Source organism: Butyrivibrio hungatei NK4A153 (assembly GCF_000424465.1).
In the GTDB taxonomy this organism is placed as follows: domain Bacteria; phylum Bacillota; class Clostridia; order Lachnospirales; family Lachnospiraceae; genus Butyrivibrio; species Butyrivibrio hungatei_A.
In genome coordinates this window covers 40,971-98,641 of sequence record NZ_KE384199.1, presented here as the reverse complement: position 1 = coordinate 98,641, position 57,671 = coordinate 40,971, and the positions used below count along the sequence as shown (strand labels likewise).

Genomic DNA, 57,671 nt, shown 5'->3' with positions numbered 1-57,671 from the left:
TGTATATCATCTGTAGATAATTCTTCCAATAAATTTCCGTTTTCATCATCCACAGCTTCATTCATATCAAGATAAAAAATATCCACATTATTTGCCAAATGAGACAGCGCCTCATTTCTCTCATTTATTCTCTCGTTGGTAAATATCTTATCATTGCTGCTTTTATTCTCGGTAACATGCATGATACTCTGTATATAAATAATCGCATCCGGCTGAAGTTCCCTTATCCTTGCAAGAACTTCGGCATACTTGGCAACAAATGTCTCCGTTGTGCCCGTTCCAAGCTCGTTAAGTCCAAGCATGATATAAATCTTGCCGTAAGGCTCATCCTTTTCAAGAGCCTGCTCAACAGTCATCTTCTTGCCATCCTCATCTTTAAGGAAATCGTTCTCAAGAACACTGTGAATACTAAGCGACACCTTTGCATAGAACATCGCCTGCTCATCAAGTCCCTCACAGTACTCCGAAAGTCCTACGGTTCTTGAATCTCCTATAAAAAGAGCATCTGCAAAATAATCGTCCGTAACTTCCTTAAACGTAATTTCTTCAGGTGAAGAATCATTTCCCGAAACATCGTTTCCTGAGATATCATTGCCTGAAACATCGGCAAGCAGTGCAGCCGCATCGCCTATATCATCTTCCTTTGCAGCCATAACGCTTTCTTTATCAAAAATCTGCCAGGGCATAACGCCGTTCGAAATACCTTTTATCATGACAACAAAAAGAGGCTGTTCCGCAGGATCGAAATCCGCAGAATAATCAGCATAGATTGAGCCCTTCGCAACAAATGTAACAGCGGATATTATTATTGAAAATACCACCACGCCCGTCACCAGCGGACAAGTCTTAAAACAATTCATTACATACACTTTCTATCAGAATGCAAAATACATAAACGGATTACCTGCCGAATTAGTCAGACTGTAAACCGAAAACCAAAACAACACAAATAAACATATCATGATCAGAGGATTCTTCCTGTGATTTTCAAAAAACTTAAACACATGCGGAATCAGAAGAACCAATCCCACAGCCAAAAGACCTCCGTATATACCAAGATTTTTTATATAATCATTGTTATTTACAGCGATACCCGCTCCAAAGAACGGGAAAAGTCTCTTAAAGTAGTTCAAGAGCATCTCTGCATTGGATATTGCAAATATAACCCATGTAAGCGGTATGAGAACAAGTACGTTAAATCTTCCCACGATTGCCTTTAATACTCCGGGAAGTTTGAATACCACGAAACGCTCACACATTATTATTACAAAAAGAATAAGTCCCCACAAAATAAAATTGAGGGTCACTCCGTGCCAGAAGCCTGTAACAAGCCATACAACAAGGAGATTCAACACAATCCTTACAGCACTCACTCTGCTTCCGCCCATAGGAATATAGATATAATCCCTAAACCATGATCCGAGCGTTGCATGCCATCTTCTGTAAAACTCGGAAACGCTTGCCGAACTGTACGGATGATCAAAGTTAACGACAAAAGGAAATCCGAGCATAACCGCAATTCCCGATGACATAAGAGAATATCCCCAGAAATCATAGAACAGCTGAAGCGAATATGTCACCGCACCAATCCAGGCAAACGGAGTCGAGATACTCTCATATCCTATTGTTCCGATTTCCTTCCAAAGCATTGCGTAATGATCAGCAAGAAGAACTTTCATCGCAAGACCTACAATAAAATACTTAAGTCCGTCTTCGATATTTGCAAATATCTCTTCTTTAGAGCTCTTTGATGCTCCGGGAATAAGTTCGAGATTATCGCTATAATCCGAATAGCGCATGATAGGTCCCGAAACCACCTGAGGAAACATGCAAAAATAAGCCGCAACGTCCTTGAAGAGCGGCTTAGAATCAATCTTACCGTTATATGAATCCGCCTGAAAAGAAATCATCTTGAAGGTATAGAAACTGATTCCGATAGGTATAAGGCTTCCGTCAACAAACTGTCCCAAAAGTTTAAATGTAACGAGCGTAGCCGCATCAAAGATCACAATCAAAGCAAGAAGGGCCTTCTTTTTCTTGCCCTCCACGCTTCTGACCGCTCTCGCGAACAGATAGTTGACAACAACCGCTCCCAAAAGAGCCGGAAACATATTCAGGTTTCCGACAGAATCGATGCTTCCGACAACATAAAAGATCAAGCTGCCCAAAAGCAGGGTCCACGTCCTGAATTTGACGGGAGTCACATAAAACAATATTAAAAACGCAGGTAAAAACCTAAAAATAAAAGTTATATTCGAAAAACTTATCATTTAACACATTTCCCAAAAATATTAATTGCCGGTGTTATCAGAGTTATCCGTAGTACCGGACCTGCCGGCACCCGCATTGTTTATCTCAGCAAGTTTTGTCTTTGAAGACGTAGCACTCTGCGATTTAGGGAAATTACTGATGATCAGATCGTACTTCTCCTTCGCCTTATCAATGTCTCCATTATCATAATAAGAGTTTGCAAGGTAATAAATTATATTTACATCATCCTTATTATATTGATAAGCCTTTGCAAATTTCTCTATAGCAACCGTGTAATCTTTTTTCTTATAAGCTTCTTTTCCGTCTTCATAGTAAATATTGGCAAGATGGGATCCTACTTTCTGCATGAGCGCACTGTAAAGTTCCTTAAACTCTGTAGAAACTTCCTTTTCGTTCTCATCAATATTTACTTTCTCAAGTGCAAGAGCAATACCGTCAATGTTGGTCGGATCTTCCATGTAGATCTTAACCGCCTTCATAAGGCATGTGCTCGCAGCATCCTGATTCTTACCTACTTTCTCATTAAGATCGTCAAGCTGCTTCTTGAGCTTAGCGATCTGCTGCTCGTACTCTCCTATCTGAGCCGACTTTGAATCAGATACTTCACTTATACCGGTGATGGTTCTGTTATTGTTGGATGTAATATTTTTTATCCTCTGAGGAAGTATCAAAAAGCAAGATACCGCAATTCCAAGTACGATACCAAGAACTATTCCCCAGATTGATCCCGACTTTGTAAGCGCAGACTGCTTACGAGGCTGGATTATCATCTCGTTTCCGCTGTTATATCTGATTGTCTCATTACTTCCTGATGATGCGGCGTCGGATACAAGTTTGCCACCCTCTCCGGGAAGAAGCATGTTATCGGCTTCCTTCAGGTATCTTCTTGCCATAAGATTTCCGGTATCAAGCTTAAGAACCTTCTGGGCTTCAACCTTAGCTCTGTCAAAATTGCCCGCTTTAAGATATAAGAGCGCCAAAAGAAGGTGTGCCTTAATAAATCCGGGATTTAAGGAAAGCACCTTCTTAAGCTGTATCACCGCAAGATCCAAGCTGTCCTGACGGCAGTAATTATATGCAATATTAAACTTCTTTATAGTCTGATTGATGTCCTCAAGTTTAGCCGGACTGTTTCTGACCATATCCATATAGTCATCAGCAATATTGTCTTCGGGTCTGAAGTTCTTACTGATAACCCATTCCGAAAGTGCAGCAACAACTTCGCCCATCTCATAATAAACAAGTCCCAACAGATTTCTCGCATCGATATTGTTCTTGTTCATCCTAAGGCTCTGCTGCAAAGACTCTATAGCCCCCGTTAAATCTCTGACTCCCGCTTTTTCAAGACCATCGTTATAAAAAAAGTTTGATAAGCTCTCAAGTTTTTTATATGTAGCGATAGCCATTACTTACTCCTTTTTGTACTCTCTGATTCTTGCTTAGCGTCCTTAAGAAGCTTTATGAGTACATCCGACATATCATCAAGATCCTGATTGTAGATAATGTCCTCAGCGTCTTCAATTTCCAGACTGGGCTTGAACTTCTTAAGTTCCTCTTCAAAATTTATCATTATTCTTCCTCGTTTATAACATCTGTTTAAGTTGTCCGGCAAGGTACAAAGATCCTGCTGCAAAAACAACATCTTTTGACTTGCGAACAGTTATGACATCGGTTACCGCATCCCTTACATTGCTGTAGTACTTGATGGGAACTCCGATTATATTGTGTTGTTCCTTACTGTCTTCAAAGGCACTCTTAAGGTCCGATACAGAAACAGATCTCTCCGTTCCAAGGACAGTTACGAATATCGCGTCAAATGTTCCGCTTGTAAGCACTCTGTCAATAACGTCTTTGTACTGCTTATCCGCGACCATGCCAAACAACAGCATCTTTCTTCCTTCCGAATCAATTGCTGTTGCACATTTAATAAACGCTTCTATTCCGTCTATATTGTGAGCACCGTCAACATAGACACCGGGCCTTACTTCTTCCATTCTGGCATCCCATTTGGTACTCATAAGGCCTTCTCTGATGTCAAGTTCCGATATCTCAGCGCCTTTATCGCGCAAAATTTCTGCCGAAGCAATTGCCAAAGCGGCGTTTTCCGCTTGATAAAGAGCTTCGGTAGTAACCTTTAACTCAACATAATTATCATATAAGGAATTATATGAAAAAGCAACGTATTTGTTCCCTGCTTCATCCTTCACAGTCTCCACATCCGTAATACTTTTTTCGTCTACGGACACAACTCTGGAATCCATCTCAAGGGCTTTGCTTTTGATAACTTCGCTGCATTCTTTTCTCTTGTCAAAAAATACCACAGGCACACCTTTTTTGATTATGCCTGCCTTCTCTCCCGCTATCTCGGGAAGTGTATCTCCAAGGTACTGCATATGATCGTAGCCTATCTCGGTAATAACACAAAGAAGTGGTGATTCCACGGAATTAGTTGCATCAAGCCTTCCGCCAAGTCCCGTCTCCATTACAAGATAGTCCACAGAGTAAACATCATATAAAAGCATCGATTCAAAGAATAAGAACTCGAAGTACGTCGGGAAATACTCACCGTTTTTGTACTCCATGATCCTTTTTAACAATTCGATAAAGACTTCCGAAAAGACACCGTCGGTCACCATTTTGCCGTCGATGCAAAACCTTTCGTTGATCTTCATAAGATGCGGAGATGTAAACATTCCGACTTTATATCCCGCTTTCATCAGGATATTTGACAGATAGCTGCACACGGAACCTTTTCCGTTTGTGCCTGCCACATGAATTATTTTCATGTTCTTGTCCGGATTTCCCAAAAAAGCCAGAAAATCCTTTGTATCTTCGATTGTATGTTTATCGGTAAAACCGGGAACAGTATTCAGAAACTCCTCACACTCTCTGATATCCAACTTTTCATCGTTGTCCGAGCGCCTGATAAACTCCTCCACTTTTTTCATTAATTCGTTATGCATAATCACACCACTAAGCTTATACTCGATTATCTAAGAGTACTACCCGCATCCCCCAATGCGGGTAGCATCTGTATATTTAATTACTTTGCCAGCTGTTTAAGTCTTTCTGTAATCTGGTCGTATGTCTGCTGGTACTTCTGCTGTTTCTCTTTTTCCTCTGCGATCTTATCCGCAGGAGCCTTTGCAAGGAACTTCTCATTGCTGAGCATGTTCTGTGAACGCTTAAGCTCTCCCTCAAGTTTCTTCTGTTCCTTGGTAAGACGCTCTATCTCTGCTGAGATGTCAACAAGGTCTGAGAAAGGAATATATACCGTTGCTTCCGCAAGCACTACGGAAACAGCATCATCTGCGATTCCATCCTTATCCTTTTGGCATACAGATTCTGAAGCATAAGCAAGTGATTCAAAGAACAGCTTACCTGTCGAAAAGATATTAAGTACTTCGTCGTTATCGCTTACAACAAATACTTTAGCCTTTCTTGAAGGAGCAACGTTCATCTGTGTACGAACGTTACGGATTCCTCTTACGGCTTCCTTGATTGTCTCGATAGCCTTCTCATCGGATGCAAAATTCCACTCATCCCTGTATACCGGCCAATCTGAGATCATAATCGACTCTTCTTCATCCTGAAGTGTGCAGAAAATTTCTTCTGTAATAAAAGGCATGTAAGGGTGAAGGAGCTTGAGCGCATTTATAAGCACTGTCTGAAGTGTCCAGAGCGCTGCCTTGTGCGACTCCTTGTCATCCGAATTGTAGAGACGGGGCTTAACCATCTCGATGTACCAGTCACAGAACTCATCCCAGATGAAGTCATAAACCTTCTGAACCGCAATACCAAGCTCGAAGTGATCCATGTTATCCGTTACTTCCTTAATGGTATTGTTGAGCTTAGAAATGATCCATTTATCAACAGGCTCAAGTCCCGCAGGTGCAGGCTGATGGATAGCACTCTTTTCGCCATCCTCCATGTTCATCATGATAAATCTTGAAGCATTCCAAACCTTATTTGCAAAGTTACGGCTGTTCTCAACTCTCTCATTATAGAAACGCATGTCGTTACCGGGTGCGTTACCTGTGATAAGTGTGAGTCTGAGAGCATCGGCACCGTAGTTCTCGATAATATCAAGAGGATCGATACCGTTTCCGAGCGACTTACTCATCTTTCTTCCCTGAGAATCTCTTACAAGACCGTGGAAAAGAACTGTCTTGAACGGGAATGTTCCCATGTTCTCATAACTTGAGAAGATCATTCTGATAACCCAGAAGAAGATAATGTCATAACCGGTTACAAGTACGTCTGTAGGGAAGAAGTACTTAAGGTCTTCAGTTTCATTTGGCCATCCGAGTGTCTCAAAAGGCCAGAGAGCTGATGAGAACCATGTATCAAGAGTATCGGGATCCTGTGTGAAGTGAGTCTTGCCGCACTTAGGACATACTGTAGGAGCCTCTTTTGATACAACAACTTCTCCGCACTCGTCACAGTAGTATGCAGGGATTCTGTGTCCCCACCAGAGCTGTCTTGAGATACACCAGTCACGGATGTTATCTGTCCAGTTGAAATATGTCTTCTCCATTCTCGGAGGAATAAGCTTGATATCGCCGTCTTTTACAGCCTTAACAGCAGGCTTAATGAGCTCGTCCATCTTAACGAACCACTGTGCCTTAACCATAGGCTCAACTGTTGTATGGCAACGATCGTGTGTTCCAACGTTGTGAGAATACTCCTCGATCTTAACAAGAAGTCCCATCTCATCAAGTTCTTTTACAATAGCTTCTCTTGCCTCATATCTGTCCATACCCTCGAACTTGCCACCGTTTGCGTTGATGGTAGCATCGTCGTTTAATATATTGATAACTTCAAGGTTATGACGCTTTCCAACTTCGAAGTCGTTAGGGTCATGTGCGGGTGTGATCTTAACTACACCTGTACCGAATTCCATATCAACATAAGAGTCTTCTACGATAGGAAGCTCTCTGTTTACTATAGGAAGAAGTACCTTCTTGCCCTTGAAGCTCTTGTATCTTTCATCATCAGGGTTAACGGCAACAGCTGTATCTCCGAGCATTGTCTCGGGACGTGTTGTTGCAAACTCGATGAACTCTGTCTTTGAAACAGTTCCGTCAACATCGATAACAGGATATTTGATGTGCCAAAGATGTCCTGCCTGCTCCTCGTATTCTACCTCTGCATCAGAAATAGATGTCTTACAGATAGGGCACCAGTTTACGATACGGCTTCCTTTATATATGTAACCCTTGTTATACATTTTAACGAAGACTTCATTGACAGCGTCATTACAGCCATCATCCATTGTGAAACGCTCTCTGTCCCAGTCACATGAAGAACCGAGCTTTTTGAGCTGGGAAATGATGGTTCCGCCGTACTCTTTTTTCCACTGCCATGCTCTCTCAAGGAACTTCTCTCTGCCAAGATCTCTCTTGTCGATTCCCTCTGCCTTGAGCGCATCGATAATCTTGACCTCTGTCGCAATACTCGCATGGTCGGTTCCGGGCTGCCAAAGAGCATTATATCCCTGCATTCTCTTATAACGAATAAGGATATCCTGCATTGTATTATCAAGGGCATGTCCCATGTGGAGCTTACCTGTGATATTCGGGGGTGGAATTACGATAGTAAAAGGTGTTTTGCTTTTATCCACCTCAGCATGGAAATATTTCTTTTCCTCCCATTTGGAGTAGAGTCGGCCTTCGATACCCTTGGGATCATAGGTCTTGGCAAGTTCTTTGTTCATAGTCTTCTCCTTCTTTATAATCATTTGATCAAGTGCTCTGCTAATTGGGATATGTACTAAACTCGAAAATACCTCGTCAAGTACATCCCCATGGCTCGCACTAGCTTCGATAAAACCTCAGCAAGTGCTCTGCTCAAAATATAAAAGTCCCTAACAGCGTTAAGCTGTTAAGGACGTTAATAACGTGGTACCACCTTAATTCACAGAAGATCATAAAGACTCTTCTGCCTCATTTCGCATCATTCAATGCCATATCTTTTAACGCAGATAACGCGGGGACACTTATTGAAAACTCTTATCAATTTCCTTTCTGGGTGCCCGGTTCAGAAGCTACCTTCCACACACCGCAAGTCTGTATCCTCTCAGCGCGAATTCATCGCAGATACATTCTCTTTAGACCGCAAGCTGTATGTACTCCTCTTCCTCACAACCTTTAGAATATTGTTTGAATTTTAGCTTATCAAATAGGACATAGCTTTGTCAACATCACTTGCACTTCGAATGATTCGTGTTGTATCATTCGATATGAATTTATTTGCAAAAAAAGTATTGTTTAAGGAAACTTTGTTTCCAAAAGGAGAGTTTAGTTCTATGTTCAAAAAAAGATTACTGCCTTTACTTTTCAGCTTGGTATTCATCTCAGGTTGTACTCCGCTTCTTAATCCCGACATTGCTTCTCAGAGCATGCCGCAGGAACAGGTAAAAGAAGACATTGATAAAGTATTGGCTGATGAAGAACCTATTACAGAAGCATCCACAGAGGCTACGACAGAAGAAGCTACTGAAGGCACAAGCGAAGGATCAAGCGCTGCTGCAAGTTCCTCTGCTTCAGAAGCTCAAGACGCCGCTTCGGCTACTGCATCTTCAGCAAATGCTGTACCTCATTTTGTACAGGCACAGAATGCCGCTTCGGAGACATCTGCTTCTGCAACAAATTCTGTACCTCGCTTTGTACAGGGGCAAAATGCCGCTTCGGAAAAATCTGCTCAGAATAATGCCACATCCACACCTGCTTCTACACAGAATACTCAGGAGGCTCCCGCGCAGACAACTTCTGCAGAATCAGCTCAGCCTGCTCCCGCTCCCGTTCAGAGAAATCTCGGAACCGTCGGTAAGGCCTATGAAAAAGCTGCAAAAGATTTCAACGCTAACTACAACAATTATAAATATGACCTTATTTACTGCGACGATGACAACACACCGGAGCTTGTAATAGATACCGGAAAGAAAGTCACAATTTATACCATTACAAACAACAAGGCCCGTCTCATCGTAAGAAATCAGAATACCGCAAAATGGAAATATGGCACATCTTCTTTCTGCTATGTTCCAAGAAAATCCTTATACTTTGATAATAATAATAACTGCTTCGGATGTATTTGCGAAGACGGACATGTCGGAGACGGCTCCATGCTTGTATCTTACACCGTCAGTAACATGAACATTTATCCTAAAGTAAGCGAAGTCACTCCATCAGCAGGCGCAGACTATCCCGATCCTTCTCAGCCTGCAAGCTACAGAAACCAGAAAGACAATTCAGTATCTGCAGAACAGGCGCAAAACGAAATCCTGGCAATCTTTAACTATGATTGGCAGAAAATTCAGGGAACTATGGATTTCAATGCTCTGCTCGCAAAGCTTGAAGAGATGGGAGTATGATATAAAAAAGAATAATTTGCAGAATAAAAGCGTGAAGGAGCCATCCTAGGTTCTTTCACGCTTTATTGAAGAAATCTATAATTGATAAATAGCTTTACCAATCAACACCAGTTATTATCTCATTCTTTTTTGTTTTATAAATAGTTTTATCTTTTTCATCGTCTATTGAATATGTATGTATAACCGTCTGAGATATCTGACCGAACCAATCCTTTTTATATTTTAAATACACAAATGATTTATCATCTGGTGAAATTTTTATTGTTGGTGAAAAGTCCTTTACTGAAAGCAATTCTTTCTCCGAATTATTCCTTAAATCATATATAGAAACCATATGATCATGTCGTTCACAGATAACATAATCCCCTTCAGAAGAAATATCAAAATAATTAATATTATCTTTTATCTTTGTATCCTCTTTAGTTTCAACATTGTATGATTTCAAGCACAACGATTCAATATAATATATACACTTCTCATCCTTAGTGATTGAAAAATTAAAATTCTCGTGATATCCCTCTGTTACCAATATTACCGTTTCATTATTTGTCATTAAATCAAACTTATAAATAGCAGTTTTTTCTTCTTCACCTTCTAAAAAAACATCTGCATAATACACAGCCGTCTTATCCGCATTCACTTGAACCGTCTGTTCACCAATATATATTTTCAGCTCATTCAACTTATTAATACTATTCTTTAAAGCATCATATATAGCCAGATAATATGCACCGTTTTCGTCCTTCAAAATCCCAATATACTGTTTATTTCCAATAGATGAGTGATTTGAAAAACGTCCATGATACGCTATGTCATTTTCCCTATCGCAGAAAAAATGCTGCTCTTTTTTATCTTTCAACGTATATCCGCACCACGACATGCCATCTGTTTTCCCCTCGTCAATTCTCATACAAGAAATCACTCCGCACATTACAAATACTGATAACGCAAGTACAATTATTTTTTTCATTACTTATGTCTAATCTCCCTATTAAAAAATGCAATAACATAGTAAAAGAATTATCCACATTCGTTCGCGTACGCATCTTCTAAATCCGTCATAAAGCCATAGTACCATCCTGGGTGTTCGCCTCTTTTTATCGAATCAACTATCCTGTTATAAGTTACATTTGGCGCTGTTCCAAACCAATCAAATTTATTTGGTGCAAAATCTAAATTTGCAGCCGCCAATATTGTTTGGACACATTGATTACAATTATTGGTCAAAACATGATACGCAACCTTATCATTCTGATATTTTGCTCTTTGCTTCATTGCTTCTGCATACATTAGTTCTCCTTGCTCATTATTTATTGGAATATATACAAAATTAGTATATGGATCGTTTACATTTCCGCTTCGGTTATTATATGTATCGTGAATTATATAATTATCATTTACAAGAGTCTCATATGACATCGACTTTTGGTTGCCATTGTCATCTATTGTAGTTCCTAACCATCCACTAATCAATCCGTTAGGAGTCGGATCAACTCCACCTCCTATAGAAAACACATCACATTGTCCATCTTCTTTTACTAAAGCAATCGCAGCATGTCCCTGCCAAACTGCTCCATCGCCGCTTAACAAATATACCGCCCCAACATAATCAGATTCAGCTTTTGGAGTTCCTGCCATATTTGTAGTTCCCGCCAAACATCCCGATGAAATATTGGTATTGTTACTAGCATAAGAATTAAATCCAATCTCCTCCCATCTATTATAATTCTTTTTCTTATCATCTACCCAATTATTAAACTTCTGCGTAGTTTTTGCCGCCCAATTAGGCAAATTACCATTGCTATCAACTACACCAACCGGATTGCCCCAGCAATAGCCATAATGATTGATTGTAAACGGACTATCCTTGAATCCCTTTACTTTATCTTCAGACTGAAATCTTCCATTATCAGCACTATAGTATCTTGCCTGCGCAAACTTAAGTCCTGATACTTCATCTTCCTGATAGCCGGTGAATGCGAATGGCTGGATTATGTTGCCCTGCTTAGTGTATCCGTGTTTCTTCTGTTTTCCTGTAAACGGATCTATGTTTCTTCCAAAATCATCAAAGGCATATGAACTTACAGCCACCCCGTCTGTACCTGTCATGTACATAGGCGAGCCCAGTTCATCCTGAAGGTAATAGTAGTTGTTTCCGCTCTTTGACATTGAGATTACGTTATTATCGTAAACAAAACTCTCTGTCTCTCCATTTACTGTTCTTTCAAGAAGGTTATAGTAATCCTTTGAAAGATCGCACAAATACTCTATCTTTTCTTCAGGTCTTACAGATGCCACCCTGAATCCAAGTCCGTTATAATGGTTTTCAAGTTCTCCCTTGTCCTTATCAACTACCTTTGAGAGCATATTCGTAGCATCAAAAGTAAAGGTCTTCTGTAAGAGACCGTCTATGAACTCTTTTGTCTGGTTGCCACGCTTATCGTAATCGTAGGTCTTGAGGATTGCCTGAGAGTTATTAAGTTCCTTAGCTTCTACAAGTCTATCAAGGACATCGTATGTGTAAGATGTCTTTGTATCAGTTTCAGACATGCTTGTTCTGTTACCGAATGCGTCATATTCGTAAGCAGCTTTTGTTATTCCATCGTGTGTTGTCTTTGTAAGACGTCCGATAGCATCATAGCTGTATTCATATCTTCCGGATACCTTATCAAGGCCGCGTCTGTTTCTATCGATACCACTGATAAGTCCGGCATTATTGTATGAATAGAAGTATTTATCAAGTACGCCCTGCTTATCGGTACTTGTCATACTCTCAAGGTTTCCACCCGGCATATATGTATAAGCCTGGCTTACACCGTTAGCAAAGTTCTTGTTTACAAGTCTGCCAATCTCATCATAAGCATATGTTGTCTCTTCTCCGTTTCCGATTACGCTGCTAAGCTGAAGCTTATCGTCGTAATTATAAGAAACTACTTTCCCGTCAGGATATGTGAGCTTTGTTCTCTCACCTGTAGCCCCATACTCATAAGCTACCGTCCTATTCTTAAAGTCTGTAACCTTTGTAAGTCTGCCAAGGATATCATTTTCAAGGATTGTCTTTCCATACCAGTCATTTATCTGACTCAACTGATTAAGTTCATTATAAGAGAATGCAACACTTCTTCCGTCAGCATATCCTACCTTTGTTACTCCGCCTGCATTGTTATACTCATATGTTGTTGCATAGTTATCCCTGTCAGTCTTTGTCTTAAGACGGCCGTACTGATCGTACTCATAAGTTTCCTTCTGACCAAGAGCATCCGTTACTTCCGTAAGCTGACCCGAAAGATTATAAGAATAGATCGTTACACGTCCGTCTTTACCAACTGTAGGGAATACGTCTCCTGATTTCTCTTCATTGCTTACAAGACCTTCTGCCCTGTGCACGCTCTTTAAGTTATCAAGAGCATCATAAGTATAGGCTGTCTCATTTCCTAGAGCATCTACAACGCTCTTAAGACGGCCTGTAGCTGTGTATGTATAAAGAGTTGTATTACATCCGTCAATTACCTTTGTAGCTCTTCCAAGTGCATCATACTCATATTCAACACATCTTCCGTCTGAGCCTGTTACTTTATTTACTCTGCTTAAAGCATCGTAACCATAGTTGATCTCATAACCGTCAGCAAATTTTCTTGTCTTTACTCTTCCTGCTTCATCATATGTAAGTTCCTGCTCTGTCACACCGCAGAAGCTTACTGATGTAAGTCTTTTCCCGTCTGTATAAGTAAATTTGCGCACCCTTCCAGCTGCATCAGTGATCGAATCTATAAGATCCATTTTGGTGTATTTGTAAGATACTTCATTTCCAAGTACGTCCGTTTCCTTTGTCACTCTGTTTAAAAGGTCATACTCACGCTTTGAAACATTTCCGAGAGTATCTGTAACTTCCGTAACATTTCCAGCTTCGTCATATGTATAGCCTGTCTTATGGCCGAGAGCATCTGTCTCTTCCGTCACTCTGTTAAGGGCATCATAAACATAGCTCTTTACCCTGACATCTCCAAGATACTCAGCCGTTACATTTCCATTCTTATCATAATCATAGCCTGTTGTTCTTCCCTCGGGATCTGTGACTTTAATAAGCCTCATAAGAGGGTCATACTCATACTTTATCCGACCACCGTTTGGAAGTGTTACAAGTTCCTGTTTTCCCATTTCATTATAGGTTATTTCGGTACTTCTTCCCTCTTCGTCGGTTACCTTTGAAACCCTTCCCATGATGTTCATATCAAAGTTTTTTAGTGTTCCGTCAACTTCCTTAACAGAAGTCACTTTTCCCAACTTATCATATCTGTATTCCCTTGTATTTCCGAGGGCATCTGCCACCTTTACGATCCTATCGGCGTTGTCATACTCGTATGATGTTGTGGCTCCGTCTGCTGTCGTGGAAGAAATAACTCTGTTAAGCTCGTCATACTTATAGCTCGTCTTTACTCCGTCAGGATCTGTTACTGTAGCAACATTTCCTCTATCATCGTAAGTAAAACTTGGCCCTATTCCTCTATCGTCAAAGATTGCTTTTATATTCCCTTCACTGTATGCAAATATACGGGCATTTCCTCCGGGAGCTGCAATCTCTTTTATTGTGCCGTTCTTGTTATAAAAATATTTGTATGTGTCGTCTCTTGGTCCTTTTACGGTATGAAGCTTTCCGTCTGCATTGTAGGTATAGTTCGTCTTATTTCCAAGCGCATCAATAACCTGCGTTACATGCCCTCTGTTATCGTAAGCTACCTTAGTCGTATTACCGTTCTTGTCAGTATAGCTTGTTTTCTGGTTTCTACCGTTATATGTAAAACTCTCCTTACCGTCATAGTAGGCTGTCTCGATATGCCTTCCGAAGTCATCATGCGTATAAGTAACCTTATTGCCGTTCTGCTCTATGGCAACCGTTGTATTCTTCTCGTCGTCATACTCATAAGTCATCACGGTATTGTCAGGGAAACTCTGCTTTACTGTTCTTCCCTGCTCATCATACTCATTTGTGATAGATGTAATTCCTTTTGGATTGATTACATCCTTGATTCTTCCATCTTCCGTGTATGTAAACTTCCTTACTGCTCCGTCAGCTTCTTTTATCTCTGTAAGCCTGTCATCGTCATAAGCATAAGAAACACACCTGCCAGCCTGATCGGTAACAGATGTCATAAGGGTAACTCTTGTTTTCCCAAGTTCATTTAAAATACTCTTTACAAGATACTCAAATGTAAGAGTGTTTCCGTTCTTGGTACTTATATTTGTAACGCAATATTTGCCGCCAAAGACATCGTATGTAAAAGATACATTGTCTCCGTCAACATCTCCAAGCGCTACAAGATATCCCCTGTCATCAAATCTCTCATATCTGCCGTCATCCTGAGTGATAACATAGCCGCCTGTGAGTTTTTCAAGGAGTCCTTGTTCGCCCTGCGTTTCGAAGTAAAGGTCTTTGTCATATACATCGTCAATCTTTTTATACTCGACTTTACTTCCGTCAGACTTTTCTATCTTTATTATTCCGTCATCTTCCACAATGCGCTTTTCAAAGGTATGCTTCCAGCCTTTTCCGAGGCGTCCGCCCTTTTTGTCCATTGCATTATAGAATCTTCCAAACGAAAGAGGATATTTTCCTCCAAGTTCAATATCAACGTGTTCATTTATATAGTTTCCGCTACACATATTTACAGGGTCATACTTAAGAATTGTGCTGAGCACGTTCTTACCGAGTTTATCTACAAAACTTCCTGAACCCTGCGCCCTGTTTACGCTGTCCTCAAGGAAATCACCAAGCCTTTCGATAACGCCCATCTCAATGTTGCCGTCACCATTTACAAGTTGCCCCTTGCAACTTCTAAGCTCTTCGATCTCCTGTTTTAATTTACCTATTCTATAAGGAAAACTAATCGCTGAAATCTTTGCAGACTGCTGATTATCGAAGTTGGTGAACCTGTTAATAAGGTCAAGGATCATTCCGTCTTTTGATGCGTTTCCACAAAGATTACCGTAAGCATTTGATGCCATAAAGAAGTCATATTCATCACAGTTTCCGTACTTACTTCCAAACCTGCTGTGAATATTGTCCTTTAAATTCTCCATGGCGGTTGCCCATGTTTTATAAGTAGAAGCACAGCCGTGAAGTTCTATGTTAAGTCCTTCCAGAACGATCGTGCTTATCTTGGCATCATCGGCTTCATCAACCGCAGCTTTAAAGCCATTTACATAATCCGTAAGAATAGCTCTGAAGTCTCTTTCAATCCTTAGTATTTCATCAAGCTTTGCCTGCTCTACTGTTCCTACAAGGAGTTTTGCCTTATCAGCACTCTTTCCTTCCCAGTTTGCTTCACCTGTAAAGCTGTCCTGTGCTCTCTTATGCGCTGCAGCTTTTTCTTCATATTCATCAATAGCAGAAAAAAGGTCACTTATGTAAGCATTGAATTCTGCCATGTTTATCCATTTATTTTCCATAAGTATTAACCCTCTTCCCTATCTATTTTTGCGGCAATATCAATATCTGTTTCAACTATCTTGCCGGTACTTTTATCTAAAAGTGTTGCAGTATCGATACTTACAACATCCTTATATGTTGCCGTCAGATCTTTCTGCCTTTCAGCTATATATTTGATCATGTGGAGTGAGGCATCTTCGCCGATAAGTCCGGCTTTTGCCAATGCAGAATCTTTAATCTCAAGAACGTTTGCAGAATTCTTAATCTCTGAAATAAGCGCATCTACCGCCTTTTTCCCCAACTGTATCTTTTCGTCTTTACCACTCATTGTCTACCATCCCCGTTATCCTTAATTTTGAGACTGTTCACGCTCTCGCTCACGCTCACGTGCACGTCTTTCCTCTTCTTCAATTCTTTCTATCTCAGCTTCAAGCTCTGAAATCTGAGACTCGGCTTCTCTTATCATCTTATCTATGGCACTTCTAAGCCGCGTACACTCGCCCTTTGCTCCGTCCATTCTAAAAACGCAGACGTTCTTAGCCTTAACTGCATTCTGCTCGTTAACGCCAATCCACTCGCCTGCTCTGCTTAGATCTATTTCATCAAGTGTATCTTTCTGGGTCTCAATCTGTCTGATATAGCCGTCGATAACTGTCTGTTTCTCCCTCATTGCTCTGATGTCTTCTCTGATTTCTGCAATCTTTCTTCTGCAATCCCCGATTCTACTCACTATAACCTCCAATACGTTATTATCAAAATTCAAAACTAACCCATTTTTCTGTAATACCCCTCTTATGTTAAATATCACAAAGTAATACTTAACACAAAAATTATACGATTATTAGAACTTAAATGCAACAACATAAAAAACACCCCCACTAGCATTTTGGGTCAGGGCGCTAGCAGGTTTATTTCAATAGCGATATTTAACTCGATTGTTATGGGAAACACAAGTTATAATACTGAATAGCATCAGTGATATATTGACGCTTCATTAATGAAAGTCAATATTTTTTTAACTATTTGTCACTTAAACAATCGATATGAAATAGAAAAAGCCGTAGTAAAATAATAATGGCAATACACTTTCATTAACGTAATATATATTTTGGTATTATTGGCAGAAGGAGGTAATTCACATGATAACTGCAAAAGTTCATAAAACCGGAGAAAACCAGACTGTAATATTGCCTGAAAATTGCCGTTTTTCTTCTGATAAGGTAATAGTTAATAAAATAGGCGATACAGTTTTACTCATTCCACCAAATGATAAGTGGGACTCTTTTATACAAGCGATAGACATGTTCTCAGATGACTTCATGTCAGAATAACAATCAGAACCTTACTATGACCAAAACGAGACAAAGAACACTTACTCTTTGTCCCATTTTGATCCGACATTAAGATTATTTTCTGTTAGCCACTCATCTTCAACCGTGAGATATCTCACTTCTCCCGCTTCGTTCTCAAGCGTTACTGAGACCTTAGGCTTCTGTCCCGGCTGAAGTTCCTCGCAACCGTAGTCACCGTCAAATATCTGTTTTATAGTCCACATAGTTAGTCCAATCGCTTTCTAAAAATCTATTTCTCATGCTATGTCTAATCTCAGTATAGCCTTACCTCAGTCTTCCCCGACAAGATGCACTACCACGGGTTCATGTCCGACTTTGGGAAGGAACTTATTGAATATATCATCCGTCTTTATCTTCAAGCTCGATGTGCAAACACAGGGATGACATCCGATATACTCGCCCTTCTTTACATCTTCGTCGACTAGCAGCTGCACGGCATGTTCTTTATCATTCATAAGCCCCATTATGCTTACTGCACCCGGCTCTATATCAAGGAATTTAAGCATATCATCCGCGTCTGCAAAAGAGAGTCTTGCAGAGTTGATCTGCGATGAGAGTTCTTTTGTCTTAAACTTCTTATCTCCCGGCATCATGAGCAGATAATACTGAGTCTTCTGCCTATTGCAAAGAAAGAGATTTTTGCATATCAGAACTTCAAGCACTTTATCAATCTCATTGCACGCTTCCATCGTATTTGCAGGCTCATGATCTGTCCTCTTATACTCTATTCCGAGCTCATCCAAGAAGTCATATGTACGAACTTCTCTCTGAAGTCTTCCTTCTGTATTTTCAGGTCTTCCGCTAAACAATTCCATGTTGTCTCTTCCTTTCCGTTTTTTACTCATATCCACATAATATCATAATTCTTTTAACCAGTCCTTGCACCGTACATCTTCATTCCACTCTCCATGTGCGGTACAAAAGACAAATCTCGCACCGTACGTCTCCATTCTACTATCCCTGTGCGGTGCAAAAGACAAATCTCGCACCGTACGTCTTCATTCTACTATCCATATGCGGTGCAAATAGCAAACCTCACACCGTACGTCTTCATTCCACCCTCCATGTGCGGTGCAAAAGACAGATCTTGCACCGTACACCTTCATTCTACTCCTCCTGTGCGGTACAAAAGACAACTCTCGCACCGTACGTCTTCATTCTACTATCCATATGCGATGCAAATAGCAAACCTCACACCGTACCGTTTGCTCGTATCTTTCCTGTACGGTGCTCCCCAATTTTTCTCCTCTGAACGCCCCTCTTGTAGGAAATGTATCCCTTATTAATTTCCTATATTCTGCCTCAACCGGTACGTATAGGCCGTCCTGCGCTTTTCATCTGCACATCCTTGTGGAGCGTATTGGGAGACAAATAGCCCCCTCATATTTACGGAACAAAGAGCTACATCCTTGCGGAACGTATTGGGAGGCAATAGCCCCCTCACATTCACACAAAAAACAACCGAGGCCCCCCGCGGGCCCCGGCTGTTATATTAAATTCTATTTGGAATATAAAGTATTCCAAATAAGGTTATTTAACTAATTTACTTAACGATCATACCTGTCTCTCTGTCGGCAAATACTGCTACCATTACGAGGAAGACAATTCCCATGATGAGCTGCTGTGTCTTGGGCTCGATACCGAGCATTACAAGTCCTGCGATAAGGATCTTGTAGGTCATTGCGCCAAGGATGATGTTGTAGAACTTAACCTTAGCACCGCCGTTAACGGGCATTCCACCAAGAACAAGTGCGATCATGATCTGTGTCTCGAGCTGATTACCTGCTGTTGAAGTAACAGATCCAACCTTGATACTGTTGATGAATGCTGCAAGTCCTGTGATCATACCTGCTGCCGCGTATACGAGCATCTTGGTCTTTTCAACTCTTACACCTGCAAATCTTGCTGCAGTCTCACCTGCACCGATAGCTTTAAGTCTGTTTCCAAGTCCTGTGTACTGGAATACAGCAAAAGCAATAAGGAGGATTGCTATCGTAAATGTAAGATTTACCGCAAGTGTGTTATAAGAAGTAATGTTTGATGCTCCGTATACGGGAGTCTTTGTTGTTGCATAAGCAACGATACCTCTTATAAGGTACATGTTACAGATAGTAACAATGAATGATGTGATCTTACGCTTTACATTGAAGAATCCGTTTATAAATCCAATGATTCCGCCTGTAAGCACACCACACAAAATTGCAAGCACTATATTGTAATTTGACAAGTAGCACACAACAACCGAGCAGATTCCCAACATAGAACCCTGTGAGAAATCAAGTCCGCCCATTGTCATAACCATAAACACGCCAACGCATGAAATAAGAAGTACATATGACTGTGACAAAAGAAGCTTAAGACTTCCCATTGAATAGAGCTGACCTTTAGTAAGTACAGCAAACAGCAACACAATGAATATAAATCCGGCAAAAGGCATTATGTTTCTTATGATTGGCCGCTCCATGAAAGGTGTTTTGATTTTTTTCTCGTTTTCCATAATCGGCCTCCCTTATACCATATTCGCAATAAGATCTGTATCTTTCAGATCTTCTGAACGTTTAAACTCACCATTCTGACGACCGTCTTTCATGATAATGATACGGTCTGCCATACCAAGCAGCTCTGAGATTTCTTCAGAGATCATGATGATAGACTTACCATTTTTTCTCATTGTATCCATCATCTGATAAATATCTGCCTTAACCTTTACGTCGATACCACGTGTAGGTGAATCAAGGATGATTATGTCTGAATCTTTACCAATCCATCTTGCCAAAACAACCTTCTGTTTGTTACCGCCGGAAAGAGCTGACATGAACTGATGCACGCCCTCCATCTTGGTACTCATCTGTTTAGCAAACTTCTCTGCAAATACTTTCTCATCCTTTGCGTGAAGAATGTGATTCTTCTTGATATTTTCAAGTGAAGGAAGACAAATATTGTCCTGAATAGTGTCATTTATTACAAGAGACTCGTTATCTCTGTCCTTCGACGCATATGCGATACTGTGATCGATAGCGGTCTTTATGTCATTTATCTTAGTTCCGTCTGCAAGAGTTACACTACCTTCTCTGTCATAAGATGCTCCAAAAAGAGCTTTTCCGACTTCATGCATACCACATTCGGAAAGACCACCGATACCGATAATCTCGCCCTTATGAAGTTCGATACTAAAGTCATCGATCTCTCCGGGTACTGTGAGGTGTTCCCCTTTTAATACAACCTCATCGGAAACTCTCTCGTTATAGTCCGTACGATAGTAGTTATTACTCATCTCACGTCCTACCATGAGCTTCTTAAGATCGTCCGTATCAACTTCCGAACTCTTAACCGTTCCGATAAACACACCGTCTCTAAGAACACTGATGTTATCTGACTGTTCTATTACTTCATCAAGATCATGTGAGATAAAGATAACGCATCTTCCGTCATCACGTGTCTGCTTCATAACCTTGAAAAGCTCGATTCTTCCTTTTTCACCTAAAGCCGTTGTAGTCTCATCGACAACAAGGATCTGTGGCTTAAAGTGTGTAGCCTTAACGATCTCGATAAGCTTTCTGTCCTCAAAATTGTAATTATCTATGAGGTCTGTAGCCTTGATGTAATTAAATCCATAGGAATCAAGAAGTTCCTGTGCTTTTTTATTCATGGCGTTTGTATTCTTTACGCCAAATTTTGTAAATTCGTCTTCTTTTCCGAGAAAGATATTCTCAGCAACGGAAAGACCTGACAATGTTCCGATTTCCTGTACGATAACCGCAACTCCCTGATAGTTTCCGTCTACCTGGTTCTTGGCATTGACTTCTTTTCCGTTTAATGTAAATGTACCGCTGTCCTTATGGTAAATTCCTGTAAGACAGGATGTAAATGTTGATTTGCCTGAACCATTCTCGCCGATCAGTGCATGGATTTCTCCCTTGAAGAAATCAAGAGTGACATGATCAACGGCATGTGTGACACCAAAGTTTTTGTCGATTTTCTCGGCATGCAATAATACTTCGCTCATGTCTGCCCCCTTTATTTAACAACTGCACCCTTAACGGGTTTAATGGTCATAGTTACGATTGCAAGAAGTACGATACCTGTTACGATATTCTGTACTGTTGTAGGAGCTCCGAGAGCAACGAATCCCTCGAACAACAATTCAATGATGAACTCTCCTATTACGATAGCTACTATCGGATGTCCGTATTTCTTGAATGCAAGTCCGAAGAACGTTCCCATAAGAGGCGGGAAGTTACGGCTCATTGATGCAAGGTTTGAAGCACTTGTCATTGATGTTCCGTATGAAATTGTAAGGATTGATTCAATTCCAACAAATAAACCGCAAAGAGTAAATGCCACAACCTTATATTTATCTACGTTAACACCCATGTTCTTGGCAACAACTTCATTTGAACCGATAGCATAGGTGTATGTTCCTATCTTTGTATACTTAAGGATGAATCCACAAAGGAAGAACGCTGCAAGTGCAAGAACAAGGTTCCAGGGATAATCTCCGAATGCTCTGTAGTCAGTTGCAAGGATTGCTTCTTTTCCGTTTGTCGCATAGATGGAAAGAGCCTCATAAACAAGAGATAATCCTGCAGTTACGATAAGAGATGAAATTCTAAGTTTGATATATACAATTCCGTTGAGAAGTCCTACAAGAACTCCGCTTACTATAGGTGCGATCAAAAGACCTGCATAACCGAACTGTTTACTCATATTTACCGCAAGCACCGATGAAAGTACGATGTTTGCGCCCACACTCATATCAAAAGGTCCCATTACGCAGATAAAATAAAGTCCACAACCACCAACTGCATAATAAAGGGCTGTTTTTAAATAGGTTTGTAATTTATTAAAATCGCCGAATGTCTGAGGTGCCAACATCTTGAAGAACGCCCAGAATACAAACGCGATAAAGATCAAAAGCAAAAGCCCGAATGCCTGGCTCTGTTTAAATTTTTGAAACTTACTCATATAATCCTCCCGCAAGAGTTTTTGGTCCAGAAACTGTTTTTTATATATGCCGTATTCTCCGGTTGCGGAAAATACGGCATATCCATGTTTTTTCCTTAAAAATATATATCTTTTATAAGCGTTTAGTTGTTTATTAAATTAGTTGCTGTGACGAGAAATAACATCGTCGATTGAAAGATTTGAAGCAGCCTTGCTGAGATCTTCGAAGCTGTATCCGGCCATCTCTACCATCTCTTCATCTGTGTAAGGATCATCATTTACAAAGTACTTCTCATAGTTTGCATAATCATCGGGTGATGATACATAAAGGTAAGGGAAGAGAATCTCATAACCAAATGTTCCTTCATCCTTTACATAGTTGCCCTTAACTGCGTTAAGTACAAGGAAGAATGCGAACAGAGGATCGCAGAAGTGTCCGCCTGACTCTGCAAACATGCCGCCTGACTTAAGCTGATCTGCAAGGTCATCAAGGAAGTCTGTCGATACAACGTCGATCTTACCTGTGAGACCTTCGTTAGCATATGCACCGATAGAACCTACAAGAGGATCTCCGCCGCCACCTGCTACGATAAGAGCGTCCATTCCGGGATTTGAATTGTAAAGTGACATAGCTGCCTTAGCACCTTCTTCTGAAGATGTGTTTGCATATACGGGCTCAGTAAGTGTAGCCTTATCATCGGGATGAGCTGTATTCCACTCTTCAACAGCCTTCTGATATCCCTTCCATCTAAGCTGGAATGTAGCATCACCAACTGTCCAAGCCTCAAGACCGATCATTCTGTCGCCCTTTTCAAGAAGGAGATTAACAAGTGTATATCCGTTTGTTACCTCATCTTCATGAACTGCACCAACATAATATTTAGAATTGCAAGCTGTCTTGTATACTTCAGGGCTGTTCTCCTCTGAAATGATACGGAAGAACTGTGCGATATATACGCCGTTTTCTGTACATGTATTGATTGCGGATGTCATCTCTGAATCAGCTGAGTTACAAATAATGATTCCCTTACATCCTGCTGCACAAAGCTGCTCAACAGAAGCTGTAACCTGCTCTGAAACGTGTCCCTGATCAACATACTGAACTTCAACGCCGTTTGCCTTTGCAGCCTTATCAACGATCTTCTTACACTGGCTTCCGAGAACGTCAGTTGAACTCCAGATTGATACACCAATCTTGATGTCGCCTGCTGCAGCGGGTGCTGCTGCGCCGTCTGCTGTTCCCCCTGAACTATCTGCAGGTGCTGCGCCACCGGCTGCCGAACCACAACCAACCAACATAGATGCAGCCATAGTTCCCGCAAGGAGCATTGCACCTAATCTTTTAATTTTCTTTTTCATAGATTTACCTCCTTTGAAAATTAAAAATATGAAATGAATATAATAATCGGTTCGTCTCAACGAATCCGACCTGGAACCTTATTTACTTTTTGAGACCTTTTACTTCAAAGCTTTTACTGGTCTCATCTCCGAAAACAACACCCGCCGAATCAGCTGCCGTTTCGTCATATGTAACGGAAACAACCACTTCATCTCCGTTAGAGAGTTCTTTATTCTTATCTATGCTTACCGAAATGGATGAAACAGCATTTATATACTTTGTGAGTTCGGTAAGATCTCCGAGTTCATCGAGCTCCTCAATCTTCTCTTTTCCTCCGACCATCTCTGTTTCCATTCCGTCGTAGTCGACATTTACAAACGCGGTGCCTTCACCGTTTTTGCCGTTAAAGTCAACAGTCACATAATCAAGAATATTTGTGATTCCGTCGGTTGTATTTATCTGTGTTTTTTTCTCCGCACCGCAACCTGCAAGTGCAAGAAGTATGCTCATCCCTGCTGTCGCAAGTACTACAGTTTTTCTAAATTTAAACACCGATTATCCCCTCCCGAAAGAAGTTATTCTTTTTTCGCTCTGTAAAAAACGAAAAGCTTTGCAAACAGAAATGAAATAATATTTCTTGTTTACAAAGCTATTCTATCAATTTAATTATTTTTTAATTAGCACAATTTAGAAAATCTAACTATCACTTTTTTGAAAAAGTGATAAATCCCGCTCCACTGCGCGTTTTAGCACTGTATAAACAATAAATACATAGACAAATCCGATGCAAGCCGTCAAAAATTGAAACACAGAAAACGTCTTCTGAAACACAGGCAATTTATTTCTCAAAGGGCTCTGCTCCGGAATAAATGCCGGAAGCAGCCACATAGAGATCGTGGCGCCCATAAACACGCCTTTTGCCAGTGAACACAGGATTGCCCTTGCCATGTTTGATATCCGAAACACATTGTTTCCGGAACCCATAAATGACTTTTTGAAAAGAAATTCCACCGCCACGGCAAGCACGATATTTCCCAGCATTATGAAAATGATTATTGCGGGAACTGCCATCATAACGGGACTCATCGCGATCATATACGCAGTAATCGGAGTGATGATGCTCAAAATAATCCCACAAGGCAGGTTGACCATAAGCACCGCAAGAACTATACACGTGTTAACGATCGGGCCTGTAATAAAAATGCTAAGATTTTTAAAAACCTGACTTACGATACAGATTGCCAGAAGAACCGCCGTTGTCGCAATCTGCCTCGTTCCAAACTTACTTTCTTTTGTTTTTCCCATTTTCCCACCTCTGCTTTTTTCGTCTATTGCATATTCTTCTTCCTGTATTCGCTGGGACTTATACCCTCAAGTCTTCTAAACACGCGGCTGAAGTAGTTATAGTCATCATATCCGACTTCGAAAGAGATCGCTTCAAGCTTGTTCTTTTCATCTTCCATAAGCTTTTTTGCCCTGTCCATACGACATCTTGTGATATAGGTCGTGATTGTCTCGTTGTATTTCTGTGAGAACTTACGTGAAAGATAGCTGGGCTCGACAAAGAACTGCTCCGCAAGCCCCGACAGAGACAGATGTTCCATATAATGTGTCTCTATGTAATCCCTGATATTCTCAACCTGACTGCTTATGGAGTTATTCTCATTTGCAGACTCTCCCTGCGCTATGGAAAGAGCAAGCTCCATATTGTCAGTTATTATCTCTTTATTAAGTGAACGAAGTCCGTAGTTTATCGCATCCTGAACTTCCTCATAGGTCCGCTCATCGCTGTTCTTGTCAGAATCCGCTATTGTATTGAGCGCTCCGGTCGTAAACTGCGTAACTTCAAAAAGACTCCACTTCTGTTCGTCGCACTTATCAAGCCCCGCCGTTTCCATAAGAACGGTCTTTGCGCGTCCGATATCTCCTTTTCCTAGACTGTCGACAAGAAGCGATTCGATACAGCTTGTATATCTGTCGTTAAAAGCCGATGCTTTCCTGCTGCCCGTGCACACTACCGTGCTATGCTCACGTCCAAAAGGCCTTGTGACAAGATTTGCGATCATCTCTCTGTAAACAGCGGCGATATCATCGAGCGAAGTCGCCTTGTCATGTAGCACTATGGTAATAGGTCCCTGTTCTTCAACAGGAAATGCCTCAAGAATGCGGTCAGCGATAAAATGTAGCCTCGTCGGCGTCGCATTGAGCTCTATCACGAACTCATTTACCTTATCGGTGTAGTTGAAAACGATGGTTCTTTCATTTCCGACAATCTTGCGAAGTTTTTCTTTCAGGCTGTATGACATGCGAAGCACATCTTTTTCATAGCTCTGCTTCAAGATCTCAACATCGTGAAACTTCACAAGGATAGTAGACATTTCGGAAAAGACCTTTGTGCTCGGAACATGGAAATCTTTTCCCGGTCTGAATAGTTTGCCGTTTAAAAGAGATGAGAATTCATCATCCTCAAGAAATGATGAAACATATGTCTCCCTAAGGCGACTGTCCTCTTTTACCGCTTTCTCCGCTTCTCTTTCCTCAAGTGTCTTGAGCGCTTTGCTGAGAGAATCAACAAGCTGTTCCCTGCTCACAGGTTTTAGAAGATAGTCGATACCTCCGGACATAAAGACGCCTTTTACCTTCTGGAAATCATCATATCCGCTTACAGCCAGTGTAATGATATCCGGATATTCCTCTTTTACCCTGTCAAGAAGCTCAAGGCCGCTCAAAAACGGCATATTGATATCCGTGATCAGAATATCCGGCTTCTCTTTCGGAATTCTCTCAAGCACTTCTTCCCCATCACATGCAGGCTCGAGGAATTCTATGGAATAGTCCTCCCACGGTAACATACATCTTATATTTTCACGGCTCCAAAGTTCATCATCTGCCGCCAATACCCTATACTTTGCCTTCACCCTAATTGCCTCCTCAATATATCTGCCGCGCCGCAGTCTCCTTGCGACGTCAATCAATATCTGTAACCATCTTTACCGTCGGCAATATGATAATTGCCCTGGTTCCCGTTTTCTGATCACTTTCGTAGTGAATACCGTAATTGTTCCCATATACATTTTTGATGCGGGCATTAACATTCATAATACCAATGGAGCGCCCCATCTCAATTCGCCCTATATCAGCCTTTTCAAGCTGTTCATTCATCGCATCCGCGTCCATTCCGGCGCCGTTATCTTCTATTGTAACAAACAATCTTCCGTCATTGTGCTTTGCCGTGATTATAAGCTCTTTGTCTTTTCTCCTTGTCATACGAAGCCCGTGCTGAAGCGCATTTTCCACTATAGGCTGAAGCGTGTCCGTATCAATGTGATAAGTGTATTTTACGGAGTTGCCGTTACGCACATCCATAACATACAGATAATTTCGAACATGCGCCATCTCCTGCTGCAATGTCGCCTGAGTGTCGGAAATATCAAGACTGTACCTGAAAATAGCTGAAAGAGACTGACACAGACCGCTCACAAGCATACAATCCTGCGAAGCGGCTATTCCGCTCATCGTATCAAGCGTATTATAGAGAAAGTGAGGATTTATCTGCGCCTGCAGAACTTTGTACTGCGTTCGTTCCATCAGTACTTTAGCCTCATATTCCTCCTCGACCATCTTCTGAATCCTGTCGAGCATTTCGTTGAACTCTTCCCCCATTACCTTGAGTTCATCGCTCCATCCGTCCGTCTTAACTCTAAGCTCTTTTTCTCCGTTCTTGATCCTTATCATCGTACTGCTGAGCGCTTCCACGGGTCTGTAGATAAATCCCGAAATAAGCGTTCCAAGAAAAAGCATCAGCAAAATGATTATTCCCGCTATAACCAAAAGAGTTCGAACCAACGCACTCTGAGTTTCAAGAAGCAGTGACTGCGGCGTCAGCATAACTATATGAAGGTTATACTTTCTCAAAGCGATGCTGTTCAGATAAAAAGATCCATATTCATTTTCAAATTCCGGAAATTCATTTGAAGCGGTTGCAATTGTCTGTGTCAAATCGGAAAAGATCCTGCTCTCTTCCTTTGTGATATTCCCAACCTGAGCAATAGAAATATCTCCTCTTGGCTGGAGCCACACGTACACATCTCTTGATGAAATATATTTGCTCATAAGGTCAGATATATTCTGTGCATTAAAATCACAAACTATATATCCGTATTGAGTTCTTTTATCATCATATGTATGGAGTTTAAGACAAAACCGCAAAATATCGCTATCTGCGACTTCGTTATGATATCCCGAGATCATGACCGCATAATCATCCGACTCAAGATATCTTTTTAGATGAGATTCATTGACATATTGCTCGCCCGCGTAAAGATCGTTTGGATACGCAATAGGCTGTTTTCTCCATGAACTGATCAGCTTATCCTCATTGTTGTAAATATACATGGCAAAAAGCTGATCTGCAGAATCGAAGCGCGCTTCAGAAAGGCGCCAAGCGCTCCAATAATAATTCAATATCTCGCCCTGCGCCGAACTGTCCCTTCTCATAGCGGCAATTAGTTCAGTTTCCGTATAGATGGTCTGCATCTTTACAATAAGTCCGTGAATATACGAATTAAGCTCGTTCTCAATACGCTGAAGCGTCTCATCGTTATTCAAAAGACTTTCTCTTCTGATCTGCTGTCTGGATGTCACTTCAAACGCGACCGTCTGCGCGATCACTGCAAAAAGTGTGCATCCTATGACCATGCTGAGAATTGCACGACGCATTGTCCATTTGATTTTTCTCATAACCCGCCCTTATTCCCCAATAAGGATAAAATCAACTGTATTTTGCTTCGTCCAGCGATTCCTGAGAAATAAGTGCCTTGTGAAGCATAACAATTTCGCCCTTCCTATGCTCTTTTACCTCATAAAGAGCATTATCTGCGGCATACATGTAATCCCATAGTTTGTTTGTTGACACGGGAATAGAGTTGCATATTCCCTGTGATATCGTAACCAGCTTACCGTACTCATGTGAAGGAGCCACCAGATTATGTTCTTTTATACCCATTCTGATATTTGAAGCATACCACATAACTTCTTCATCAGTCATATCTTCATAAACAATAACGAACTCATCTCCGCCGTATCTAAATGCGTGTATCCTGTCGTTACTGCTGCATTTTTCAGTTATTATCTCTGCTATTGTCTTAAGGCAGGTATCTCCGGCCTGATGTCCGAAAGTATCATTGTACTGTTTGAAATTATCAACATCGAGAATCTCAACAGCGAGAGACTTCTGATTTGCATATGCCGCATCAAAAGCTTTATCCGCATATTCATTGAGACCGTATCTGTTTCCGAGTCCCGTAAGCGAATCCGTCTCAGCTTTTTTCATAAGAGCTAAATTCTCACGCTCCATCTCACTGAGCTTAGCCCTGATCTCGGTAAAGAACTTGTAGTTTACGATACCTTCTTTTTCCTGAGCCATTGAATGAATATAGAATTCTTCATGTGCCTCATGCATCTTCTCTACATTATTCATCTGAGTATACAATTCGCATTTGATCTTGGCGTATTGCTTTTTCAGATATGCAATATTTATGTCATCTACCGATTCCTTGATGTTATCCACAATATCGGAAACTTTTTCAAGCTGGCCTATCTTCATATAGAAGCGGCACACTGCATAAATATCATCAATATTATCAATGGAAAATCTTTCCGAACAAAGCGTCTTATAAAGATTATCTGAATATTTCTCAAATTCTTCCATATTTCCAAGTGCATAATTCCCCCGCATTCTCACACCCTGAACAAGAATGTCCTGGAAATACTCACTTCGAACTCTCGGATCAGATTCAAGTCTGTTTATGGCAAGCAAACACTTCTTAATAGATTCAGGTTTATTCATGGCCAAATAAGCGTCGGCTTCGTAGCAATAGCAAAAAAGAATATTCAAATAATACAAGCTGTCTTCTTTATTTCTTCTGACATGTTTATACCCGGACTGAGTGTAAGAAAGCGCGGTCTTATATTCGCCTATTGATTGATAAATTACTCCAATATTACACTCAATAAAACCGACTGCAGAACTCTTCTCAAGTTCACTGCAATCTCTTATTCCCGTCATAAAGAAATCAAGCGCCAGCTCAATATTGCCGTGGTTAATGGCGTCAATACCAAGAAGATTGTAGCATCTTACGATATACTCCTTATCTCCGCATATCTGTAAATACTCGATCGCCTTCAAAAGATTCGCATTAAAATTAAGATACTCTGCGCTCACGCGATAATACGCATCAGCGAGATAATAATAGGAATATCCCAAAAGATTAACATCATCGATCTCTTTGGCTTTTTGAAGGAGTTTGTCACTTGCGTCAACATAACTATCTGCCATACTTGCTCTGGCAGTCATCACTTCACGATTTAAAGTTTGAACTTCGTTATCATAGTTTTGAATATTCATGTACCTGTAACCCATTTAAAAAAAGCAAAAATACGCTATTCTGATTATTTCTAATTTTATATCATACTTTTCAGTCTTGCAAGATGAATGAACGCACCTGACACAAGTGACAGGTAAAAAATGTGGTTTACATATATTGCTTGACCTACTCGGTCATAAGATTACTTTTGCACTGTATTCCGCTTAATTTTACCACAGCACATAACCCCTGTTATTTCGGGGCTTCCCGTATATCAGTTTGTGAGTAATCCCCCATTTCCACAAAGTTATCCACATGACATTAACGTCATTCATATATGACTTTTGTATGATTTTTCGGTCATTATACCAAATTGTGTAGTATATAGAAACAATTCAGTATAATGTCAGGTTTACATAAATTTGTATTTTTGATTTATATGTAAACCTACTACTTCATTTTCCACCAATATAACGTCAATATCAGCTCTTTTTAATCATCAAACCCGCTCCAAAACTGTGATATCGCCTCTTTGACCGTAGTAGTCAAAACAGCCTTCATTTTTATCCACTCTCTCGGGAAAAGCGCTCTGTATCCGGCTTGCGTGAATCTGTCATCAAGAAGAGCCACTACTCCCTTGTCTTCTTCCGTTCTTATAACTCTTCCGGCAGCCTGAAGAACTTTGTTCATTCCGGGATATCTGTAGGCATAATCAAATCCGTCAACGCCCTTTTCCTCAAAGTAATTACGCAGTATCTCGCGCTCATTGCAAACAAGCGGTATTCCCGTTCCGACAACTATTACTCCTATAAGGCTGTCATTCTTAAGGTCGATTCCTTCGCTGAATATTCCGCCCATAACACAAAATCCAAGAATATTCCTGTCTTCCTCAACCTCTATGTCCATGTGTATGTATTCATTAAGATCGACATTGTTTCCCTCTGAGAATCTGTCAAGGAATGACTCTCTGGCTTCCTCCGTCATATAGCTTTTTTGAACCAGAAGCTCAGTTGCTTCGCTATTGCAGAACTCTCTTTCATAAATGTCGTAAACCTCATCCAAAAAACTGTGTGAAGGGAAAAATATAAGGTAATTCCCGCCCCTTGCATCAACAATATTGTGGATATATGAAGCGATATTGTAGTACTGCTCGCTGCTTCGCTTTGAATACCTGCTGGTCACATCCCTTCCCACAAAAACTCCAAGTCTGTTTGGATCAAATACGGATTTTGCGTAGATCTCGAAATCCTCGTCCGTTCCTCCGAGCAGCTTCTTGTAATACTGTATGGGAAGAAGTGTCGCGGAAAAGAGAATCGACGAACGTCCACGCCCCATACATTCAGCAAGGTTCAAGGAAGGATCGACACATGAAAGCCTCAGTATAAAGCTTCCGTCCTCCGCAAATTCGCTGTAAATCACATAATGATCGTCTACCTTGTCATATATTGTAAGAAATCTTGAAATATCAAAATAAAACAGCAAGAGCTCGTCTCTGCAAGGGCCTGTCGTGTGTTCCTCAAGATACTCCGACAATATTCCCAACAAGCGGTTTAAGGCATTTACAAACTTTTCTATGCTGTCTATAACAGTACAACCGTCGCAATTTCTTTTTAGCTCCAAAAGTTCCTTGTTGCACTTATCAAGATGTCCCGCGATTCTGGGATGAAACTCCTTTATCGTGCTCTTTAATTCCAAGAAGCTCTCTTTGCGAAGAGCCGCACTGTACATGTCCCTTCCCCTGTCCAGAAGATTGTGCGTCTCATCGACCAAGAATACGTAATCAGATTTAACTCCGTCAGCAAAAAATCTGCGAAGATACACGAAAGGGTCGAAAACATAGTTATAGTCGCAGATAACGCCATCAGCCCAAAGGCTCATGTCCAGCGACATCTCAAACGGGCATACTTTGTGTTTCTCCGCATACTTTACTATCTTTTCCCTGTCAAAAGAGTCCTCGTTCGTCAAAAGGTCGTATATCGCATCGTTTATCCTGTCATAATGGCCGTTTGCATACGGACAGGCCTCGGGATTGCATTCTCTTTTATCTTCTTCCAAGAAGCAGATCTTATCTCTCGCCGTTATAGTCACGGTCTTAAACTTAAGATTCTGTGACTCTCTCAGTGTATTGTAAGCGTCTTCCGCAACGGTCCTTGTTATCGTCTTGGCTGTCAGATAGAAGATCTTGGACGTTTTCCCCTCTCCCATTGCCTTAACAGTGGGAAAAACAGTCGTGATCGTCTTGCCCGTTCCCGTAGGTGCCTCAAGAAAAAGCTTTTTTCCATGGACAATAGTCCTGTAAACGCCGGCGGCAAGCTCTTTTTGACCATCTCTGTACGAAAAAGGAAACTGCACAGCCTTTATAGACTTTGTTCTTATCTCGTTCCACTCAAACTCAAAGTCTGACCACTTCAAATATTTTTTTATAAGATTTTCAAACCATGCTGTTATTTCTTCAGATGAGTACTTGAAGTCAAAATACTTCATTTCTTCAGTATCCATGTTACAATAACTCATTCTGACTTTGATTCCGGGACAGTTCTTTTGCCCCAAATAGATCGCGGCGTAACACTTCGCCTGCGCAAGATGGACTTCAACCGGCTCTTTCATCTTATTAAGGTCTCTGTACGTTCCCTTAATCTCATCAACGAGAGGGAGCTCTTTTCCGGCCTCAAAAAGAGATTCCTGAGCATCGTATGAAGTTTCATTAAAGAATTTATCCAAAATACCGTCGGCACGGCCTTCTATAACAAGGTCGTATCTGCCCGTGTTATACGTATACTTGAGCGGCACTTCGGCATGATAATCAGGTCCCATGCTCTTTTGTATCATGCGATGTATTCTGCTGCCTTCCTGCATCGCGTCGGCGGAAACCTGATGTATTCTGTTGTCTATGCTTCCGCTTCGCAGTACAAACTCAACAAGCCTGCGGACTGAAATTTCTATCGAATAGTTTTCCATAATAGTAAAACTCCCCATGGCATATTTTATACCATGGAGAGCTTTACTACCACAATGAACAATTATTTTCTTATTTGAAAGGTATTACTCAACCTCTCATGATAAGTATACTGAATCGTTCAAAATTAATCAAATGATGAACGTTTCATTCAATTAGCTGGCAATTGCCAATTTCTGTAAAAAATTCTCAAAATCGCTGTTGTATCCGCGATACTCTACTGTAAGAGTCTGTGAAAGATCAAGTCCAAATACTCCGAGGATCGACTTAGCATCCACAACATATCTGTTATAATATATATCTACATCGAAGTCACACTTAGTTGCGGCATTGACGAAGTCCTGTACCTGATTAGGGCTCAACATAATGTTTCTCTTAATACATCCTAACATCAAATGTTACTTCCTTTCTGTACCACTTGCACTACTTAAATTTAACCTATAAAAATATACATGCTCTGAAAGGAAATGTAAATGGAAATTTGTTAAAATACTGTGAAAAAATTGCGGAGAATTTATGTCTTTATTATTACCCGGATTTCTTTTCCCAATGTAAAATATTGAACAAATGCCCGAAAACATTGACAAATCGCAATACTGATAGTTTAATTGATATAAAATCATAACTTGAATATAAGACTACATTTTTTCAATGTGGCTTGCCATTAAGGAGGAAAAAAGCAATGAATCTTTTTCTTGAAGAAATCTCATCTGATGAGGGCGTGGTATACAATTTAACTCCCATGGGATATGTAGGTCTGGTATTTATGATACTTGCTGCACTTGCAATAATGAGCTTCTTCGTAAATAAGGACGGCAAGGGAAAACTCAGCATCAAGCAGATCACGGTATCCGGACTTTGCCTTGCTCTTGCATTCGTTCTTTCTCACTTCAAATTTGCAAAGCTCCCGATGGGCGGCTCAATAACACTTTTCAGCATGTTTTTCGTCACATATATCGGATATATTTACGGTCCCAGAGTCAGCATAGCTTCAGGTATTGCTTACGGGCTTTTGCAGCTCATTGAAGACCCTTATATAGTAAGTATTCCACAGCTTTTTTGTGACTATATCCTCGCCTTCGGCGCACTTGGCCTTGGCGGATTATTCTATGAAAAGAAATACGGCATGATAAAAGGTTATATCACCGGAGTTCTCGGTCGTTACTTCTTTGCAGTATTATCAGGCGTAATATTCTTTGCTTACTACGCACCCGAAGGAACATCACCGATTGTTTACAGCATCACTTACAACGCAACATACATCGTACCTGAATGTATCATTACTGTAATTATCCTGTGTATTCCCGTTGTTAAGAGCACTCTCAAGCGTATCAAGATGGAAGCAAACGAAAAAGATATCAGAAAGGCCGTCCAGCTTGGTTAATCGAAGCTACATCAAGAAATAAAAGAACATTTTCCAACAGATAAAAGAAGATCATCGAACCATTTCCGTCTGATGATCTTCTTTATTATGCTCTATGTAATAATATTCCGATTCATTTAATCAACTCACTATAAACTCACTATACTGTGAAATATCAGCCCTTTGAAGCATCGCTTTAATGCGAATTCCGGAGGTTTCATATTTCGTCTCTTTCACAACACCTCTGTTTTCAAGGATATTCACTATGCTTCCCTCTGTATACGGAAGAAGAAGCTCGCATTCCTTCTCACCTTCGCTTAACTTTCTCTCTATTGCTGCGATAAGTTCATCAAGAGAAACGTCATCTTTTGCACAGATATAGATTCTGTCGCCCGAAGCCTTCGGAATCTCCATAATAAGGCGTCCGTTCTCCTCCTGTTCTCTCTGAACAAGATCGGACTTATTAAATACATATATTATAGGAATATCTCCTGCGCCAATCTCAGCAAGAGTTTTCTCTGTTATTTCCATATGGAATCTGTATTCGGGATCCGAAAAATCAATCACTTCCAACAAAACGTCTGCGTACTTTGCTTCTTCGAGCGTTGACCGAAATGCTTTGACAAGTGCGTGCGGAAGTTCGCTTATAAAACCTACCGTATCGGAAAGCAAAAATGGTCTTCTTCCTGTAGGAGTTATCTTTCTGACAGTTGTGTCAAGTGTCGCAAACAGCATATCTTTTTCAAGGACAGTTTTGTCATCTGCGCTCTCCGCGCCATACAAGCGAAGCAAGTTATTCATAACCGTTGATTTACCTGCATTTGTATAACCGACAAGCGCGACACGTGCAATATTTGATCTAAGTCTTCTGTTCCTCTGAGTCGTTCTTTCTTTTTCAAGATTTTTGAGTTCGTTTGAGAGTTCACTTATTCTGTGTTCTATACGTCTTCTGTCAAGCTCAAGTTGCTTCTCGCCGGATCCCTTATTTGAAAGTCTTCCGCTTCCGCCGCCCTGTCTTGAAAGAGTCTTCCCCATTCCGACAAGCCTTGGGAGCATGTACTGAAGCTGCGCCGACTCAACCTGGAGCCTTGCTTCCCTTGTTCCCGCTCTCTTTGCAAAGATCTGCAAGATAAGTCCCGTCCTGTCGATAACTTCCGTATCAAGTATCTTCTCAAGATTCCTTACCTGCATGGGTGAAAGCGAATCGTTGAAGATAATAATGCTTGCATCCAGCACATCAAGCGCTGCCGCAATCTCCTGCACCTTGCCGCTTCCTATATATGTACCTTTATCCGGAGCATTGAGCGCCTGAGTCACCGTCGATGCAACCTCAATGTCTATAGCCTTCGTCAGCTCTTTCAGCTCATCCATCGAGCGCTCAAACTCATCATCGCTCCTGCCCGTGTTGAGCCCCACCAGGATGGCTCTTACGGTATCTATTTTTTGGGTGTTTTCATATAATTCGTTTTTCATGTTTTATTGTTCCTTGCTGTTGCGCCTTTTTGTTGTTTATGACTTTTTGCACCGTATGATTTTATTGTAGCTATCCTGTACGGTACGATTTTTGGCTTTTGCACCGTAGGGTTTCATTCCAGCTATTATGTACGGTGCGATTTTTGCTTTTCACACCGTACATCTTCTTTTCAGCTATTCCGTGCGGTGGCATTCTTGTTTTTCACACCGTACATCTTCTTTTCAGCTATTCCGTGCGGTGGCATTCTTGTTTTTCACACCGTACAGCTATCTTCCGGTAATTCTGTACTGTGCTCCTGCATAACACTCTCTGCAAATTCATAATTTCGCTTCTACAAACTCACCATTTGAAAAACCTAAAGTTTTTCCGGCAACCACAGAGCCCTTATTCTTCATTACTTTCAAAAGAGTAATCATAAAAAAACCGTGTGTAACCACTGCGCAGTCTTCATTTTTTGCAATAAGGCCATCTACAAACTTCTCTGCTCTGATTATAGTATCTTTTTGGCTTTCTTTCTGCCTTTTACTGTTAAACAGCCATTGCAAACGGCATGAAATACTCCAAAATGCAAAAGGCATCTTTAATTTCGTGCTTATACTCGCGGATATAGGAACTTCGTCTATAAGATCTGTAGCGATATACTCCCGCTCTCCAAACACAGCTTTTGCCGTTTCCAGTGTTCTTGGTAAAGAACTGACATAATATGTCTTATAATCCCTTTGCGGAACATCATATTTTGCAGAAATTATAGGAGCATGATTGTACGCCTCAAAATCATGATTAACTTCTTCCGAATTGCTCCATTTTCTTATATTATAATCAACTGTCCCATGCCTGATTATCAAAATATTCAAAGCCTTTTTCCTCGTAACTTATCTGCAACAATGACTAGTTCTGTTGCCATATGATACCGCATGCTTCGCTATATGCCTTATATTCTTCATTATAGTCACATCAACAATCTACACAAAGCTCTCAAACTTCCCTGACGAGCAAAATCTCAATCTCTTCAGTTCCTTCAACAAACTGCTTCTTACCGCTTTCAATAAAGCCGTAAGCTTTGTAGAAATCTATGGCATCCATATTCTTCTCAAGTACCCAAAGCCTGTCTACGCTAAATTCTTTAATCGCAAATTTTAACAAAGCAGAACCAACGCCCTGTCCCCAGAAGAAATAATCCACATAGAGTTCGACAACCTCACTGCCCTCAACGTGGATGAGGCCTTTAACTATTCCGTCGTCGTAAACCCAAATATTATCTAATATTCTTGCCGGTTGGCTGTCAGAATCATTGCTTTCACAGCACTCCATGTACTGCTTAGCCACATCCAGTACTTGCAGTTCACCAAAAGAAAACTCATCATTGTGAAAGATTGTTCTATACTTCATTCTTTTCACAAATACGAGTATCTCCGCTATTCTTGATATATCTTGTTCCTTTGCTCTTCTTATCATAAAAATCGCTCAAATCCCCTTGCAGAACTCAACTATCTCCTGCTTCCTCGGCTCGACGTCTTCCTTATATTCTATAGAACACAAACCTATACTTCCGCAGGATTCAATCTCGAGATGTCCGTAGAAGTGCTCGATGCTTTGGATAATTTTCTCGCACTCGTGCATTCCGGGGCCTGTTCTGAGCGCGATGCTGTAGCCCTTTTTACCTGATGAGATCTTGGCATGTGGCTCGTGGGTATTGCACCAAGGCGTGCATCTGTCGATGAAAGCCTTGTACTCTCCCGGAATGTCAGCCCAATAGGACGGCGAAACGGAAACAATAACATCTGCGCTGTCAAACTCTTGCATTATCTTATTCACATCATCGTCCATAACGCACTTTGCCGTAGTATGACAGGTTCTGCATCCTTTGCAAAAAGAAAAAGAGTAATCATCTATACATATCTCTTTTACTTCATATCTATCGGCCAGCTCCGCAGATACTATCCCTGCAATCGTGGCCGTAGCCCCTGTTTTCACAGGACTGCAATTTATTATAAGCGCCTTCATTCAAGCCTCCCATCACTACGTCTTTAAAATTGAATATCATATTCTTTAAAATTGAATATCATATTCTTTATTCTAAATAAAAGTATCTTGCCCCTTATAAAACCTTATAAAATACTTCTATAGACTTTTCACGTATATATAAGCTTCCTCAGCGCCGGGCCGGAATTCTCGCACGGAAGAGCAGTGAAGCCCATCTTTTCATAGAAGCCCTCTTTTCCCTTGGCGGCAATCAACTGAATACTGAGCCTTGCGCCCTTGGGAGCGGACTTTTCAATAAGTGAAACAAGCTTATTTATTATACCGGCCCCAATATTCCGACCTTGATATTCAGGTCTTACAGTCACATCAACTATGGTCATGTACATGCCATCTCCTACGACGCTTCCCATACCGACTGCCTTTTCGCCATCTTTGGCAAGGACAAAATAGTCTCTTTTTGCCAAAGCTTTTTCTGACTGCTCCTTACAGAAGTTCTCCCAGCCGACCGAGGCCCTGAGCTCATAGTATGTTTCAATGTCCGGTTTTTCTTCGTAGAATCTGATTTCCATAGCCGCCCTCTTTTCTTAGTACAGTGTCTTGCAGACTTTTGATCAATTAATTGTCAACGCAACGCTTTCAATCAACATTTCTAACTATTATAAGTAATGAATACCATACACTCAATAAACTTTTTTCAATTTACCTGCATGCAGTGTTAATATTATACTTATGATATTGATTAAAAACGGAGGCAATTCTTATGGGTGTTTTTTCTAAGATACATAGATTCAGAGAAGCGGGACAACAGGCAAACGTCAACAACCTTGAGCGCTTTGGCACTCCCGCAGTTTCTTTATTTACTACTTCAAAGATTTTCACGCTGCACAAGCTTATTGATATCACAGACGGCTATGAAAACGTCATTTATCACGCTTCGACCAAATTTCCTTCACTTCATGACAAAACGGATATAACCGATGCTTACGGCAATCCGGTCGCACATGTGGAAAGAAAGCTCTTTTCACTTCACGAGAGACACTATGTCTATATGGCAAACGGCGCATCTTTCGAGATTTCAAATGAGCTCATGCACATAATCAAGGACGTTACCAACATTGTCGGACTCGGTTGGCAGCTTAAGGGCAACATTCTGGGCTTAAACTTCGAATTATATGATGAAAACGGTGAGATAATCGCTGTCATTTCCCAGAAGATGTTCTCAATTCACGACAAATACTGCATAGATATATACAAGACAGAACATGAAAAGATAGTCATCGCGATCCTTGTAACTCTTCAGCACATGATAAAAGACAGAGAAGCTGCGTCTTCAGGTTCATCTTCATCAGACTGATGTAAAGGTGCATAAATAATCATTTTTTTCTTGCAATATGAGGGAAAAAGCGATTTAATTAACTGTGAGACATTTTTTCATGGGAATGCTTTTCCTGTGAAAAAGGAAACTATATAAGAAAGTGGAAAAGATTATGGAAAACCTTAAAATTCCCAAGAACTACAAATCTGCTCTTGATCTCCACGATACACAGGTAGGTATCAAGACTGTCAAAGATTTCTTTCAGGGCATGCTCTCAAACAGACTCAATCTTCAGAGAGTAACGGCACCTCTTTTTGTAACACCCGAATCAGGACTTAATGATAACCTCAATGGTGTTGAGCGTCCTGTTTCTTTTGATATTCTCAACGAAAATGAACGTCCTGCCGAGATCGTGCACTCTCTTGCTAAATGGAAGAGATATGCGCTTAAGAAGTATGGCTTCAATGTCGGCGAGGGACTTTATACCGATATGAACGCTGTTCGCCGTGACGAAGTTCCGGATAATATCCATTCTATCTTCGTTGACCAGTGGGACTGGGAAAAGGTTATAAATAAAGAAGACCGTAATATTGATTTCCTTAAAGAGACTGTAAAAGACGTATATAAAGTACTCAGAAAGACTGAGAAATTCATGTCTATCCAGTACGATTATATTGAAGAAATCCTTCCTGAGGATATTTTCTTTATCACAACTCAGGAGCTTGAGGACATGTTCCCCGAGTACTCTCCCAAGGAGCGTGAGTACTACATTGCAAAGGCTAAGGGCGCTGTATGCATCATGCAGATCGGTGACCTCCTTGCATCAGGTGAGAAACACGACGGCAGAGCTCCCGACTACGACGACTGGGCACTCAATGCCGATATTATCGTGTACTTCCCTGTTCTTGACATTGCTCTTGAATTATCAAGTATGGGTATCCGTGTAGACGAGAACTCACTTAAGGCTCAGCTTGAGAAAGCAGGTTGCACAGAAAGAGCCGAGCTTCCTTTCCAGAAAGCAATCCTTAATAAGGAACTTCCTTACACTATCGGCGGAGGAATCGGTCAGTCAAGAATCTGCATGTTCTTCTTAAGAAAGGCCCATATCGGAGAGGTTCAGTGTTCAATCTGGCCCGATGAGATGGCTGAAGAAGCAAAAAATAACGGAATACAGCTTTTATAATAACAATAAAACATTAAAGGTTGCGAATCTATTTTCGCAGCCTTTTTCATGTTATTAAGACAGGGAGAAATATTGACTTGTTTTCATCAACTAAAGATAAAATATCAAAACCAAAAAAATTATCGCCGGCACATACAATTCCGGTGAGTTTTCTTATAACAATCCTTGTAGGAGCGCTGCTTCTTATGCTACCGTTTTCATCGGCAAGCGGAAAGCCCACGGATTTTCTGACCGCGCTGTTTACCGCAACAACGTCGGTCTGCGTTACGGGACTTGTGGTCGTTGACACTTACGCACACTGGAGTTTTTTTGGCCAGCTGATCATCTTGATACTTGTTCAGATTGGCGGCCTTGGAATGATAGCTATCGCCGCTACTTTGATGCTTATAACGCACAAAAAGTTTTCGCTCGGTGACAGAATGCTTCTTCAGGACTCTTTTAATCTAAGTTCGGGAACAAAATTGCTCAGATTCCTTACCAGGGTAATAAAAGGAACTTTCATAACGGAAGGCCTCGGCGTGATTTTCTATTCATTTGTATTCATCCCGCAATTTGGCTTTATTAAAGGCCTGTGGATCTCGATTTTCAACTCTGTATCGGCATTTTGTAACGCAGGAATGGACGTTATCGGGCAGGGCAGCCTTGCCAATTACAGAGAAAATCCGATTGTTATGGCAACTACCATGATTCTTATAATCATGGGCGGTCTTGGCTTTGTCGTTTGGTTTGACGTTCTTCATTCGATAAAAGAAGGTGTGAAAAAGAGATTCTCTCCCATCATTATGGTAAAAAGATTCTCCGAGCACTGTAAGCTCGTTCTCAGTTTTACGATTATACTTATAACGAGCGGCACGCTTATTTTTCTTTTGACCGAGTATAACAATCCCGGAACCATAGGAAACATGGGCTTTGGGCAGAAACTGGTAAACAGCCTGTTCCAGTCGATTACACTTAGAACTGCCGGATTCACCACTATTCCACAGGAAAACCTGACGGTTGCGTCCTGCCTTGTCTCATATTTATTCATGTTCATAGGCGGTTCGCCGATCGGAACTGCGGGCGGTGTCAAGACGGTCACAATTTTCCTGCTCTTTATGAATGTGCGCTCTTATGTAAAAAACGCGAATCAGAACGTCATCTTCAACAAACGCGTTTCGGTGGATTCGATGAGAAAGGCGGCCGCAGTTGTTTATGTCAGTGTTTTTGCAACTCTCACACTCGCGGTACTTCTTTCGGTATTTAATCCCGTTCCGATGGAGGATGCATTGTTTGAAGTTATAAGTGCATGCGGAACCGTCGGTTTATCGAGAAATCTTACGGCAGCGCTTAATCCTATAGGACGGATCATAATAATAGTTGCAATGTTCCTCGGAAGAACAGGTCCCATCTCGATGGTGGCGTTCTTTTCCGGAAATGAATCAAATAAAAACAACATCAACTACTCCGAGGGAGTATTTTACGTCGGATAAACGGAGGTATAGAAGTGAAAAAATCAGTAGCAGTCTTAGGACTTGGAAAATATGGACGCAGCGTGGCAAAGAACCTGTATGCAATCGGTGAAGACGTGCTCGTTGCAGACAAAGACGAAAGACGTATAAGAGACATCTCATCCAAGGTAACTTCCGCAGTATGCGCGGACCTTGAAAATGAGGACGAAGTTATGGCGCTCGGACTCCAGAACATGGACATCGTTATAACCGCAATGGGCGGCAATATAGCAGCAAGCATCATGGCGGTATCTATTGCAAAAGAAAAGGGCGTTCCGCTTGTAATCGCAAAGTCCTCTTCTTCCCGCATGGCCACTATTCTTCAGAGAGTCGGTGCAGACAAGATTGTCGATCCCGAGAAAGAAGGTGGTGTGCGCTCAGCCAGGATTCTTGCTTCACAGTCAATCCACGATTACTTCGAGCTTGACGATAACCTCTGCATGGTTGAATTGCAGCCAAGAAACGCATGGCTCGGAAAGAGTCTTATCGAGCTCGATCTTCGTAAAAAACACAACATGAACGTCGCAGCTATCAAAGAAAAAGGCGGCAACTGGAGATATATCAATCCTTCTCACAAGCTCACCGAGAATAATCTTCTCATGGTCATCCTCGAAAAGAAGGATATCGAAAAGTGGAAGTAAAAAGCGGGCTGCAGTCTTTTTGCTGTATCATCTCAAAACATTATATTGGCCGTGGGATTGGATAAACATATGCTGCGCTTCATAAACTCACATATGCACCAAGAATTTTCCATCTGTCCATGCAGATGATTTTTATAGCCTCGTCTGTTTTTCAAAAGGTCAAAAATCACTTTCCTGCATGCGGAGAAAGATGTCTGAAGCAGGACGCTTCTATACAGTTAAAAGATCATGGTCATTGTCCGCAACGCGGACTATTATAACAAATATAAAGCACAAAATTCCGAACTCATAGAGCTCGGAATTTGTGCTTTTATTTGTTTTAGGCGCTACGCGCCGTATGACCATGACCTATATAGGTTTTATTTGCGTCCTGCAAGTTCTTTTCGAAGCATGCAATAAGGAAAGTGATTTGACCTTCAGAAAAACAAGAGGATATAACGAATCTGCATGAACAGATGGTAATTCTTAGGTGCATCTGCTCAGACAACTTCGCGCAGCATATATCCCCCCCGGCCAATATAATTTCGATGAAATGCAGCAAAAAGACTGCAGCCCTGCCGCTCACTTCTCACTTTTCGATGTGATACTCTCAGTTCTCCTGTGCGGCTTTTTCTTTTCTCATCTTTATGATGGTTACTATGTTGGCGATGATGGTCGCAGCATCGGAAGCTGCGCCGGTATAGGAACCAAGTATGAAATGATAGATGAGCCATGGGATGAAGGTAAGCATTACCAGCATCTTGAATTTGAGAGGATCTTTCACGTCCATAAACAGAATATATACTATGCATACCGCTGCAGGGATTATTCCAAGTAAGCCCTGATTGTTAAGCAGGATTGTCATAACAACAGATGCCGCTATGAAGAATATCTTCCACAGAAGGTTGAGTTTTTCTTTATAGCAGATGAAGTTTCTTACGCATGAAAGTACGTTGTTTACGGCACCGGTTATGCCTCCCAAAAGCAGCATAGCCACTCCCTGCATCAGAAGCTGGACTATCTGTAATATCAGTATTTTGGACTTCTTTTTTACCGCGCCTGTCCCAATCTGTATCATTGCGGCAAAAAAATCTATTATGTTCGCAATAAGTTGCATATCAAAAAACTCTCTCCTGTTTCAGTAAAAAAATAGATACAATTTAATATTTAACTACACAAACATAATTAATGCAATCCTCATAATTTGCACGAATAGCATGAGAGCCAATACTACTATTTATTCCCCAAAATAGCTCTACTTCATGTACTTAAACACCTTAATTGATTCAAGCGGATGTCCGCCAAAGTCAAAGAATGCCTGATTATCCCAGGAGCTTCCGCCGTAATATTTCGCAGCATCTTTGTCATAGTCTGAAGCAAAACTGCTCGCCCAGCCGCTTCCGTACTTCTCCCAGATTGATGAGTTATCAGCGTTTGCAGGCCCTACAGGAAGCCAAGCTCCTTCCCAATAGAACACGCCGATTCCGCCGGCACTGTTTACGTTCTGATAAAGGTCATGTATATAAGAGGCCTGTCCTTCGATTGATGCAGGATATCCGTCCACAAGATCAGCCTTGCCTACCCTGTTTCCAAAGCCATCTCCGTCCTGCAGAGTATAGCAATAGGAAGTCTCCGCAATAAAGGTCTTCTTGCCAAAGTGCTCTTCAATATACCCCATCACACTTTTCATATTATCCATATCGCCGTGCCAGAACGGATAATAGCTAAGTCCCATCATATCAAAATCAAGTCCGTTATTTACAAGTTTCTCTATAAGAGACAAGACACCCTCTTTCGGGGATATATCCGTATAATGAACTACAACCCCTATATCTTTGCCGATCTCTTTCGATATCTCCCGAACCGCTTTGCTTCCTGACTTTAACAGCTCAATGACATTCTCTATCTTTGTTTCGCCTGACATACCGTTGTTGATCTCGTTTCCTATCTGAACCATCCCAACATCGACGCCTGCATCCAAGAGCTGTTTAAGGCTGTCTTTGGTGTAATCATATACAGCCTTTGACTTTTCTTCCAAGCTCATGCCTTTCCATGCCTTTGGAGCATACTGCTTCTGAGGATCCGCCCAGAAATCGGAGTAGTGAAAATCGATTAAAACCTTCATTCCGTAATCTGTAGCTCTTTTGCCCAGTTCTATTGCGGTTGGAAGATCGTTGTTACCACCGCCATAGCCGTTTCCGTTCTCATCATAGGGATCGTTCCAAACGCGAATACGGATGTAATTTATACCTGAATCGGCAAAGGTTTTAAGCGCATCCTGCTCATTTCCGTCAAAGTCATAGAATTTTACTCCGCTTTTCTCCTCTGTAAGCAGTGAAGACACATCCATTCCAAAGATAAAATCATCTGAAAGACCATCAATTGCAGTTTTCCATGTCTCCATATCGGCCTCCTCACCTTCCGGCTCCACCATATCCTCAGTTGCAGCCACAGTTGCACTCATAACACCACTAGGTGCATCACTCGTCACACCACCGGACACATCCGCATCTATGGCCGTTTCTGCATCTGCGCCCACCGTGGAACTATCGGCACCGGCACATCCACATACGGCACAGATTGTCAAAAAAGCTGTTGTAACAAAAGTTTGCATGCTCCTTAGCTTCATCTTTCGGCGTCCCTCCTACTTATCAAAATCAGTATTTCCCCAGATTCACCTCTTTTGCCAATGCGAAGGAATAAATATATGTGTCTTTAACTTTCTTTCCCGTCGATGCTTCCAGCGCTCTTTTATAAAGTTCAAGCTGAATCTTGTATCGCTTTACAAGCTCCTCTTCATCCTTTGTGCGGTCTGTCTTGTAATCGACAAGCACGATCTCATCATCCTCTATGAACCACGCGTCGATGATACCCTGAATAAGAACAAGCTCATCTGAAGGGAATTTCTTATCAAGTTCGCTCGCGGAAACTCCCATCATAAACGGTTTCTCTCGCATAAGAAGCCCTGCGTTAAAAGCTGCTCCCATTCGCTTTCCGAGATCAGTCCCCAGGAATTTTCCGATATCCTCCGTCTTGATACAATCGGCAGAAGCCCTAGTTATCCTGTCTTTCTGAACAAGCTCGTCAAGGAACCTTCCAAGCTCGGCAGCACCGCTTCCCACGCTGTAATCAAGAAGCTCCATGATCCTGTGGTACGCCGTTCCTCTATCAGCTCCCGTAAGCCCGGACGCCTCAGACACTTTTCTTTCCGGCTTCAAAAAAGACTCACCATTTTCCAGCGCATAATTGCTACTTTCCGCGGCTTCATCATACTCCGCTCCGTACTCTTCCTCTTTGGTAAAATGCTCGCCGTTCTCTTCAAGAATATGCTTTTTAAGCTCTGTAACCGTAGTCTTGGTATAAAGCCCCTTAAGATGCTCAAATCCGTACCTCGCATCCATCTTGTCTTCAAGCTTCTTCGCAAGTTCCTTATCGTAATAAGCTCCGATACCGTCCATACGGATAAGCCCCTTAACGCTCTCTTTCTCATTACCGGCATTTATTTCATCTACACTTACAGATGAAACCGCGAATTTCGGCACGCTTTCTTCGTTGTCCATAAACTTATCCGTTATAAGCTCCGACAATCCGTACTTTTCGGCAATATCATATATCGCAGGATGCCTGACAAGCGAAGGAAGAACAAGATCAAGATAACACGCCGCCGATAACCTTATCGAAAAAGGCATCAGTTCTTTTCCCTGTGAAACTCCATGTGCAAGCTCAGGCTGACGTTTAAGCTCCTTAGCAAGTACATCCGGAAGTTTTTTGACCGAAGCGGTCATGATTAGTTTTTCTTTTGCTCTCGTAAGTGCAACGTAAAGTACACGCAGTTCTTCGCCCAGACTGTCCGTATTCATCTTATCTGCGATTATCACCCGCTTTAAGGTCTCTGAGCGTAGACGCAGCTTAGAATCGATGCATTTAACACCTATTCCGAGGTCCATATCCGCAATGAGATTGCCCTTGGTATCCATTTTGTTGAACTGCTTGGACATTCCCGCAACGAACACTACAGGAAACTCCAGTCCCTTACTCTTGTGAATACTCATGATGCGCACAACATCGGCGTTCTCATCGATAATCCCTGCCTCGCCGTAGTCTACCTGTACGACCTTGATGTGCTCAATGTATCTGACAAAGTGGAACAATCCCTTAAAGCTTGTCTTTTCGAAGCTTTCAGCCTTGGACAAAAGAAGCTCTATATTGGCCCTTCTCTGATTGCCCGCGGGCATCGCACTCACAATAAGCTCAAAGCCCGTAACATCAATGATATACTGCAAAAGCTCATGCACGGGTGTGTAAGTGGAAATATCCCTCAGATCTTCGATCAGCGAAACAAATTTCTCAAGCTTATCAGATAACGCCTGATTTTGAATAAGTGCCTTATCTGCGCTGTCTCCATGCACAAGTTTTAATATTCCCTCATACAACGAAGATGTGCTGAAAGCCTCTTCACTTTTATTAAGTGTAATTTTAACAAGTGCAAGTTCCTCGTCAGTAAAGCCACCTATTGGCGAATGCATTACCGCAACAAGCGGTATGTCAACCGTAGGATTGTCTATTACTGAAAGGATATTCAGCATAACAGACACTTCCCACGCATCGAAATATCCGCTCTTTGACTCTATATATGATGGAATCCCCTGTTCCTCCAGCGCTTTTTTAAACACATCGTCCCATCCGGAGTTCGTCCTTAGCAAAATTACAATATCTTTAAACTTTAGCTCCGGATCCTCGCGCATGAGCTCAAGTATCTTATTTCCTATCGCGTGGGCCTCATTTTCTTTTTTCCCCTCGGGATCGTCTATAAGTATGAGCTCGGGAGTCATGTCAAAAGAGGGCTCGTCATATCCCGCACCCGTCACAAGCTCCGCGTCCTTGTCATACTCAACGCTTCCAAGATCCTTCCCCATTATCTTCCTGAAGATGTAGTTGGTTCCCTCAAGAACCTCTTCCCTGCTTCGGAAATTCTTATGAAGGTCGATTCTCCTGTCACTTGCAGACTCATCCTTACTGTAAGTAGCAAGCTTCTTCATAAAAATCTCGGGACGCGCAAGCCTAAACTTATAAATACTCTGCTTCACGTCACCAACCATGAACCTCTCGGAGGATCCCGCTTTTATTCCTGATATTGCCTGCAAAATAAGCTCCTGCACAGCATTACTGTCCTGATACTCATCAATTAAAACTTCTTTAAAGAATTCCCTATATTCAAGCGCCACATGCGTCGGCTCCCCCGTCTCATAATCAATGAGAATATTAAGCGCAAAATGCTCCATATCGGAAAAGTCGATCAGGCGCTCTTCTCTTTTCTTTTCATCAAAAAGCTGTATGTAACGAAGAGTCAGCCTGCAGAGCTCCTTCACCGCCCTGTCGCAAAGCTTCATCTGTTCGGCGACCATATCGGACGTAAGCACCAGGTAGTTCTCGGTGATTTTCTTTATGTCCTTTTTTACGCTGTCACGAAGTTCCTTTGCGCGCTCTTTTTTCTCAGGCGATACGCTCTCGTCCTTCTTTGCAGGCAATCTGTCAAAAGAAATCCCTCTTACCGCGTCATACAGCTCATCATACGACTCGTAAGCCGCAGCACGCCCCATCATCTCCGCTTCTTTCTCAAGCAGCTCTCCGTACATATACGGTCCGTCGGGCAAAAGAGTCAGCTCATGAGCCGCGCTCAACTTATCCTGCGCCTCAAGAAGCATTCTTTTTACCGAAGTAACACATTCTTTTACCCATTCAAGCTCATCAAAATTCTTTCCCTCGATGTCGTAATCAAGCGCCCTCTCCTTGATATAAGTCTCAGGCCACGGCATACTCATGGAAAAGCGATAGAGCCTTTCGATATACTCTTCAACGGCCTTGTCGTTGCTTCCCGTGCCGAAATATTCCATGCAATAGATGAAATCTTCGTTGCTGCCTTCTTTTGCCTTAGTATACTCTTCCTCAAGCATGTTCTTCATAACATCTTCCTGAAGAAGCCTGAGCTCACCTTCATCTCCGACACTGTAAGACGGATCAAGCCCGACAAAATTAAAGTTATTTTTAATAATATACTGGCAAAAAGAATCTATCGTAGTTATCTGGGCATTATGAATAAGCGTCTCCTGCTTCTGCAGATGTGTATTCTCCGGATCCTCCAAAAGCTTGTCCTGAATGGCAAGAGTAATCTTCTCCTTCATCTGCGAAGCTGCCGCTTTGGTAAAAGTAACGACAAGAAGGTGGTCGATATCCACACCTTCATTTATCATCTGTATGATGCGCTCGACAAGAACCGCCGTCTTTCCGGATCCGGCGGCGGCTGAAACCAGCACATTACATTTCCTGGCGTTTATTACCGCCTTCTGTTCATCAGTAAACTCAACTTTCATTCCTTATAAGCTCCATTGCTTCTTTATCGTCAAGATCAAGTTTTCTTCTGGAATATCCCGGAATCTTATCGTCAAATCCGCATATTCCCTTATACTCGCAGTACTTGCAAGATCCCTTTACATCCATCTCATAAGGATTCACCTTAATATCTCCGTTTAAAATGGACTTACCGAATTCGCGGATCTTCTTATCTACATACTTGGAAATAGCGGAATAATCCTCATTTGAAACGGCACTTGAAGCCGCTGTCAGGTCTCCGCTCTTGTTAAAGCCGACCGGTATAACGTCAGATGTACCGTTTATGCTGTTGTCAAGCATATTTATGATATCCCTGTTTCCGTTGACCAATCCGGTCGTACGAAGTGCCTTGATTATCTCTTTATTGATAACGTCCGGTTGCAAATCTCCCGAACCGCTTATCATCGGGTCGTCCACATGATAATACAAAACAGCGGCGGGAACGGCTTCTTTTCCGTTATAGATTTTCTTGCTTGCGGCGGTCGCTACGTTCATATACATAACGAGCTGAAGCTGAAGGCCGTAATATAACGATGCAAGACTCAGTTTTTTTCCGCCCGATTTAAAATCGATGACCTTGACATAAACATGATCCGAATCTTCATACAGATCAACGCGGTCAATCCTTCCGTGCAATTTCATGCTCTCAACTATTCCGCGTTTCTCATCTTCCGAAAGAGTTATATCGATCTCTTCGATTTTGCCCGCTTCCCTGAAATCCATCTCGACATACGCAGGCTCAAAACTTCCTTTGGAAATCTGGTATTTAAGCGTATCAACCGTCCTTATAAGTATCCTTTTTATGCGTTCAACCATGAATTCATTACGCGCGTTACTTAAAAGGATGGTCTCTCCGTATGCATCGACGCTTTCTGTTAAGGCACGATTTAATATCTCATCAGACTCCTCTTTAGACAAGTCTTTCCACGATATATGCCTGTTTATAATCTCGCTTGTATATTTTTCAAGGACTTCATGGAAAACATTTCCGAGATCTGCCGAAGCAAAGTCATACTCTTTTCTCTCGGACAGCCCCATTCCGTATCTTAAGAAATGTGAATAGCAACATGAAGCAAACTTCTCAAGTCTGCTCACACTGTTCTCGAGATTTGCCCCGTAGAGCGCAAGCGCAATATTCTTGGCAAGAGGTTTGTCTTCATAATGCTTAAATGCAGCCTCTGTCAGCTTATCCAAAAGAGATTTCTCTTCATACTTCTTTCCAACGATCTCATAGAGCGTTGAAAGCTCTGTCTTTTCCTTATCTCCGAGTATTCCGAGTGAATATTCTCTCATCATCTCAGCAAGATTATCGAGACTGTCGTTAACACAGGAAACCTGCTCCTCAAAAGGCGCATCCTCAGGCCGCTCAACCTCAATTCCTTCATACAATGACTCTATCTTCGAAATAAGATAAGCCGGTCGCACGCTCTTTCCGTCGGTTCCAAGTTCAGAGTACGACAAAACAAGCCTGTCCGTAGGCTTTGTGAGGTTCATATACAGATAGAGCCTCTGAATGTACATCTGCTGTCTCGGTGTCGGCGCAAGCTCAACTCCCGTATCAAGGTCAAGCAAAAACTGCCTGTCCATATCGGAAAGAATTCCTCCGCCGCCCGTATTTGCCGGAATAAGTCCGTCGTTGACTCCCATAAAGAAAAGAGCTTTGATCTCACGAAGTCTCGTTCTCTCAATATCTCCGACAATGACCCTGTCCACATCCTGAGGGATTGTTCCGACCTCGATATCTCCGAATCCGACATTCAGAATGTCCTTATATTCTTTAAGCTCCAGCTTATCATCCCCGATAAGCGCCGCAATCTGCTTCAGGATATCGGAAACCTTCTTGTAAACCTGGTCGTACTCTTTGGCCTTCTCCCTGTCTCCGAACTTTTCAAACTTCTCTTTATAGCGCTCAAGCTTTGTGATGCAGTCGTTTTCCTCTATCATTTTGAAAAGAGCTTCCGTGATCTCCGCAGCCGTTCCTCCTTTTGCATCAAAAAGAGGCTTAAGCTCCGCACTGATTGCAGCTCTCATTCCGTCAAGTTTCTCAATAAGCTCAAGTTCCGATGTATCGTCTTCTTTGCCTTTTTTTCTCTTGAACTTAGTCGGCATCCTGCGCATAAAGCGGTCTTCCCACTGCTTTCTTCCCTTTATGCCAAGTGCCCTTACGTAGTTTTCAAGAATGTCGGTGTCCTCCTTGGAGAAATCCGTCATTCCGCTTCGCATATAATGAAATACGTCTTCGTATCTGTATCCCGATATAGCAATGTTTATCGCACTTGTGATGTACTCGATAAACGGATTCAGTAGCAGTCCGGTGTTTTGGTCTATATAAACGGGAATGTCAAACTTTCTCGCAGCTCTTTTCACCAGATTACCGTACGAGCTCAAACCTCCGCACACCACCGCAATATCTCTGTATGCATATCCCTCATCCCTAACAAGTGAGCGTATTTTCATCATGGTTCTACGAACTTCCTCTTCGGTCGTCTGCGTCTCGAATATCTGTATGGAATCCTGCTCCTTGCTGTACTTGCATGAATTATATCTGAAAAGATTCTGCTCAAGAAACGCAAGCGGCGGGTTATCCTTAAGCCTCATTACCTTCTCATCTCTTATGAAGATATCCCCGCCCGAAACCTTTTTGCTCATCTCGTCGTTTCTGATATTTCTCCACGCTTCAAAATCAAGGCTTCCCTGCGAGATTGCGCCCGCTTCCTTGCAAAGCTCATATTCTATCTTCTCAAGGTCACGCACGGTCTTTTTCGTGAGCATGAACAGTTCCTGTTCTTCAAAAGAGCCTGCGTACGGATTTTCATTAGGTCCGATAGTAAGGGACACACACACTTCCTTTGATACCCGAAGGAGCTCTTTTATAACCCTGTACTGAATCGGCGTAAAACCTGTGAATCCGTCGAATACAATGACACTGTCTTTTAAAAGAGGTGACTTTGGAATCGCCTTACATAAAATATCAAGCGTTTCTTCTGTAGTTATGAATTTTCCTTGGATGTAGCGAAGAAATTCTCCGTAAAGGAGTCTAAGATCTTTTATCTTGGAATTGAGTGCAGCCTTGGAAGAGCTCTTTTCCTCAAGGATGGCAAGCGCCTCGTCTCCTATTCCGTACTGCATAAACTCTGAAATTGTGGACTTAACTTCATCGATATATCCGGGCTTATGCATATTTCCGCCTATTACGGGAAGTCTGTCACCCAGAATATCGGCTACTCGGCGTAATACAAGACTCTTTCCCACATCATCGAGCACAGAAAAAGAGCTTTTAGACGTCTCTTCCAAAACTCTGTGTGAAAGACGTCCAAAGCTCAATACATCAATGTTCATTATCGCATGCGAAGGGTGCATTCTTACCACATCCTTCTGCGTTTGCATCGTAAACTGATCCGGAACAATAAGTAAAAAATCATTACCGGTGTTATTAAAACTTCTTTTAATTATCTCTTCTATCAGCCCCGTGCTCTTCCCCGCACCGGATGCCCCAAAACAAAACCTAAGCATTTATGCTCTGCCACCTCAATCTGCCTTTTTAAAGATTCACGGTCAAGTGCTCTCAATCTGTTTAAGAACTCTTTTCAGCTCATCAAGTTCATCCATATACCTGCATCCCGCAATGAATCTCCATTTACCATTATAGTGGAAAGGAAGAATGATGTACATCAGGATTCTGTCCTCATCTCCGGGAAGCGCAGACCTGTAGTAATCAACGAGGTAATGCTTGCCCGAACTTTCAATCCGGTCGTGAACGGTAGTGATATCAAAGAATTTTTTGAACCGTTCCCTGTCAGCTTCCATGATATGCGTATCCAAATACATCTGCACCGCTAAAACGGCCTTTCTCTCTATATCCGAAAGAGCCTTCTGATTTCCGCAAAGGAAAAGATTTTCAAACATTCCCTCCTCATTAAACAGATCTATACGGTTATACAAATTCAAAAGATGCATGAGCACGGCACTGTAATCATCTGCGGAATGTGCTTCCTTCTGCGCGGTGACGTTTCGTGAAACAAGCGCAAATGCTGCTTTTTCCCCGTGTCTTGAAAGAAACCTCACCTTGGTATTTATCACATAACCGTTTGCAACAAGGTCGGCCTCACTTCTCTGGTTATAAGATGATTCCGCCATCTTCAGGATATTTGCAAATCCGCTGGCATTATCCCTTTCCTTGGACCTTCCTATCTCATTTGCCCTGTCCAGATTCTCCGCACCTATAGTCTTCAAGAAATCAATATAGGCTTCATTTGCGTATACAAAACTCACTTGATCGCCATGTAGCTCCGCTATGGCAATCGGAAGTTTTATCATGATTTCCATACTCTTTGTTTCAAGCGGCGTGCTGTTCAGGAAATTGACTGTACCGATATCATCGTAATACGAGCTGAAATCAAACTCCTCATTGTTCTCAAAGCTGCAATCAACACTCCTTACAAATTCAGAGACAGGCTTAGGCTTGCCAAAAAGATATCCCTGCATCTTTTCGCATCCTATGTTCAAAAGAAATTCATACTGTTCTTCCGTCTCAACACCCTCTGCGAGCGTATGTATTCCTAGCTCTTTTGCCATATTTACTATGGATGCAAGAATTATCCTCGATTTCTGATTCGTCTCAAACTCGCGCAAAAAGCCCATATCGATCTTGATAACATCGAAGTCATAATCTTTCAGGTTGTTAAAAGAACTGTATCCTGCGCCGAAATCGTCCATCCAGACTTCATATCCTGCATCCCTGAATTTCTTTATATGTTTGCCCAAAAAATCTGCTCCGGATGCGATAGCACTCTCCGTAACCTCAATGTGGAGAAGCTTTTTGGGAATGTCATATTTTGCCCTGCACTTATCAATCTCACTCATAATGTCGCAAAGCTCAAAATCAAGCCTTGAGAGGTTTACGGAAATCGGCTCAACGGCATATCCCGAATCTATGTCATCCCTCAGATCCGAGCAAACCTGATCTATCATGTATATATCAAGCCTGTGTATAAGATGAACGCTCTCAAGCACCTCAATAAAAACAGCCGGAGAAATGATACCGTAAGTCGGATCGAGCCACCTTGCAAGCGCCTCATATCCGCAGACTTTTCTCGTGACCGCTCTTATTTCTTTCTGATAATAAACCTGGAAATATCTCTGTTTAAAAGCATTTTCAAAATTATCGATAACGTACCGGCGAAGCTCATTTCTTTTGTCCAGCTCCTCCGTGTACAGGTTGTTGTCTCTATCGTAAACTCTTATGATGTCGTCGCACGCCATCTTGGCTCTGTCGACCATTATAACGGGATCTTCCTCAGTGCCCGTGGCGCGGTAAATACCGGCCTTAACCTTCATCTTAAGGCCCTTCTCGTAATTATGTACGGCTTCTCTGAAATCATCCAATTTATCAAGAAGCTCTTCTTTATCAATGGATTTTCCAAGGACAATAAACTGATCTCCGCTTGTTCGCGCAACCAGTTCATCAGGGAAAATGTTTTTGAGTTCATGTGCCATTCCTCTCAGAAAATCGTTGCCTCCCGCGAAGCCGTATTTCTGATTGAACACCTTGAAATTCATAACATTTATGTAGATGATAACTGTATCTTCGGATGCAGAGTATTTGTCATGCCCCCGGAGATGCTCAAGGATACCTGTAAGATTGTGCAGTCCCGTAAGTTCATCTATATGATTTTTTTCTTCGATAGTTATAACATCTTCCATTTGCTTCATAACGTCTCTATAGCCTCCGAAAATTGTCGACCTGTACCTTATTAACGCAAATAAAAATATCAATTATCGTACAATCACAAATATTATATCACAAGAATTACACGGTAATTGATATTTACAGTAATTTAAGATGTTTGCTATGTTTCGTTTACCAGATATGAAATATTATACAAACACTTCAGCCGTTTGTATAATATCTCATATCTTCTCAAAACAAAACCACATCCACTAATATAATCTTAGACTTGCTCTTGTCCTTACATGAGCTTCTCGTCGTAGATGGCTCTCTGGCCTCCAACGTACTTGGGACGGTGGCGGGCACATATGATTGGAGCAGCTCCGATCTTTCTAAGAGATATTCTCATTGGAACAACAACTGAATGCATATGCATACCGATCATGGTTCCTCCGATATCTATGCCTGCGTCTGCCTTTCCGTTAATAGATTCTACAAGCACAGGATTTTTGAATCTCTGATAACAAACGGTTGCAAAAGCTCCGCCGGCATGATTTGGTTGCGGGATCGCATTGACTTGTTCAAATCCGTACTTTTCCATCGTCTCTCTTTCAACGACAAGTGCCCTGTTAAGGTGCTCACAGCACTGTGCCGCAAGAAGAATTTTCTTTTCCTCAAGAACGGGAACAATTCCGTCAAACACCGCATTCGCAGAATCCAGATTTGTAGCGGTTCCTATCTGGTCTCCCAGTATCTCGCTTGATGAACAGCCAACCACAAAAATCGAACCGGGCGTAAGACCGGCTTTCTCAAGTATCTCCGTAACTGCCTGTCTGCTCTGCTCTGTTATCTCTTTAAAATCCATGTTATTATCTCCTTTATTCATATTCCATTCTCTTAAATATTTTGATAAGCCCAAGTTTGAAGCACAAGAACAGCGAGCCGACAACTCCCAAAAGTGCCTGTGCTATCTCATAGGGTAACTTTACCATGGCATATTCAAATGTGCTATACACATAGATCTTGCCCAATGTATATCCAACAACCATTATAACAGCGCCAATAAGCGTTGCAATCAAAGCCGTAATAAAATGCGTCTTTTTATTCCTGCCAAATTTCGAATTAACTATGAGCGAAATGACAGCCGCCTGAAGTCCATGTGTAACAAGCGATACAAACATGGGAGCCGGGTAAAAGAGAATATCTCCGACAAAAGATCCGATTCCTCCCACTATGAATGCAGAAAGCGGATCAAACAAAAGCGCCGCCGTGCATATTATCAGGTCGCACAGATATAAGTGTCCTCCGGGAACGGGTATGCCGAAACTCGACATTATAATATTGATTCCCATAAACAATCCTGTCAGCGCGATCCATCTCGCATATTTAAAGCCCTTTAAGTCATTGTTTTGTGCCTGATCCATATTTTTTCTCCTTTTACTAAATAATTCAGGATAAAATATATCACTTCACTGGTATTTGTATAATACGTAATTATATTTTATTTTTAAATACCAGTTTTCACAAGCACTTTCTGAGCGCTTTCAGCGCACCGGGCAAAAGACCTACATCAAGATTTGAATAGTCTATTATAAACCTGCCTTGGAGCTGTTTTTCAGGTGTCTCCATGCAGTAATCGGAAACAGCTGATATTTTAATTTTGCTCTTTTTAAGCCTGTCTTCAATATCTCTGTCCGTCTGCTTTGTAAAAAGCTGCAAGATAAAATGAAGTCCGGAATCGTTCTCGATCAGCCTGTAATCAATTCCATCAAGCTCTTTTTTTATTATCTCAAGTACACTCTCACGCTTTCTGGTGTACTGATGACGCATCCTGTTTATGTGTTTCTCGAAATATCCCTTTTTGATAAAGTCCGACAATGTATACTGATCAAACGTTGGAACCGTGCAGGAATAAAAGGCAAGTTTCTCATAGAACCGCTCCGCAAGGTGCTCCGGAAGCACCATGTACCCAATTCTTATGGTGGATGCAAGGGATTTTGAAAAAGTGTTTATGTAAATGACCTTATCCATCCTATCCATACTCTGCATCGGCGGTATCGGATTGCCTCGAAGCCTGAATTCACTGTCGTAATCGTCCTCAACAATGTATCTGCCTTCCTTCTCGCTCGCCCACGCCATTATCTCATTACGTCGTCCTATCGGCATTGTTATGCCCGTAGGAAAGTGATGCGTAGGACTTATATGTGCTATATCCGCCTTTGTCCTTACAAGCTCTGAAACAAGAAGTCCCGATTCATCCATTCGTCCAAAAGCGTGTCTAACGCCTTCAGTCTCGTATATCTGGCTTATCTTGCGATAGCCGGGATCCTCAACGCAGTATTTCTTATCTTTTCCAAGGAGCTTGATGATAAGACCGTAAAGATACTCAGTTCCTGCCCCTACGACAATCTGATCCGGTGAAACATTAAGTCCTCTAAACGACGACAGATGCCCCGCTATAGCTTCTCTAAGCTCATATATGCCGCTACTTTCAGACACCTCAAGTAGCTTATCGCTTCTTCCCGCAACGTTTTCTCTCGTGAGCTTCGCCCATACGGAAAAAGGAAAAGACTCCGCATCCAGGCGACTTGAAGAAAAATCAAAGTCGTACTCATCCTTCGATCTCTTTGTCGCAATCTTAAACTCGCGCTTTTTCTCCTTTGGAAAAGATACCGTCATAGTTACCGCTACAAAATATCCCTTCTTGGGAAACGCATTGATATAGCCCTCTTCCACAAGCTGGTCATAGGCATTATCAACCGTAACCGTGCTTATCCCAAGATTCTCCGACAGGCTTCTCCTCGACGGAAGCTTTTCTCCGGGCAAAAGAACTCCCTTTGTAATATCATCTTTTATAAAGTTGTACAGCTTCTGATAAAGAGGACCTTCCCCCTTTGTAAAATCGTACGTTAGCATAGTTATAATATAATATGAATCATTTTAACTTTGCAACGATAAACACTTTTCGTTTCATAAGTAAAATCTGTCACCTGCGCACAATCATTATCCCTCCGACCCTCCGAAAATGCCGAAGAAAACTTCTTACGTGAGGCCATGCCAATAATCAGAGATATACACGTAAAATTGCATCCATACAATGATTCTGTGCGGTGCTCGTTCCAGTTTTCGCACCGTACAGCTTCTACGCAATGATTCTGT

43 protein-coding genes (1 of these 43 only partly in view) are annotated in these 57,671 nt (G+C 41.6%); 7 read left to right on the top strand and 36 right to left on the bottom strand.

Features of this window, described 5'->3' with window-relative positions; translation table 11 throughout:
• The 6 genes from G628_RS17765 to G628_RS0115745 form a co-directional block, all read right to left on the bottom strand.
• On the bottom strand, positions 1–860 hold the 5' portion of the coding sequence (locus G628_RS17765) for a GDSL-type esterase/lipase family protein (RefSeq protein ID WP_081670794.1). Its footprint begins 67 nt before the window's first position; 860 of the gene's 927 nt are visible here — the first part of the coding sequence; the start codon lies at positions 858–860; its stop codon lies beyond the left edge, outside the window.
• A gap of 15 nt (positions 861–875) precedes the next feature.
• Complete coding sequence (locus G628_RS0115765) at positions 876–2,168, bottom strand: MBOAT family O-acyltransferase (RefSeq protein WP_242827253.1); 1,293 nt, start codon at positions 2,166–2,168, stop codon at positions 876–878.
• Positions 2,169–2,291: 123 nt separating this feature from the next.
• A complete protein-coding gene (locus tag G628_RS17760; protein WP_051199259.1) occupies positions 2,292–3,677 on the bottom strand; it encodes a tetratricopeptide repeat protein in 1,386 nt (461 codons plus the stop codon).
• Entirely contained in the window at positions 3,677–3,841 is a 165-nt protein-coding gene (locus G628_RS19035) for a hypothetical protein (protein ID WP_034461884.1), read from the bottom strand. Before G628_RS19035 ends, G628_RS17760 begins: the two co-directional genes overlap by 1 nt.
• Positions 3,842–3,854: 13 nt before the next feature.
• A complete protein-coding gene (locus G628_RS0115750; RefSeq protein WP_196803783.1) occupies positions 3,855–5,219 on the bottom strand; it encodes a bifunctional folylpolyglutamate synthase/dihydrofolate synthase in 1,365 nt (454 codons plus the stop codon).
• A 95-nt stretch (positions 5,220–5,314) separates the two neighbouring features.
• Positions 5,315–7,987, bottom strand: a complete 2,673-nt coding sequence (locus tag G628_RS0115745; RefSeq protein WP_027209547.1) for a valine--tRNA ligase — start codon at positions 7,985–7,987, stop codon at positions 5,315–5,317.
• 591 nt (positions 7,988–8,578) lie between these two features.
• Here G628_RS0115745 and G628_RS0115740 point away from each other — a divergent pair.
• Positions 8,579–9,646, top strand: a complete 1,068-nt coding sequence (locus G628_RS0115740) for a hypothetical protein (RefSeq protein WP_027209546.1) — start codon at positions 8,579–8,581, stop codon at positions 9,644–9,646.
• A gap of 94 nt (positions 9,647–9,740) precedes the next feature.
• Here the strand turns inward: G628_RS0115740 and G628_RS0115735 are convergent, their stop codons facing one another.
• From G628_RS0115735 to G628_RS0115720, 4 genes are read right to left on the bottom strand one after another with little or no spacing between them, the layout of a single operon-like run.
• Positions 9,741–10,616 (bottom strand): hypothetical protein, encoded by an 876-nt coding sequence (locus G628_RS0115735; protein ID WP_026654101.1) that lies wholly within the window; start codon positions 10,614–10,616, stop codon positions 9,741–9,743.
• Positions 10,617–10,666: 50 nt separating this feature from the next.
• Positions 10,667–16,093, bottom strand: coding sequence for a DUF6531 domain-containing protein (locus G628_RS0115730; protein WP_027209545.1), 5,427 nt, complete (start codon positions 16,091–16,093; stop codon positions 10,667–10,669).
• A gap of 5 nt (positions 16,094–16,098) precedes the next feature.
• A complete protein-coding gene (locus G628_RS0115725) occupies positions 16,099–16,401 on the bottom strand; it encodes a hypothetical protein (protein ID WP_027209544.1) in 303 nt (100 codons plus the stop codon).
• A gap of 21 nt (positions 16,402–16,422) precedes the next feature.
• Positions 16,423–16,803, bottom strand: coding sequence for a DUF5082 domain-containing protein (locus G628_RS0115720; RefSeq protein ID WP_027209543.1), 381 nt, complete (start codon positions 16,801–16,803; stop codon positions 16,423–16,425).
• Positions 16,804–17,212: 409 nt separating this feature from the next.
• Here G628_RS0115720 and G628_RS0115715 point away from each other — a divergent pair, with 409 nt between their 5' ends.
• A complete protein-coding gene (locus G628_RS0115715) occupies positions 17,213–17,404 on the top strand; it encodes an antitoxin (protein ID WP_026654097.1) in 192 nt (63 codons plus the stop codon).
• Between the two features lie 41 nt (positions 17,405–17,445).
• On the opposite strand, the gene G628_RS0115710 is transcribed toward G628_RS0115715, so the two are convergent.
• The 13 genes from G628_RS0115710 to G628_RS0115650 form a co-directional block, all read right to left on the bottom strand.
• Positions 17,446–17,628: a hypothetical protein gene (locus tag G628_RS0115710; protein WP_026654096.1), complete on the bottom strand. Its 183-nt coding sequence runs from the start codon at positions 17,626–17,628 to the stop codon at positions 17,446–17,448.
• A gap of 66 nt (positions 17,629–17,694) precedes the next feature.
• Positions 17,695–18,240 carry a prolyl-tRNA synthetase associated domain-containing protein gene (locus G628_RS0115705; RefSeq protein WP_026654094.1) on the bottom strand — a complete coding sequence of 182 codons (546 nt, stop codon included), beginning with the start codon at positions 18,238–18,240 and terminating at the stop codon, positions 17,695–17,697.
• A 728-nt stretch (positions 18,241–18,968) separates the two neighbouring features.
• Positions 18,969–19,922 (bottom strand): ABC transporter permease, encoded by a 954-nt coding sequence (locus tag G628_RS0115700; protein ID WP_026668451.1) that lies wholly within the window; start codon positions 19,920–19,922, stop codon positions 18,969–18,971.
• A gap of 12 nt (positions 19,923–19,934) precedes the next feature.
• Positions 19,935–21,431, bottom strand: a complete 1,497-nt coding sequence (locus G628_RS0115695; RefSeq protein WP_027209542.1) for a sugar ABC transporter ATP-binding protein — start codon at positions 21,429–21,431, stop codon at positions 19,935–19,937.
• Positions 21,432–21,442: 11 nt separating this feature from the next.
• On the bottom strand, positions 21,443–22,390 hold the full coding sequence (locus G628_RS0115690; RefSeq protein WP_026654092.1) for an ABC transporter permease: 948 nt from the start codon (positions 22,388–22,390) through the stop codon (positions 21,443–21,445).
• Between the two features lie 138 nt (positions 22,391–22,528).
• The gene (locus G628_RS0115685) at positions 22,529–23,728 is read right to left on the bottom strand and encodes a sugar ABC transporter substrate-binding protein (protein ID WP_026654091.1); all 1,200 of its coding nucleotides are present in this window, start codon (positions 23,726–23,728) and stop codon (positions 22,529–22,531) included.
• 82 nt (positions 23,729–23,810) lie between these two features.
• Positions 23,811–24,260 carry a hypothetical protein gene (locus G628_RS0115680; protein ID WP_026654090.1) on the bottom strand — a complete coding sequence of 150 codons (450 nt, stop codon included), beginning with the start codon at positions 24,258–24,260 and terminating at the stop codon, positions 23,811–23,813.
• A gap of 144 nt (positions 24,261–24,404) precedes the next feature.
• The gene (locus tag G628_RS17750) at positions 24,405–25,013 is read right to left on the bottom strand and encodes a hypothetical protein (RefSeq protein ID WP_034469703.1); all 609 of its coding nucleotides are present in this window, start codon (positions 25,011–25,013) and stop codon (positions 24,405–24,407) included.
• A gap of 23 nt (positions 25,014–25,036) precedes the next feature.
• Complete coding sequence (locus tag G628_RS0115670) at positions 25,037–26,626, bottom strand: response regulator transcription factor (RefSeq protein WP_034501094.1); 1,590 nt, start codon at positions 26,624–26,626, stop codon at positions 25,037–25,039.
• A 49-nt stretch (positions 26,627–26,675) separates the two neighbouring features.
• Positions 26,676–28,448: a cache domain-containing sensor histidine kinase gene (locus G628_RS0115665; protein ID WP_027209540.1), complete on the bottom strand. Its 1,773-nt coding sequence runs from the start codon at positions 28,446–28,448 to the stop codon at positions 26,676–26,678.
• Positions 28,449–28,479: 31 nt separating this feature from the next.
• On the bottom strand, positions 28,480–30,045 hold the full coding sequence (locus G628_RS0115660; protein WP_026654085.1) for a GGDEF domain-containing protein: 1,566 nt from the start codon (positions 30,043–30,045) through the stop codon (positions 28,480–28,482).
• Positions 30,046–30,565: 520 nt separating this feature from the next.
• Positions 30,566–33,031, bottom strand: coding sequence for an ATP-dependent DNA helicase (locus G628_RS0115655; RefSeq protein ID WP_027209539.1), 2,466 nt, complete (start codon positions 33,029–33,031; stop codon positions 30,566–30,568).
• Between the two features lie 153 nt (positions 33,032–33,184).
• Positions 33,185–33,394: an HPr family phosphocarrier protein gene (locus G628_RS0115650; RefSeq protein ID WP_242827252.1), complete on the bottom strand. Its 210-nt coding sequence runs from the start codon at positions 33,392–33,394 to the stop codon at positions 33,185–33,187.
• Positions 33,395–33,711: 317 nt separating this feature from the next.
• Here G628_RS0115650 and thiT point away from each other — a divergent pair, with 317 nt between their 5' ends.
• On the top strand, positions 33,712–34,413 hold the full coding sequence (gene thiT, locus G628_RS0115645) for an energy-coupled thiamine transporter ThiT (RefSeq protein WP_026654082.1): 702 nt from the start codon (positions 33,712–33,714) through the stop codon (positions 34,411–34,413).
• A 120-nt stretch (positions 34,414–34,533) separates the two neighbouring features.
• On the opposite strand, the gene hflX is transcribed toward thiT, so the two are convergent.
• The 5 genes from hflX to G628_RS0115620 form a co-directional block, all read right to left on the bottom strand.
• The gene (hflX, locus tag G628_RS0115640; protein WP_034461879.1) at positions 34,534–35,865 is read right to left on the bottom strand and encodes a GTPase HflX; all 1,332 of its coding nucleotides are present in this window, start codon (positions 35,863–35,865) and stop codon (positions 34,534–34,536) included.
• Between the two features lie 318 nt (positions 35,866–36,183).
• Entirely contained in the window at positions 36,184–36,720 is a 537-nt protein-coding gene (locus G628_RS17745; protein WP_051199257.1) for a phosphoglycerate mutase family protein, read from the bottom strand.
• Positions 36,721–36,841: 121 nt separating this feature from the next.
• Positions 36,842–37,321: a GNAT family N-acetyltransferase gene (locus G628_RS0115630; RefSeq protein WP_027209538.1), complete on the bottom strand. Its 480-nt coding sequence runs from the start codon at positions 37,319–37,321 to the stop codon at positions 36,842–36,844.
• Between the two features lie 9 nt (positions 37,322–37,330).
• Positions 37,331–37,870, bottom strand: coding sequence for a flavodoxin family protein (locus G628_RS0115625; RefSeq protein ID WP_027209537.1), 540 nt, complete (start codon positions 37,868–37,870; stop codon positions 37,331–37,333).
• 128 nt (positions 37,871–37,998) lie between these two features.
• On the bottom strand, positions 37,999–38,418 hold the full coding sequence (locus tag G628_RS0115620; protein WP_034461877.1) for a GNAT family N-acetyltransferase: 420 nt from the start codon (positions 38,416–38,418) through the stop codon (positions 37,999–38,001).
• 191 nt (positions 38,419–38,609) lie between these two features.
• Here G628_RS0115620 and G628_RS0115615 point away from each other — a divergent pair, with 191 nt between their 5' ends.
• The 4 genes from G628_RS0115615 (at position 38,610) to G628_RS0115600 (ending at position 42,475) form a co-directional block, all read left to right on the top strand.
• Positions 38,610–39,203, top strand: a complete 594-nt coding sequence (locus tag G628_RS0115615) for an LURP-one-related/scramblase family protein (protein ID WP_026654076.1) — start codon at positions 38,610–38,612, stop codon at positions 39,201–39,203.
• Positions 39,204–39,336: 133 nt separating this feature from the next.
• On the top strand, positions 39,337–40,347 hold the full coding sequence (gene asnA, locus G628_RS0115610) for an aspartate--ammonia ligase (protein ID WP_026654075.1): 1,011 nt from the start codon (positions 39,337–39,339) through the stop codon (positions 40,345–40,347).
• Between the two features lie 143 nt (positions 40,348–40,490).
• Positions 40,491–41,816: a TrkH family potassium uptake protein gene (locus tag G628_RS0115605; protein ID WP_242827251.1), complete on the top strand. Its 1,326-nt coding sequence runs from the start codon at positions 40,491–40,493 to the stop codon at positions 41,814–41,816.
• A 14-nt stretch (positions 41,817–41,830) separates the two neighbouring features.
• Complete coding sequence (locus tag G628_RS0115600; RefSeq protein WP_026654074.1) at positions 41,831–42,475, top strand: potassium channel family protein; 645 nt, start codon at positions 41,831–41,833, stop codon at positions 42,473–42,475.
• A gap of 589 nt (positions 42,476–43,064) precedes the next feature.
• Here G628_RS0115600 and G628_RS0115595 read toward each other — a convergent pair.
• From G628_RS0115595 to G628_RS0115560, 8 genes are all read right to left on the bottom strand, one after another.
• Positions 43,065–43,571, bottom strand: coding sequence for a YgjV family protein (locus G628_RS0115595; protein WP_026654073.1), 507 nt, complete (start codon positions 43,569–43,571; stop codon positions 43,065–43,067).
• Between the two features lie 138 nt (positions 43,572–43,709).
• On the bottom strand, positions 43,710–45,083 hold the full coding sequence (locus tag G628_RS17740; protein ID WP_051199252.1) for a glycoside hydrolase family 53 protein: 1,374 nt from the start codon (positions 45,081–45,083) through the stop codon (positions 43,710–43,712).
• A gap of 28 nt (positions 45,084–45,111) precedes the next feature.
• The gene (gene addA, locus G628_RS0115585) at positions 45,112–48,825 is read right to left on the bottom strand and encodes a helicase-exonuclease AddAB subunit AddA (RefSeq protein WP_027209535.1); all 3,714 of its coding nucleotides are present in this window, start codon (positions 48,823–48,825) and stop codon (positions 45,112–45,114) included.
• Positions 48,815–52,357, bottom strand: coding sequence for a PD-(D/E)XK nuclease family protein (locus G628_RS0115580; protein WP_027209534.1), 3,543 nt, complete (start codon positions 52,355–52,357; stop codon positions 48,815–48,817). Before G628_RS0115580 ends, addA begins: the two co-directional genes overlap by 11 nt.
• Positions 52,358–52,399: 42 nt before the next feature.
• Complete coding sequence (locus G628_RS17735) at positions 52,400–54,556, bottom strand: bifunctional diguanylate cyclase/phosphodiesterase (RefSeq protein WP_051199251.1); 2,157 nt, start codon at positions 54,554–54,556, stop codon at positions 52,400–52,402.
• A gap of 257 nt (positions 54,557–54,813) precedes the next feature.
• Positions 54,814–55,398: a TIGR01440 family protein gene (locus G628_RS0115570; RefSeq protein WP_242827250.1), complete on the bottom strand. Its 585-nt coding sequence runs from the start codon at positions 55,396–55,398 to the stop codon at positions 54,814–54,816.
• Positions 55,391–55,936 carry an ECF transporter S component gene (locus G628_RS0115565; RefSeq protein WP_034461875.1) on the bottom strand — a complete coding sequence of 182 codons (546 nt, stop codon included), beginning with the start codon at positions 55,934–55,936 and terminating at the stop codon, positions 55,391–55,393. The genes G628_RS0115570 and G628_RS0115565 overlap by 8 nt, the downstream gene beginning before the upstream one ends.
• A gap of 97 nt (positions 55,937–56,033) precedes the next feature.
• On the bottom strand, positions 56,034–57,428 hold the full coding sequence (locus tag G628_RS0115560) for a PLP-dependent aminotransferase family protein (RefSeq protein ID WP_026654068.1): 1,395 nt from the start codon (positions 57,426–57,428) through the stop codon (positions 56,034–56,036).
• Positions 57,429–57,671 lie beyond the last annotated feature (243 nt).

Coding starts and splice junctions, on each gene's coding strand:
- G628_RS0115685 (WP_026654091.1), bottom strand. CDS start 23,728: ATGAAAAAGAAAATTAAAAGATTAGGTGCAATGCTCCTTGCGGGAACT.
- G628_RS0115655 (WP_027209539.1), bottom strand. CDS start 33,031: ATGGAAAACTATTCGATAGAAATTTCAGTCCGCAGGCTTGTTGAGTTT.
- G628_RS0115615 (WP_026654076.1), top strand. CDS start 38,610: ATGGGTGTTTTTTCTAAGATACATAGATTCAGAGAAGCGGGACAACAG.
- G628_RS17750 (WP_034469703.1), bottom strand. CDS start 25,013: ATGGGAAAAACAAAAGAAAGTAAGTTTGGAACGAGGCAGATTGCGACA.
- G628_RS0115595 (WP_026654073.1), bottom strand. CDS start 43,571: ATGCAACTTATTGCGAACATAATAGATTTTTTTGCCGCAATGATACAG.
- G628_RS0115565 (WP_034461875.1), bottom strand. CDS start 55,936: ATGGATCAGGCACAAAACAATGACTTAAAGGGCTTTAAATATGCGAGA.
- G628_RS0115625 (WP_027209537.1), bottom strand. CDS start 37,870: ATGAAGGCGCTTATAATAAATTGCAGTCCTGTGAAAACAGGGGCTACG.
- G628_RS0115700 (WP_026668451.1), bottom strand. CDS start 19,922: ATGGAAAACGAGAAAAAAATCAAAACACCTTTCATGGAGCGGCCAATC.
- G628_RS0115560 (WP_026654068.1), bottom strand. CDS start 57,428: ATGCTAACGTACGATTTTACAAAGGGGGAAGGTCCTCTTTATCAGAAG.
- G628_RS0115750 (WP_196803783.1), bottom strand. CDS start 5,219: ATGAAAAAAGTGGAGGAGTTTATCAGGCGCTCGGACAACGATGAAAAG.
- G628_RS0115735 (WP_026654101.1), bottom strand. CDS start 10,616: ATGAAAAAAATAATTGTACTTGCGTTATCAGTATTTGTAATGTGCGGA.
- G628_RS0115690 (WP_026654092.1), bottom strand. CDS start 22,390: ATGAGTAAGTTTCAAAAATTTAAACAGAGCCAGGCATTCGGGCTTTTG.
- G628_RS0115665 (WP_027209540.1), bottom strand. CDS start 28,448: ATGAGAAAAATCAAATGGACAATGCGTCGTGCAATTCTCAGCATGGTC.
- G628_RS0115715 (WP_026654097.1), top strand. CDS start 17,213: ATGATAACTGCAAAAGTTCATAAAACCGGAGAAAACCAGACTGTAATA.
- hflX (WP_034461879.1), bottom strand. CDS start 35,865: ATGAAAAACGAATTATATGAAAACACCCAAAAAATAGATACCGTAAGA.
- G628_RS0115695 (WP_027209542.1), bottom strand. CDS start 21,431: ATGAGCGAAGTATTATTGCATGCCGAGAAAATCGACAAAAACTTTGGT.
- G628_RS0115710 (WP_026654096.1), bottom strand. CDS start 17,628: ATGTGGACTATAAAACAGATATTTGACGGTGACTACGGTTGCGAGGAA.
- G628_RS17760 (WP_051199259.1), bottom strand. CDS start 3,677: ATGGCTATCGCTACATATAAAAAACTTGAGAGCTTATCAAACTTTTTT.
- G628_RS0115580 (WP_027209534.1), bottom strand. CDS start 52,357: ATGCTTAGGTTTTGTTTTGGGGCATCCGGTGCGGGGAAGAGCACGGGG.
- G628_RS0115745 (WP_027209547.1), bottom strand. CDS start 7,987: ATGAACAAAGAACTTGCCAAGACCTATGATCCCAAGGGTATCGAAGGC.
- G628_RS0115740 (WP_027209546.1), top strand. CDS start 8,579: ATGTTCAAAAAAAGATTACTGCCTTTACTTTTCAGCTTGGTATTCATC.
- G628_RS0115730 (WP_027209545.1), bottom strand. CDS start 16,093: ATGGAAAATAAATGGATAAACATGGCAGAATTCAATGCTTACATAAGT.
- G628_RS19035 (WP_034461884.1), bottom strand. CDS start 3,841: ATGATAAATTTTGAAGAGGAACTTAAGAAGTTCAAGCCCAGTCTGGAA.
- addA (WP_027209535.1), bottom strand. CDS start 48,825: ATGAAAGTTGAGTTTACTGATGAACAGAAGGCGGTAATAAACGCCAGG.
- G628_RS0115660 (WP_026654085.1), bottom strand. CDS start 30,045: ATGGCAGATAGTTATGTTGACGCAAGTGACAAACTCCTTCAAAAAGCC.
- G628_RS0115650 (WP_242827252.1), bottom strand. CDS start 33,394: ATGTTGAGCCCTAATCAGGTACAGGACTTCGTCAATGCCGCAACTAAG.
- G628_RS0115570 (WP_242827250.1), bottom strand. CDS start 55,398: ATGAATAAAGGAGATAATAACATGGATTTTAAAGAGATAACAGAGCAG.
- G628_RS17740 (WP_051199252.1), bottom strand. CDS start 45,083: ATGAAGCTAAGGAGCATGCAAACTTTTGTTACAACAGCTTTTTTGACA.
- G628_RS0115630 (WP_027209538.1), bottom strand. CDS start 37,321: ATGATAAGAAGAGCAAAGGAACAAGATATATCAAGAATAGCGGAGATA.
- G628_RS0115620 (WP_034461877.1), bottom strand. CDS start 38,418: ATGGAAATCAGATTCTACGAAGAAAAACCGGACATTGAAACATACTAT.
- G628_RS0115705 (WP_026654094.1), bottom strand. CDS start 18,240: ATGGAATTGTTTAGCGGAAGACCTGAAAATACAGAAGGAAGACTTCAG.
- G628_RS0115725 (WP_027209544.1), bottom strand. CDS start 16,401: ATGAGTGGTAAAGACGAAAAGATACAGTTGGGGAAAAAGGCGGTAGAT.
- asnA (WP_026654075.1), top strand. CDS start 39,337: ATGGAAAACCTTAAAATTCCCAAGAACTACAAATCTGCTCTTGATCTC.
- G628_RS17735 (WP_051199251.1), bottom strand. CDS start 54,556: ATGAAGCAAATGGAAGATGTTATAACTATCGAAGAAAAAAATCATATA.
- thiT (WP_026654082.1), top strand. CDS start 33,712: ATGAATCTTTTTCTTGAAGAAATCTCATCTGATGAGGGCGTGGTATAC.